64 protein-coding genes and 1 tRNA gene (1 of these 65 running past the window's edge) are annotated in these 54,401 nt (G+C 63.8%); 28 read left to right on the top strand and 37 right to left on the bottom strand.

Features of this window, described 5'->3' with window-relative positions:
* The 4 genes from MUG98_RS22305 to MUG98_RS22290 form a co-directional block, all read left to right on the top strand.
* A protein-coding gene (locus tag MUG98_RS22305) for a CpaE/TadZ family protein (RefSeq protein ID WP_265109613.1) crosses the window boundary here: on the top strand, positions 1-1,095 show its 3' portion. Its footprint begins 81 nt before the window's first position; the window shows 1,095 of its 1,176 coding nt (coding positions 82-1,176); its start codon lies beyond the left edge, outside the window; its stop codon occupies positions 1,093-1,095.
* 226 nt (positions 1,096-1,321) lie between these two features.
* Positions 1,322-1,654, top strand: coding sequence for a PD-(D/E)XK family putative nuclease (locus MUG98_RS22300; RefSeq protein WP_265112506.1), 333 nt, complete (start codon positions 1,322-1,324; stop codon positions 1,652-1,654).
* 346 nt (positions 1,655-2,000) lie between these two features.
* Positions 2,001-2,477: a hypothetical protein gene (locus MUG98_RS22295; RefSeq protein ID WP_265109612.1), complete on the top strand. Its 477-nt coding sequence runs from the start codon at positions 2,001-2,003 to the stop codon at positions 2,475-2,477.
* 433 nt (positions 2,478-2,910) lie between these two features.
* The gene (locus MUG98_RS22290) at positions 2,911-5,280 is read left to right on the top strand and encodes a BGTF surface domain-containing protein (RefSeq protein WP_265109611.1); all 2,370 of its coding nucleotides are present in this window, start codon (positions 2,911-2,913) and stop codon (positions 5,278-5,280) included.
* 291 nt (positions 5,281-5,571) lie between these two features.
* Here the strand turns inward: MUG98_RS22290 and MUG98_RS22285 are convergent, their stop codons facing one another.
* Together MUG98_RS22285 and MUG98_RS22280 are read right to left on the bottom strand one after the other, a co-directional pair.
* Positions 5,572-5,862: a DUF7692 domain-containing protein gene (locus MUG98_RS22285; RefSeq protein WP_265109610.1), complete on the bottom strand. Its 291-nt coding sequence runs from the start codon at positions 5,860-5,862 to the stop codon at positions 5,572-5,574.
* 202 nt (positions 5,863-6,064) lie between these two features.
* The gene (locus MUG98_RS22280) at positions 6,065-6,550 is read right to left on the bottom strand and encodes a DUF7964 domain-containing protein (RefSeq protein WP_265109609.1); all 486 of its coding nucleotides are present in this window, start codon (positions 6,548-6,550) and stop codon (positions 6,065-6,067) included.
* 136 nt (positions 6,551-6,686) lie between these two features.
* Here MUG98_RS22280 and MUG98_RS22275 point away from each other — a divergent pair, with 136 nt between their 5' ends.
* Genes MUG98_RS22275 through MUG98_RS22265 form a run of 3 tightly spaced genes read left to right on the top strand, consistent with a single transcriptional unit; the run spans position 6,687 to position 9,404 of the window.
* Entirely contained in the window at positions 6,687-7,208 is a 522-nt protein-coding gene (locus MUG98_RS22275) for a hypothetical protein (RefSeq protein ID WP_265109608.1), read from the top strand.
* Positions 7,198-8,940, top strand: coding sequence for an AAA family ATPase (locus MUG98_RS22270; protein ID WP_265109607.1), 1,743 nt, complete (start codon positions 7,198-7,200; stop codon positions 8,938-8,940). The genes MUG98_RS22275 and MUG98_RS22270 overlap by 11 nt, the downstream gene beginning before the upstream one ends.
* Entirely contained in the window at positions 8,937-9,404 is a 468-nt protein-coding gene (locus MUG98_RS22265) for a hypothetical protein (RefSeq protein ID WP_265109606.1), read from the top strand. Before MUG98_RS22270 ends, MUG98_RS22265 begins: the two co-directional genes overlap by 4 nt.
* A 528-nt stretch (positions 9,405-9,932) precedes the next feature.
* Here the strand turns inward: MUG98_RS22265 and MUG98_RS22260 are convergent.
* The 5 genes from MUG98_RS22260 to MUG98_RS22240 form a co-directional block, all read right to left on the bottom strand.
* Entirely contained in the window at positions 9,933-11,552 is a 1,620-nt protein-coding gene (locus MUG98_RS22260) for a DUF7845 domain-containing protein (protein ID WP_265109605.1), read from the bottom strand.
* 2 nt (positions 11,553-11,554) lie between these two features.
* Positions 11,555-11,869: a hypothetical protein gene (locus MUG98_RS22255; RefSeq protein WP_265109604.1), complete on the bottom strand. Its 315-nt coding sequence runs from the start codon at positions 11,867-11,869 to the stop codon at positions 11,555-11,557.
* Positions 11,866-12,387, bottom strand: a complete 522-nt coding sequence (locus tag MUG98_RS22250) for a PD-(D/E)XK family putative nuclease (RefSeq protein WP_265109603.1) — start codon at positions 12,385-12,387, stop codon at positions 11,866-11,868. The genes MUG98_RS22255 and MUG98_RS22250 overlap by 4 nt, the downstream gene beginning before the upstream one ends.
* A gap of 112 nt (positions 12,388-12,499) precedes the next feature.
* The gene (locus MUG98_RS22245; RefSeq protein WP_265109602.1) at positions 12,500-12,634 is read right to left on the bottom strand and encodes a hypothetical protein; all 135 of its coding nucleotides are present in this window, start codon (positions 12,632-12,634) and stop codon (positions 12,500-12,502) included.
* Positions 12,627-12,821 (bottom strand): DUF7563 family protein, encoded by a 195-nt coding sequence (locus tag MUG98_RS22240; RefSeq protein ID WP_265112505.1) that lies wholly within the window; start codon positions 12,819-12,821, stop codon positions 12,627-12,629. Before MUG98_RS22240 ends, MUG98_RS22245 begins: the two co-directional genes overlap by 8 nt.
* Here MUG98_RS22240 and MUG98_RS22235 point away from each other — a divergent pair.
* Positions 12,747-12,926: a hypothetical protein gene (locus MUG98_RS22235; RefSeq protein ID WP_265112566.1), complete on the top strand. Its 180-nt coding sequence runs from the start codon at positions 12,747-12,749 to the stop codon at positions 12,924-12,926. The genes MUG98_RS22240 and MUG98_RS22235 overlap by 75 nt on opposite strands.
* A gap of 111 nt (positions 12,927-13,037) precedes the next feature.
* On the opposite strand, the gene MUG98_RS22230 is transcribed toward MUG98_RS22235, so the two are convergent.
* From MUG98_RS22230 to MUG98_RS22220, 3 genes are all read right to left on the bottom strand, one after another.
* Positions 13,038-13,141, bottom strand: a tRNA-Arg gene (locus MUG98_RS22230).
* A gap of 54 nt (positions 13,142-13,195) precedes the next feature.
* Positions 13,196-13,573, bottom strand: a complete 378-nt coding sequence (locus tag MUG98_RS22225; RefSeq protein ID WP_265109601.1) for a YccF domain-containing protein — start codon at positions 13,571-13,573, stop codon at positions 13,196-13,198.
* Between the two features lie 137 nt (positions 13,574-13,710).
* Positions 13,711-14,025 carry a hypothetical protein gene (locus tag MUG98_RS22220; protein WP_265109600.1) on the bottom strand — a complete coding sequence of 105 codons (315 nt, stop codon included), beginning with the start codon at positions 14,023-14,025 and terminating at the stop codon, positions 13,711-13,713.
* A gap of 398 nt (positions 14,026-14,423) precedes the next feature.
* Between MUG98_RS22220 and MUG98_RS22215 the strand changes: the two genes are divergently transcribed.
* From MUG98_RS22215 to MUG98_RS22205, 3 genes are all read left to right on the top strand, one after another.
* Entirely contained in the window at positions 14,424-14,993 is a 570-nt protein-coding gene (locus MUG98_RS22215; protein ID WP_265109599.1) for an AAA family ATPase, read from the top strand.
* Entirely contained in the window at positions 14,990-15,403 is a 414-nt protein-coding gene (locus MUG98_RS22210; protein WP_265109598.1) for an RNA-binding domain-containing protein, read from the top strand. The genes MUG98_RS22215 and MUG98_RS22210 overlap by 4 nt, the downstream gene beginning before the upstream one ends.
* Positions 15,404-15,515: 112 nt before the next feature.
* On the top strand, positions 15,516-16,454 hold the full coding sequence (locus tag MUG98_RS22205; RefSeq protein ID WP_265109597.1) for a CBS domain-containing protein: 939 nt from the start codon (positions 15,516-15,518) through the stop codon (positions 16,452-16,454).
* A gap of 5 nt (positions 16,455-16,459) precedes the next feature.
* Here the strand turns inward: MUG98_RS22205 and MUG98_RS22200 are convergent, their stop codons facing one another.
* On the bottom strand, positions 16,460-17,428 hold the full coding sequence (locus MUG98_RS22200) for a hypothetical protein (RefSeq protein WP_265109596.1): 969 nt from the start codon (positions 17,426-17,428) through the stop codon (positions 16,460-16,462).
* A gap of 130 nt (positions 17,429-17,558) precedes the next feature.
* Positions 17,559-18,950 (bottom strand): signal recognition particle protein Srp54, encoded by a 1,392-nt coding sequence (locus tag MUG98_RS22195; protein ID WP_265109595.1) that lies wholly within the window; start codon positions 18,948-18,950, stop codon positions 17,559-17,561.
* A gap of 161 nt (positions 18,951-19,111) precedes the next feature.
* Here MUG98_RS22195 and MUG98_RS22190 point away from each other — a divergent pair, with 161 nt between their 5' ends.
* The 3 genes from MUG98_RS22190 (at position 19,112) to MUG98_RS22180 (ending at position 21,675) form a co-directional block, all read left to right on the top strand.
* Positions 19,112-19,339 carry a type II toxin-antitoxin system HicB family antitoxin gene (locus tag MUG98_RS22190; RefSeq protein ID WP_265109594.1) on the top strand — a complete coding sequence of 76 codons (228 nt, stop codon included), beginning with the start codon at positions 19,112-19,114 and terminating at the stop codon, positions 19,337-19,339.
* A gap of 56 nt (positions 19,340-19,395) precedes the next feature.
* Positions 19,396-20,835 (top strand): dihydrolipoyl dehydrogenase, encoded by a 1,440-nt coding sequence (locus tag MUG98_RS22185; protein WP_265109593.1) that lies wholly within the window; start codon positions 19,396-19,398, stop codon positions 20,833-20,835.
* Positions 20,836-21,105: 270 nt separating this feature from the next.
* Positions 21,106-21,675 (top strand): DoxX family protein, encoded by a 570-nt coding sequence (locus MUG98_RS22180; RefSeq protein ID WP_265109592.1) that lies wholly within the window; start codon positions 21,106-21,108, stop codon positions 21,673-21,675.
* A gap of 56 nt (positions 21,676-21,731) precedes the next feature.
* Here MUG98_RS22180 and MUG98_RS22175 read toward each other — a convergent pair whose 3' ends face one another.
* The 3 genes from MUG98_RS22175 to MUG98_RS22165 are packed head-to-tail and all read right to left on the bottom strand — an operon-like array spanning position 21,732 to position 23,239.
* Complete coding sequence (locus MUG98_RS22175) at positions 21,732-22,010, bottom strand: DUF7521 family protein (protein WP_265109591.1); 279 nt, start codon at positions 22,008-22,010, stop codon at positions 21,732-21,734.
* Entirely contained in the window at positions 22,007-22,396 is a 390-nt protein-coding gene (locus tag MUG98_RS22170; RefSeq protein WP_265109590.1) for a winged helix-turn-helix domain-containing protein, read from the bottom strand. Before MUG98_RS22170 ends, MUG98_RS22175 begins: the two co-directional genes overlap by 4 nt.
* Before the next feature lie 48 nt (positions 22,397-22,444).
* Positions 22,445-23,239, bottom strand: coding sequence for a sulfurtransferase (locus MUG98_RS22165; RefSeq protein ID WP_265109589.1), 795 nt, complete (start codon positions 23,237-23,239; stop codon positions 22,445-22,447).
* Between the two features lie 282 nt (positions 23,240-23,521).
* Here MUG98_RS22165 and MUG98_RS22160 point away from each other — a divergent pair, with 282 nt between their 5' ends.
* Together MUG98_RS22160 and MUG98_RS22155 are read left to right on the top strand one after the other, a co-directional pair.
* Complete coding sequence (locus tag MUG98_RS22160) at positions 23,522-24,391, top strand: sulfurtransferase (protein WP_265109588.1); 870 nt, start codon at positions 23,522-23,524, stop codon at positions 24,389-24,391.
* 148 nt (positions 24,392-24,539) lie between these two features.
* Positions 24,540-24,752, top strand: coding sequence for a hypothetical protein (locus MUG98_RS22155; RefSeq protein ID WP_265109587.1), 213 nt, complete (start codon positions 24,540-24,542; stop codon positions 24,750-24,752).
* Between the two features lie 118 nt (positions 24,753-24,870).
* Here the strand turns inward: MUG98_RS22155 and MUG98_RS22150 are convergent, their stop codons facing one another.
* Entirely contained in the window at positions 24,871-25,314 is a 444-nt protein-coding gene (locus MUG98_RS22150) for a DUF2391 domain-containing protein (protein WP_265109586.1), read from the bottom strand.
* Positions 25,315-25,465: 151 nt separating this feature from the next.
* Between MUG98_RS22150 and MUG98_RS22145 the strand changes: the two genes are divergently transcribed.
* Complete coding sequence (locus MUG98_RS22145; protein WP_265109585.1) at positions 25,466-26,101, top strand: rubrerythrin family protein; 636 nt, start codon at positions 25,466-25,468, stop codon at positions 26,099-26,101.
* Positions 26,102-26,146: 45 nt separating this feature from the next.
* Here MUG98_RS22145 and MUG98_RS22140 read toward each other — a convergent pair whose 3' ends face one another.
* From MUG98_RS22140 to thiE, 3 genes are all read right to left on the bottom strand, one after another.
* Positions 26,147-26,416, bottom strand: coding sequence for a DUF7553 family protein (locus tag MUG98_RS22140; RefSeq protein WP_265109584.1), 270 nt, complete (start codon positions 26,414-26,416; stop codon positions 26,147-26,149).
* Between the two features lie 84 nt (positions 26,417-26,500).
* Positions 26,501-27,340, bottom strand: a complete 840-nt coding sequence (gene thiM / locus MUG98_RS22135) for a hydroxyethylthiazole kinase (protein WP_265109583.1) — start codon at positions 27,338-27,340, stop codon at positions 26,501-26,503.
* A complete protein-coding gene (gene thiE / locus MUG98_RS22130; RefSeq protein ID WP_265109582.1) occupies positions 27,337-28,002 on the bottom strand; it encodes a thiamine phosphate synthase in 666 nt (221 codons plus the stop codon). The genes thiM and thiE overlap by 4 nt, the downstream gene beginning before the upstream one ends.
* A gap of 141 nt (positions 28,003-28,143) precedes the next feature.
* Between thiE and MUG98_RS22125 the strand changes: the two genes are divergently transcribed.
* The gene (locus tag MUG98_RS22125; RefSeq protein ID WP_265109581.1) at positions 28,144-28,833 is read left to right on the top strand and encodes a haloacid dehalogenase type II; all 690 of its coding nucleotides are present in this window, start codon (positions 28,144-28,146) and stop codon (positions 28,831-28,833) included.
* Here the strand turns inward: MUG98_RS22125 and MUG98_RS22120 are convergent.
* From MUG98_RS22120 to MUG98_RS22090, 7 genes are all read right to left on the bottom strand, one after another.
* A complete protein-coding gene (locus MUG98_RS22120) occupies positions 28,830-29,444 on the bottom strand; it encodes a GNAT family N-acetyltransferase (RefSeq protein ID WP_265109580.1) in 615 nt (204 codons plus the stop codon). The genes MUG98_RS22125 and MUG98_RS22120 overlap by 4 nt on opposite strands.
* A 107-nt stretch (positions 29,445-29,551) precedes the next feature.
* Positions 29,552-30,538 (bottom strand): phosphatase PAP2 family protein, encoded by a 987-nt coding sequence (locus MUG98_RS22115; protein WP_265109579.1) that lies wholly within the window; start codon positions 30,536-30,538, stop codon positions 29,552-29,554.
* A 108-nt stretch (positions 30,539-30,646) separates the two neighbouring features.
* Positions 30,647-32,335 (bottom strand): Coenzyme F420 hydrogenase/dehydrogenase, beta subunit C-terminal domain, encoded by a 1,689-nt coding sequence (locus MUG98_RS22110; protein WP_265109578.1) that lies wholly within the window; start codon positions 32,333-32,335, stop codon positions 30,647-30,649.
* Positions 32,325-34,010, bottom strand: coding sequence for a nitrite/sulfite reductase (locus MUG98_RS22105; protein ID WP_265109577.1), 1,686 nt, complete (start codon positions 34,008-34,010; stop codon positions 32,325-32,327). Before MUG98_RS22105 ends, MUG98_RS22110 begins: the two co-directional genes overlap by 11 nt.
* A 445-nt stretch (positions 34,011-34,455) precedes the next feature.
* Positions 34,456-34,920, bottom strand: coding sequence for a hypothetical protein (locus MUG98_RS22100; protein WP_265109576.1), 465 nt, complete (start codon positions 34,918-34,920; stop codon positions 34,456-34,458).
* 20 nt (positions 34,921-34,940) lie between these two features.
* Positions 34,941-35,186 carry a sulfurtransferase TusA family protein gene (locus MUG98_RS22095; RefSeq protein WP_265109575.1) on the bottom strand — a complete coding sequence of 82 codons (246 nt, stop codon included), beginning with the start codon at positions 35,184-35,186 and terminating at the stop codon, positions 34,941-34,943.
* A gap of 473 nt (positions 35,187-35,659) precedes the next feature.
* On the bottom strand, positions 35,660-36,169 hold the full coding sequence (locus MUG98_RS22090; RefSeq protein WP_265109574.1) for an Lrp/AsnC family transcriptional regulator: 510 nt from the start codon (positions 36,167-36,169) through the stop codon (positions 35,660-35,662).
* A 271-nt stretch (positions 36,170-36,440) separates the two neighbouring features.
* On the opposite strand from MUG98_RS22090, the gene MUG98_RS22085 reads away from it, so the two are divergent.
* On the top strand, positions 36,441-37,799 hold the full coding sequence (locus MUG98_RS22085; protein ID WP_265109573.1) for an aminotransferase family protein: 1,359 nt from the start codon (positions 36,441-36,443) through the stop codon (positions 37,797-37,799).
* 227 nt (positions 37,800-38,026) lie between these two features.
* Here the strand turns inward: MUG98_RS22085 and ftsY are convergent, their stop codons facing one another.
* The 3 genes from ftsY to rpl18a are packed head-to-tail and all read right to left on the bottom strand — an operon-like array spanning position 38,027 to position 40,067.
* The gene (ftsY, locus tag MUG98_RS22080) at positions 38,027-39,409 is read right to left on the bottom strand and encodes a signal recognition particle-docking protein FtsY (RefSeq protein ID WP_265109572.1); all 1,383 of its coding nucleotides are present in this window, start codon (positions 39,407-39,409) and stop codon (positions 38,027-38,029) included.
* A 26-nt stretch (positions 39,410-39,435) separates the two neighbouring features.
* A complete protein-coding gene (gene pfdA, locus MUG98_RS22075; protein WP_265109571.1) occupies positions 39,436-39,894 on the bottom strand; it encodes a prefoldin subunit alpha in 459 nt (152 codons plus the stop codon).
* Positions 39,891-40,067 carry a 50S ribosomal protein L18Ae gene (gene rpl18a, locus MUG98_RS22070; protein ID WP_265109570.1) on the bottom strand — a complete coding sequence of 59 codons (177 nt, stop codon included), beginning with the start codon at positions 40,065-40,067 and terminating at the stop codon, positions 39,891-39,893. Before rpl18a ends, pfdA begins: the two co-directional genes overlap by 4 nt.
* 140 nt (positions 40,068-40,207) lie before the next feature.
* On the opposite strand from rpl18a, the gene MUG98_RS22065 reads away from it, so the two are divergent.
* Positions 40,208-40,519, top strand: coding sequence for an ASCH domain-containing protein (locus MUG98_RS22065; RefSeq protein WP_265109569.1), 312 nt, complete (start codon positions 40,208-40,210; stop codon positions 40,517-40,519).
* A gap of 91 nt (positions 40,520-40,610) precedes the next feature.
* Here MUG98_RS22065 and MUG98_RS22060 read toward each other — a convergent pair whose 3' ends face one another.
* The 5 genes from MUG98_RS22060 to thpR form a co-directional block, all read right to left on the bottom strand.
* Positions 40,611-41,276, bottom strand: a complete 666-nt coding sequence (locus MUG98_RS22060; RefSeq protein WP_265109568.1) for a translation initiation factor IF-6 — start codon at positions 41,274-41,276, stop codon at positions 40,611-40,613.
* Positions 41,277-41,278: 2 nt separating this feature from the next.
* Positions 41,279-41,557: a 50S ribosomal protein L31e gene (locus MUG98_RS22055; RefSeq protein ID WP_265109567.1), complete on the bottom strand. Its 279-nt coding sequence runs from the start codon at positions 41,555-41,557 to the stop codon at positions 41,279-41,281.
* Positions 41,558-41,559: 2 nt separating this feature from the next.
* Positions 41,560-41,712, bottom strand: coding sequence for a 50S ribosomal protein L39e (locus tag MUG98_RS22050; RefSeq protein WP_007141389.1), 153 nt, complete (start codon positions 41,710-41,712; stop codon positions 41,560-41,562).
* Positions 41,713-41,765: 53 nt separating this feature from the next.
* On the bottom strand, positions 41,766-42,707 hold the full coding sequence (locus MUG98_RS22045; protein WP_265109566.1) for a hypothetical protein: 942 nt from the start codon (positions 42,705-42,707) through the stop codon (positions 41,766-41,768).
* Between the two features lie 334 nt (positions 42,708-43,041).
* Positions 43,042-43,605, bottom strand: a complete 564-nt coding sequence (gene thpR, locus MUG98_RS22040) for an RNA 2',3'-cyclic phosphodiesterase (protein WP_265109565.1) — start codon at positions 43,603-43,605, stop codon at positions 43,042-43,044.
* A gap of 343 nt (positions 43,606-43,948) precedes the next feature.
* On the opposite strand from thpR, the gene MUG98_RS22035 reads away from it, so the two are divergent.
* The 5 genes from MUG98_RS22035 (at position 43,949) to MUG98_RS22015 (ending at position 49,219) form a co-directional block, all read left to right on the top strand.
* Entirely contained in the window at positions 43,949-45,622 is a 1,674-nt protein-coding gene (locus tag MUG98_RS22035; RefSeq protein WP_265109564.1) for a hydroxysqualene dehydroxylase, read from the top strand.
* 80 nt (positions 45,623-45,702) lie between these two features.
* Entirely contained in the window at positions 45,703-46,551 is an 849-nt protein-coding gene (locus MUG98_RS22030; protein WP_265109563.1) for a tetratricopeptide repeat protein, read from the top strand.
* Between the two features lie 9 nt (positions 46,552-46,560).
* The gene (locus MUG98_RS22025; protein WP_265112504.1) at positions 46,561-46,854 is read left to right on the top strand and encodes a DUF424 domain-containing protein; all 294 of its coding nucleotides are present in this window, start codon (positions 46,561-46,563) and stop codon (positions 46,852-46,854) included.
* A 64-nt stretch (positions 46,855-46,918) separates the two neighbouring features.
* Positions 46,919-47,767 carry a DUF8054 domain-containing protein gene (locus tag MUG98_RS22020; protein WP_265109562.1) on the top strand — a complete coding sequence of 283 codons (849 nt, stop codon included), beginning with the start codon at positions 46,919-46,921 and terminating at the stop codon, positions 47,765-47,767.
* A gap of 207 nt (positions 47,768-47,974) precedes the next feature.
* Positions 47,975-49,219, top strand: a complete 1,245-nt coding sequence (locus tag MUG98_RS22015) for an aminotransferase class V-fold PLP-dependent enzyme (RefSeq protein WP_265109561.1) — start codon at positions 47,975-47,977, stop codon at positions 49,217-49,219.
* A gap of 39 nt (positions 49,220-49,258) precedes the next feature.
* Here MUG98_RS22015 and MUG98_RS22010 read toward each other — a convergent pair whose 3' ends face one another.
* The gene (locus MUG98_RS22010; protein ID WP_265109560.1) at positions 49,259-50,476 is read right to left on the bottom strand and encodes a metal-dependent hydrolase family protein; all 1,218 of its coding nucleotides are present in this window, start codon (positions 50,474-50,476) and stop codon (positions 49,259-49,261) included.
* 115 nt (positions 50,477-50,591) lie between these two features.
* Between MUG98_RS22010 and MUG98_RS22005 the strand changes: the two genes are divergently transcribed.
* The 3 genes from MUG98_RS22005 to ddfA all read left to right on the top strand — a co-directional run bounded on the left by MUG98_RS22005 (position 50,592) and on the right by ddfA (position 52,083).
* On the top strand, positions 50,592-51,224 hold the full coding sequence (locus tag MUG98_RS22005; RefSeq protein ID WP_265109559.1) for an HD domain-containing protein: 633 nt from the start codon (positions 50,592-50,594) through the stop codon (positions 51,222-51,224).
* 84 nt (positions 51,225-51,308) lie between these two features.
* A complete protein-coding gene (gene sufU, locus MUG98_RS22000) occupies positions 51,309-51,728 on the top strand; it encodes a Fe-S cluster assembly sulfur transfer protein SufU (protein ID WP_265109558.1) in 420 nt (139 codons plus the stop codon).
* 76 nt (positions 51,729-51,804) lie between these two features.
* Positions 51,805-52,083 carry a DdfA family disk-determining factor gene (gene ddfA, locus MUG98_RS21995; RefSeq protein WP_265109557.1) on the top strand — a complete coding sequence of 93 codons (279 nt, stop codon included), beginning with the start codon at positions 51,805-51,807 and terminating at the stop codon, positions 52,081-52,083.
* Between the two features lie 24 nt (positions 52,084-52,107).
* On the opposite strand, the gene radA is transcribed toward ddfA, so the two are convergent.
* Both radA and MUG98_RS21985 read right to left on the bottom strand, forming a co-directional pair.
* Positions 52,108-53,139: a DNA repair and recombination protein RadA gene (gene radA / locus MUG98_RS21990; protein WP_265109556.1), complete on the bottom strand. Its 1,032-nt coding sequence runs from the start codon at positions 53,137-53,139 to the stop codon at positions 52,108-52,110.
* A gap of 155 nt (positions 53,140-53,294) precedes the next feature.
* Positions 53,295-54,380 carry an outer membrane protein assembly factor BamB family protein gene (locus tag MUG98_RS21985; RefSeq protein ID WP_265109555.1) on the bottom strand — a complete coding sequence of 362 codons (1,086 nt, stop codon included), beginning with the start codon at positions 54,378-54,380 and terminating at the stop codon, positions 53,295-53,297.
* Positions 54,381-54,401 lie beyond the last annotated feature (21 nt).

Here is a 54,401-nt window from a genome sequence, read left to right as displayed (position 1 = left end):
GTACTGCCGCACTCGGGATTCGTCCGCGACGAGAAGATCGATCGCCAGCTAACCGTCCGGGCGCTCCATCACGACCCCGATCGGTGGAACAGGAAAGCGGCAGCGACATACCTGGACGTCGGGAAGAATCGCGGCATCCTCCGCGGCGAAGGCAGTCATACCGCTCGCGATGCCCTCGAGAACGGCGATACGCTCACGCTGAAACACTACATCGGCGACCCGGCACAGGAGGCAGACCTGGCTGGAATCAAGGCGATCACTCGCCTCCAAGAGATCGTCGCCGGGCCCGCACCGGTGATCGTGGTCCTGGGTGAGATGGGTGCCGGCAAAACGAATCTCGCATGCCTGCTTGCACAGCTGCGCGATCGGTGGACCGACGGCGACCTCCTCGTGGGATCGAACATCCGCACGCTCGACCGGAACGACGACTGGGTACGCGACGATGGGTCCGTCGAGGATGGCTGGATTCCACACTACCCGCTCCTCGAGGAGTGGGTCGAGCAGGACGGCGATCCCGTCGAGAATCCCCAGCAGCCGAAGCTCTTCATCGGCGACGAGTTCTCGACGAACGCGAGCGGGACCGGTGCGGACGGACAGAAGGTGCGGAAACTGATGGGGCCGCTGGTGTTCAAAATCCGGAAGTACAACGGCGCACTGATCTACATCGGCCACGACGAGAGTTCGATCCACCCGCTGCTCTGGCGTGTCGGCACGATCATCAAGAAGCCCGATCGGAACAGCAAGGGCAAGGCGATCGTCGCCGAGCGCATCTCCGGCGGGAAGCTTCAGGACGTCGACCCGCGGCCGCTGACCGGCATCCCGCCCGCCGACTTCGAACCGCATACGAACGACGAAGCCGACTGGAACTGGAACGCTCCTGGAGGCGACGATGACGACGACCCGATCGACGAGCAGGACGTGAAGCAGGTCGCGGCATGGACCATGGAGGAATGTCGTAAACAGGGCATGTCGGCTCGCGAAACCGCCGAGTTCGTCCCCTACAGCCACGCTACCGTCTCGAACTGGTGGAAAGAGATCGACGACGGCGGCGAGAAGCGAGACTGGGTTGACACCGTCGAGCAGGTGATCGCATGAGAGCGTCGGGGTGTCAAGCTGTAAAGCGTAAGCGAGCCCCCTACACTGTAGCCCACAGCCCACCGCGCTCGCTCTCGGCTAGTGCCGAGAGCGAGCCGATCGCGATGGGCGCGCGGTCTCGTGGCCAGCGGAGGAGTATATATATCGGCGCGCGGAGCGCGTGGTGGCCGTGAGTCGATCGCGATCGAAGCGGGCCAACCACTTCGGCACGATCGTCGAGAAGCGGATGGCGAAGAAGCGTCGGTTCGAACTCGCGCGGTGCAGCTGGCACGACGCCCGGTTCGGGAACGGCACGCCGGTCGAGATCAAGTCGACGATGCACGAACACGCCAACGGCCAGCCGGGGAACTTCAAGGTCTATCGGAAGTATCACGAGAAACTGCGGCGGCACGACGGCTGGTACTGCTTCGTGGTGTATCGCCCGCATGGGCGTAGTGGGCTGACGATTCTACGAGATAAGATGGTTCGATCGGCCGACCTCCCGTTACTTCGGTGGCACGGGGGTGGCGATCACCGGGGGACAGAACAGGCGAAGATTTCCATTACGGACGTGTTCTAACGGCTCTCTTGAAACATTCCACTATTGGCCTGACCGCTATTGTGGGTCAGTCGACGGACTACGAGGTCACTCACGTCGACTTTTAGATGGTATTTCCTCTGGAAAGCCACGAACGGCAGACCCTACGTCATCGCAGCAGGACCGAGGCCAATAAAGACAAATTCATAGAAGTCCACGTCAGTGCTCAGACTGTGTGACCAGTCTATACGAACGTCTCGCTGAGCGCCCTCAGACAGGGATCAACGTTGGCGATCTAAATTTCGACGAGCGACAGGACCTCCAAAGAATCAGTGTCCGCAGAACGACTGATCAGACACAGCCAGCTACGAATGGGTCCTTTACGACGGTGTACTATCTCACAGGGGACGAACGCGCAGCTGCCGAGGTCTTCGTCGAGGAGAACCGCAACGCACTGGAAGGGATTGACTTCTCCAGTCGGAATCTCATCCAGTCAGCAGCCCCAAGGGAGGTATACGACTGGATCCTCCATTACCTCGGTGAACGAGAACTGCACAAATGCGAAACCGTCGTCTACGAACAGCGAAAGTCCGGGATTCACTGGGTGATCGACCGCGATCACTTCGAGCAATTTCCGAACCGCCGCTACTCGATTGGCGAGCAAGGCGCGCGTCTTGATGATATCTCAATCAGGGAACTCTATGAGTCCCTCAGCGACGAGATCGTAGAATCGGAGCTCGAAGATCACGACGCAATCAACGGTGACGTTCGGTACATCCTCGAATACTACCGAATCGCCGATGAGTTTGCGTGCGATCCTGTCACTGTCGATGAGGAGATGGCGATCCGGAAGCGTCGCCGGTGAACTAATCCGAAGCCACTGGCTCTGGAAACATCGTAAAGACACCATCCGTACCGGCAAAAACTGGCCCTACCCGGTTTCCGCGATGCGAAGTGGAGTAATCCCTCGTATTGAGGGTAGGAAGTGGTACTACCCGTATGCGTGCCTACGCGCGAACACACTTCTTTGGTAGCTGGCCAGCATATGATCACCCTAGTGACCAGTCGTTGAATCAAAATGTGCTAATTGGTACGTACAAGTCTTGAGATTGCTTTTTGGTAGGGAATTTCCACGAGAACTCACATTCCGAAACACAAGACTTATGCCAGGAGCGTAAAGACTCCTCAGATACCCCTACCCGGTGTGGGCTTACCATCACGACGGTAATCTCGGTGGTTGGTCCACTCTCCAGGCGAATCGTGCGCGAACTACTCAACACGAAATAATCACACAACACATGACAAGCGAAACGACCTATCGCGAAAAGGGACGTGCCGCGTTCCTGGCCGCGCTTATGGTACTTTCCGTTGTCGCGATGACGGCTTCCTTCTCGGGTGCCGCCGTTGCGAGCAGCGATTTCGACACACAACTCGACGCAAATAGTATCGACGAAGATGACGTCTGGGCTGGTCAAACAGTCAAAGTCACCAACCTAGAATCGCCCGCTGACCTCGTCCAGGGCGACGAAGTCGTCAAAAACCTCCGTGTCGAGAGCGGTTCTGCCAAGTTCGACACGACCGATCTTGACCCTGGTCGATACTCGATCGAGCACGGTGAGAACGACACCTCTACCGGCACGTTCTGGGTGAACGAGCACCAGATCGACGCCGAATTCGAGAACGGCGTCGTCAACGGTGGCGAAGTTAACCTCAACTACGAGGACGTCAGTGACGTCCCACGAAATAGTGAGGATGTCACCCTCCACATCAGCGCTGAGTACGACAACGAGTCGGTCAGTGCGGACGACCTCGAAGACATCTTCGGCGACAATACGCAGGTCGAAGACATGGACAAGGTCGCAGTCACCGTCAACGATGCCGGTGAAGGCGACAGCGTCACCGCTGACTTCTCCAACAAGGAAGTTGGCGACTACGTGTTCACGGTCGAAGTTGCCGACACCACGGCAGAAGACACCGCTGAAATCACGAACTCTGACACTGACGCCACCGCGAGCTTCGACTCGAACACCTACGAAGAGCAAATCGGTGACGTCGGCGAGTTCACCGTCGAGCACGAAGCGACTGACAACCTCTGGGTCAACGTCACCGACTCAGAAGACTACTACAAAGCCAACATCCAGGTCTCGGGTGTTGATGACACGGAAAACGTGACGTTCGAGTTCAACTCGTACGCAGCAGGTCACGATGGCGAGACTCTCGTCACTGCCGAGGACGACGAGGGTAACGACATTACCTCTGACGTAACTGTCACGGAGTACCTCGATGGTGACAAAGTTGACAGTTCCAACACTTGGACCGACACGCGTCTCCTCAACGGTGACTACGAACTGGAAGTCGGCGTTACGAACGGTGGTCCCGAAACGGACGCCGCGATCATGCTCTTCACCGAGCGATCGACCGGCGACATGACCACGTGGGTCGCACCGTCCGACATCACTGACGCAGACGACCTCGACGCTGAGACGGTCGCCGACTCCGCCACGGAGCGCGACTACGTCGCAACGGGCGACTACCTGGTCACCGAAGTCGAAGCATCCGGTATCTACGGCTACGCGTTCGACAACAACGGTGACTGGACTGGTGAAGAGGGTCTCGAGTTCAACTTCAACGACACCGCCACGCCGCGCTACGGCTCCGCAGACAGCTTCTCCCTCAGCGACGAGACGAGTGGTAGCTACGACATCGTCGTTAACGAAGACGAGGACACGTTCTACGTCCTCGTTCCGGTCAACACGATCGAAGGACCCGCCGGCGAAACGCTTGACGCTGGCGAGACGTGGAACGCCTCGTTCCACGTGACCGACGCTAGCGCGTACGTTGCTGACGGCGAGAGCGAAATGGCCAACGCAGAGTTCGATGTCGAACAGCGGAACATCGAACTGGCCGGTAGCTACAACGACGACGAGCGCCTCGTCGTTGGAAACAGCGCGGAAGAGCAGCTCACCGCCGAAACGAACGTTGCACCCGGCACGGAAGGTACCTTCCGCCTGCGTGCAACCGCAGACATCTACACCGCCGAGTCTGAAGTCGACGCCGACGGTGTGATGACCACGACGTTCGACCTCAGCAGCCACGAGGCTGGCGAGAACATCCGCACCGTCAAGGCGACGGTCGACGGTGCAGAACACAGCACGGAAGGCGCCTTCATCGCTGGTGACAAGCCGAAACCGGCTGACCTCCAGTGGAGCGTCGACGCCCCCGAAACCGCGAAGCCCGGTGACGAGGTCACAGGGTCCATCTCGGTCGAGAACGGCGGCGAAGAGACCGGTAACGCGTCCTACGAGTTTACCTTCAACGGCGAGACCGTGGACAGCGGCGAGGTCGAACTCGAGGGTGGCGCGTCCAAGGACGTGGCCTCCTTCGCCTCCACGCTTGACGAAGCTGGTGAGTACAGCTGGGAACTGCTCGTCGACGGTGAAACCGAGAAGTCCGGTACCCTGACCGTCGAAGAAGAGAAGAAAGACGACACCGGCGACGACGGTGACGGCGACGACGGCACCGGCGACGACGGTGACTCTGAAGACGACACCGGCGACGACGACGGCGACGACACCGGCGACTCGGACGGAACGCCCGGCTTCGGCGCTGCTGTCGCTGCACTCGCACTGCTCGCAGCCGCCATGCTGGCACTCCGCCGCCAGAACTAAGCTGTAGAACTACCGGAATTCGTTCCGGCCCTTGCGATTTCATTTTTATCGGCGACTACACCGGCCAGCGACGCGTACAGTCATTTTCAATACCAGCAAGAACAAGAGAGAACATTACGCTCGAACACTGACGTCGTTAACTGATGAAAAGACACTTGGTCGAGATCGATGTTCTCGAAGGCTCGGCTCAAGCGAATTCGAGATTCAGGCAGAGAAGTGGTTTCGATGCTCGTCAATAACGCTTTCAACGCTTTTCCTCTGCTTTGCGAGTGCAGATGCGGGACCAGTGGATCACATTTCTCCTTTTGTCTCGATCGAAACCTCGGTCCCGACGTCAAAGCTGACGGCTCGCGTGCTCAGCGTCTCGGCAATCTCCCGGCGCTGCTCGAGCGTCAGGTCGTCCCGCTCGAGAACACGTCGGGCTGCACTCACGAGTCCGTCGACGTCATTGCACGCGAACGCGATCGCGTTCGATCGGTTACAGTCGTAGAACTTCGCGGCTTTCTGAATGGCGTCGAACCGCCACTCGTTCCCATCGTCAGTTCGGATTCGGACCGAACCTGGCGTTTCGGTGTAGGCCATGCCCGTGAACACGACCCGCTATTCCTAGTTTTTTCGGTTCATTCGAACAGGTCTATCTTATAAAGAGAGTGTCGGGGCCCGGCTCGATCGGCGCGGTGGCCGGGGCGATCGCGATGGGCGTGGGCCCGATATGAACACGGCCGGTACTCGACTCGTGTTCATATTCGGGAAACCGATCGTCATGACGTGCGACCCCTGGGGCTCAATCCTTTCCGTTCAAGATCGCGTGCGCTTCGGAACTTGAGTAGTCATGGTCCTCGCGAAGATGATTTAGGAAGGTCTGTGGCCTCGTGGTTGTCCCCGTCTCGTAAAAACTGCAGTCTGGGCAATCGTACTCAGGCTCGAGCCCCATCTGAACCTCAACAGGTGGATCATCGAGGCCAGCCATATAGAGATCTCCATCGTCGATCCGTTCGCCGTACTGAGACTTCGTCCAACGGTTAATAGCATCATCTAGAGCTTGAGCACTCTCCTCTGAATATGCCATGTCGGTAGTGTGGAACTGAACCCACTGTTCAGCATCCTCATCGAAACCCAATGCATGAACCTGATTTTCACCGAGAAACGAGATAACGAATGCTTCGTTAGACTCTGGACGAATACAATATTCGCGGGCTTTATCACTCATGCTGAGGACCTCGGACTTCTTGAGTGGCCGCGATGGAAGTGAGCTGAGCAGTTTTGACATATCACTCATTCTCAGAAAGGAGATGTATAAAACTGGTTGTAAATAGCTACCCACAGGATATCTAATTAAATCTGGATGGTTTGTTCAGCGGGGAAAGGTTTAACCCCTGCTGACATAATGCTTCCCAACACACATCATGTCTGATCCTTCCTCATTCGCTCACGACAGCGGGGCCGGATTAGGTGCCCTAACCCTATACTCTGGTTTGATATTTTATTTTTTGATTATTCCGTCATTTGATTTTGCATACAGTGAATTAGTACTCCTGTTTGCGATCGGCCCTGCGTGGATTGTTTACGAGACCAGCAAACTCTTCACAGGAACCATTATTGAAAAGTTGCTTGAACAGCACTTAGCTATCGCTCGGATTGAGGCGGAATTGAAAGGCGGGAGCCAATTTGATGACTGGTACACGGGTGAAAGTAAAGACGAAATAGATAAACTAGATGAAACAGCAAGGAAGAAAATCACTACAATACTCTGCTCTTTGACGATCGGTCTTACTGCCCCTTTCTTCGGATATTTTGTCTCCCATAGTATTGGTATTATTATAGGACTAATTATTTTTATACTTTCAGTATTAATAGATATCCACGTACTTCGGCAAGTGGTTAGAACAATTGAACGCTTCCCCAAGGTGATCGCAAATGAAAATTAGTGGGTTCACTATAAAAGAATTCGCTAAAGAAGAATATACAGCAAGTCAAAAACCCGGTATCCAAAACCTCAATGGTGAGTCTCTACTTGTTTATGGACCAAACCGTAGTGGCAAGAGCCTGACTTTCAATGCACTCCTTTACGGTCTATTAGGCCATAAGGAAACAATAGCTACCCGTTCTGGCAAAGGTAACAAGGTTTGGATAACATATAGCGATGGATCTCGGTTTTTCCGTGGTGCTCCGCGAAGGAAATATGAGAAAGATAGCAAGACTTACGAGAAGGACTCAGCAGATTCTGAGTTATGGAAGATTACTGGAGATACTAGAATTCTCAAACAACACTTCATACACTCTCATATAGATCAACTCCCCTTAGAATCTCTAAGATCTAGCGAGCTGGTGGACCTCATATTGTCTGTAACAGATATCGGTAGAAAAGAGGAGATAGATAGATTGAAGAAGTCTATAGAAGATTTGAACGAAGAACAGATTAGGACGGAAGATAGGATTTCTCCCTTACAAAGACAGAGAGACAAGCTTCAACGGCAAGTAAGCCAATTTGAAGGACAACTGTCTGATTGGGAAACGCTGTTGGATTTAGTTGCAAAAGGACGTCTAGAGAAAATTGAGACGACCTTAGAGAATCATCAAGAAATCCGACGTAGATTAGAAGAATTATCTCAAAAAGAACACGGGCTGAACAGAAAGATAAACGAAAAAGAGAAAGAACTAAATGAAATTGAGCGATACGACGGGGAAGTAGAATCCCTCATCATAGAGGCAATAAAAGAGTTTGTTTGTCCAGTTTGTGAGGAGAGGGTTGATTCGAAGTCCGCTGAAAATCGCCTACAAAGGCATAAATGTCCTTATTGCAACCAAGATCACTCTGTTCAAGAATTGAAGGATGAACTCAGAGACAAGAAGAGCGAATCCGAAACGCGAAAAGGCGAATTATCTATCGAGATTGCGAAAGATAAAGATAAACTGTCAGACATCAAAAATCAAATAAACGAACTAGAGGCTGAAATCCCTGAAATTTCTGAATTAAATAGTCTTGCAGTCCGTAAGTTAAGAGAGGACAATCAATCGGTTGATGAAATAAAAGAAGAAGCGAATGAAGAGGTATCACTCCTTAGAGAAAGTCTCGATAGCCATCGTGATCAACTGAATGAGGTGGAGGAAAAATTAGAGAATGCTAAGGCAATGGTCCAAGATACTGAAGAAAAATTACAAGAGAACAGAGACAAACTAAACGAATTACAACTGGACAGTAAAAGAAATGAAATTGCTGACTTTGAGCAAACATGGTCCTCGCATTTTAAGAATCTGAACGGAGATCTTGGTCAAGAGGTCGTGATTGATGACACAGATGGATCTATTGTTTTACCAGGTGGTGACGATGGAAAACGATATTATCGGAGACGAGGTGATTTGAGTGACTCTGAGATACAACTACTCAATATCTCTTTCATACTTTCCCTCAACGAATATGGAAATGACTCTGATGCGATAAATTGGTCAACAGTGGTTCTAGATGAGCCATTTTCACACTTAGATGAGAATATTAAGAAATCAGCTCTCAAATATCTACTTGGAGTCGAGCAACAGATCATCCTCACATCGTCTGATGAGTATGTTAGTGACCAATTTGACGAGGACCACACGATTGAGCTTCAACGGAAGCAATTTGAACAGACTTCGGTAGTAAATTCGGGTGAATGGGGAACATGACTGAGAAAGATGAAGTACTACCTGAGGAAGAAGCGAAGTACCATCCTCGATTATGGATGCTTGACGAATTCGATGGCGAAATAAATGGAGAAAAGAAATTCCATAAGTCGCTTGTTCAGTATCGTGATAGTGTGGGTCTGAAAGAAGAATGGTCATTTGTTCGTGCACCCCGAGGCCCAACGGATCCAGGTTTCACAGAGATCATTGAGAAATACGACGACCTGAATCTAATTGCTATGGAGAAGGAAGGTCAAATCCATATCTACAAAGAGACTGAGAAAGGGTCGCGTTTTATTCGAGGGCTGAAAGAAGGTCTCCGAATCCTCAAGAAAGATCAAGTTCAGAGTAGAGAAACCAATTTACAATTAGTGGCCAAGGTGAATAAAGAACGTCTTGGTAGTGATATCGAACTGGATGATGATATACAGGAAATGAAAGAACTTCCCTTGGGACACGACGTTTAGAGAAATCCAGAAATCGAAACCAACGTCTCGAAGCAACTGTTCTTTCTCTTCGGAGATCACTCAAGCTGGCGTATTAGCGGTATCGTAGCCATATGTACTGTAATATCCTTGCCAATTCCAATACTCGTTCGTCTGTGGAGGTCTTCCTGTGGCTACGACCCAAATGAGTCAACGCGTAAATGATGAAAATGTCTTTTTGAGCAGTGGTATACATCACGGAGCAGATGAGCTATAATTTATGAAATTCCGTCGGGCCGGCAACCTCCGTTTCATGTGTTTCAACTGGAGATCTGCTGTGCGAAGACAGGCGAGGACGTTGTAATTTTTTGGCGTTGTCGCCTTGGCGACACCCGCCAAGGGGGCTTTCGCGCGAAGCGCGAAACGACCCCGCCGGCTCGCGGCGCGATCGCGGCGCCGACCCCGCCCTCAAGGCGAGAACTACAACCAGAATTGCACAGTCACCGCTACAAGACAACCAAAATTGCCGAAAAGAGGGGTCAGAATAGTGTTGCCACTACCGAGGTCGGTTCAGCGATCGGCGATCGCACCGACGAACCCGACCTCGGTGCCGCCGCCGGGAGTCTTCCAGGACATCTGTGCTCGCCTGAGGATCGCCGGATCGTTGCCCGACTTTGACCACTTCTCGAGGGCTTCTGCCGCGATCGTCGCGACGTTCTCGAAGCTGCTCGCTTTCAGCTCCGACAGGATCGTGTCGACCCGCACCCGCTTCGGATCGCCCTGCTCGTCGAACTCGACTTCGGCGCCGTTCTCGGCGAGCCACTCCTGGAACAGAGAGAGTTCCGCAACGTGATCGGCAAGGCCCATCACGTGCTGGATCCGATCGGCGAAACTCTCGATCGCATACTCGGCCGACTCGACGAGCGCGCGCAACTCCTCGCGGTATTTCCGGGCGCGGAACGACACGTTCCCCTGATCGAGTTCGAGGATCTCGCCGAGATCTTCGATCGCCCGGTAGATCGTCGCGGGATGCTTCCCCAGCTGGTCGGCGAGATCGTCGACGGTCGCACCGCCGTCGGTCGCGACCGTCTCGGTCACGTCGCGAGCGGTCTCGCCCATGTCCCGAAGCGTCGTCATCAACAGGTGGTCGGTCTTGGCCTCGAGGCGCGGCGTCGGATCTTCGTACAGTTCGACCGTCTCCTCTCTCGCCACGGCGTCGAAGTGATCGTCCGCGACGTACACGCCGTTGCCGTCGGGGGCCAGCGGGATGTCTTCCCACTGGAGCGCGTTCAACAGCGTCTCATCGATCTCTTCGGTCACCTCGTGGCGATCGGCCCACGCCCACGCCTGACCGCCGTTCATCTTCTTGTTGACCAGCACCTCGACCTTCGGGTGGTAGGATGGGTGGTCCTTCGACACCGCATCCGGGTCCTTCAGCTGGTAGATCTCGAACTTTCGGCCGTAGGTGTGGCCCGGCAGGAGTTCGGTCACCGACGACGGCTCGAGGAAGAGCCGGTTCTGGTGGTTCATCACCTCCGTGTTGTCGATGTGCAACTCGGCCTTGACGCCCTCCAGGTCGGATAGATACAGCGCCACCTTCTGGAGCACGCCCGCCGACGAGAGCTTTCGAGCCCATTCGCGCCGGATTCGGACGTACCGCTCGTACGCCCACATCGTGCTGGCTGGGTGCGGATCGGTCCGAAAGTACTCCGGGTGAACACGTTCCTCCGCCTCGTCGAAGATCGCGGCGAAGAACTCCGGCAGCAACTCGAGGCCGCGGTCGGCTTCGATGTTACTCGTGTGGTACTCGACGTCGACACCTTCGGTCTCGCCGACCTGATTTTCCCACGGCAGCTGCACTGGTTCGCCGGTCTCCCAGTGGCGCATGTTCGGGAACCGCGGGGAGATGTTGTAGGACGCCTTCTTTTCGTTCCGCCCGCGGCCCACGATGTCCCACTCGTACAGCCGTTCGGCGTTGATCCCGTCCGACAGTCGCGGTGCGAAACCGGACTTGCTGTAGCTCACCTGGAGCCGCCACGGTTCGCCGTCGACCTCCGTACTCACCTCGAGGTAGCCCTCGAACGGCGGCCCGAGCATCACCGACGACAGTGCGTCGTACGGACCACGATCCCAGTCCGGCCACTTCCAGCGGCCCTCGATCTCGTGCGGTGCTGTCGCTACTTGCAGCACCGCTACTCACCTCGCTCACGCTCGAGCAAGCCGGTCAGCACCGCTATCGGGTTCCACCACGTCGCTCCCTGACACGGGTAGCAGACGTGTTTAAACGAGGTGAGGTCTCTCGTCTCGAGTTCGGTCGGATCGACCTGCGGATCCTGGCCCATTTCTTCGGGATCGGCCCGCTTAACCCGAATCCGCCCACAGCCCACGCAAATCGCATCGACGGGGATGCCGACGTGGCCCGCCCTCGAATTCACGAGTTCCGCCTCGAGGTCGCGATCGTCGAGGTCGGCGCGATCGGGGCGAGGGTGATCGACGTCGGAACTCACGGGCGATCACCCACGGTCACCGCGGGATCGACACCCGCCGGATCGATCACGTGCGACCACGCGAGTTTCGCGACCTCGGACTCCGATCGCTCGCCGCCGACGTCGTACCACCGACCGGCCAGGAGTTCGTCGACGATCGTCGCGGGGACGATCGCGCGGGCGATCTGTGGCAGTCCCGGTCGCGGCAGGTAGACCACGAACAGGTACATCCCCGCGGCCTCGAGCAGCTGCTCGTGCGCCGACCGCTTGACGTAGAACCGACCGCGGGTCGATCGGTCACCGTTACCCGTCTCGACCTGACAGCCCTTGATTTCGACTGGAACTGCCGGCTCGACGAGGACGATCCCGTAGAACGGCAGCGATCGTCGCGGCTCCAGGAGCGTGGTCGTCTTGGCGTCGTGCCAGGTGGCCGTCCGGTCGCCGACGTGCTCGAACTCGTCGACGTCCTGGACGACCGTCGCCTCGATCGCGTCACCGCTGGCCTTCGGACTCTCGAGTTCTGACGTCCGCGAACTCATAGCGGACCCTCCCGCGCGTCACGAACCTCACGCGTGCAGTCCGAACAGAGCCGACGAAACGCATCGACGCGATCGTCGCAGCGCTCGCACTCGTCGGATTCGACGAGGCGACTCACGCCGATTCACCTCGATTCTCGACGGCACGACGAACCTGCTCGTCGGTCGCGTGATGGGCCGGATGGGCTATGGGCGTCCGCGACTCGACGTCGTACAGCTGACTCGCCGGAACGAACAGGCCGTCACGCATTCGCCTCACCTCCGTGACGGCCGGGTGACGTCTCCGGGTCCGGAATCTCGACATCCACGCCAGCTGCGGACCCGCGGCTCAATCGACGGTAGCTATCGCACTCGCTACAGCGATGGGCTCGATCGCGATCGTCACCGAAGACCCGACGGAATTGATCGGTGACGTGGGCTCCGCAGTGCCGGCACATCGATCGGTCTTCCGGTGGCCACGGAGCAAGGCTCACGCCGACCACCTCGCGACGTCTCCGACAATGGAAATCGCCGGACTGCGAAAGGGGGCGTTCAACCGCTGAACGAAGTCCAGATTCTCAGGACGAGTCGCTGGTCGGGAATGAGTCGAATCTAACTGGTAGCGGTGCTCTCGCGGACTTCTAAGTAGAAGTCCTAAAACGACAGTTTTCGTACGGGCACGATGGGATTTGAACCCACGACCGTCGGATGTCTTCCCCCACCGCGATCGCGCTAGGGATAGAAGTCCGACGCTCTATCCGGACTGAGCTACGTGCCCCCGCGTACGAATCAACGATCGATCAGCATAAGCAGTGTGGATTTCCGCCCGCGACTAGCCGTGAAAGCGGTACAGCGATGTCACGAACGGGAGCCGGTTGATCAGCCAGATCGCGATCGGCAGCCCGATAATCGTAATCGCCAGGAGCGCCGCCACGTTGGCCCAGACGAAACTCAACCACCAGCCGACGAAGACGAAGTACGGCGCCCGGACCAGCAGCGAGTGCTGGCCGCGGGCCACGTCGGGGTTCGAAACCGATCGCGGCTCCTGGAGCGTGAGGACGGTCGGGACGAGATTGATCAGCGTGATTCCGACGGGGGCGAGGAGCACGGTTACGTTCAGCGCCCACGCGATGTTGACGACGATCGGGGTGAGCCACCAGCCGACGAGGACGAACCAGAGCGCACGGACGAAGAGCGATCGCTGGGTCACGTTGCAGGCATGGCAAGAGTCGAGAATAACGGTACCGGTCGATCGACTCGTACCGAAGAGCCGTCAGCCATCGGAACGGCACGGGTGGGGCGACCGTGGCCGCTCGGAAGAAGTGGGAGCGTCCGCAGCTGCGATCGTTATGCGTCGGAATCGTCGGGGTCGTCCTCCTCGTCGTCGGGAGCGGTGGCGTTCTCGTCGGCAGTGGTATTTTCGTCGTCGCCCATCCCGCCGTCGTCCGTCTCGTTGCCGTCGCCCATTCCGCTATCGTCCGTCTCGTTGCCGTCGCCCATCCCACCGTCGTCCGTCTCGTCACCGACGGTGTCGTCGTTCCCGGAATCGCCACCCGCCGAATCGTCCACGTTCTCGTCGTCCATACAGCCGGCAACCGCAGCGACCACACCAGCGCCGACGACCGTGGTGAATCGGCGCCTGTCGAGGAGTCTGTCTGTCATGGCGTGCGTCCGAAGCGACAGTGAAACAGCCAATAAGGGGGACAGTCAGTTACGAATCGTAGTCCCGAGTTCAGGCAAATTATCGATCGTCCGATCGGGACGGCTGAACGGTTGCGAACGCGGCCACCGTTTCCAGTCGGGCAACGAACGCTCCCGCGAGTGCGGTCCGCCTGCCACCCCCCAGATCCGAACCCGCTGCGACGAGCGTACCCAAATCGGGATCGTCGACGCCGCGACCCCGTCCGGATCGGGGCCGTCGATACCGCGACCCCGACGGTACGACAGCACTACCCCAGTTGCGCGGACCGAAACGGGGCTTAGCGAACGGGAAACGGGGGTCGCTCCCGCCCGCCCGACGAACACAGTCCTTATGCAGGCGTCGCCTGTATCCACTCCCGATGCACGTCATCGGAACGGTGGGGCTCCCCGGCAGCGGGAAAGGCGAAGCCGCGACCGTCGCACGCGAGGAGGGCATCCCGGTCGTGACGATGGGCGACGTCGTCCGCCAGGAGACGGCCGATCGGGGCCTCGATCCGGCGAAAGACCACGGGAAAGTCGCGCAGACCCTGCGCGACGAGAACGGACCGGCGGCGATCGCCGAGCGCTCGCTCCCGATGATCGAGGATCGACTCGAGGACCACGAGACGGTGCTGATCGACGGCATTCGCTCCGGAACCGAAGTCGACGTCTTCGAGGAGCGGTTCGGCGAGGACTTCACGCTCGTCAGCATCGAGGCCCCCTTCGAAGTCCGTGCCGAGCGGATCGACGCCCGGGGCCGGGACGCAGACGAGACCGACGGCGGCGAGGGACTCGCCGCCCGCGACGAGCGCGAACGCGGCTTCGGGATGGACGACGCGATGGCCCGCGCCGACGTCGTCGTCGAGAACACCGACACGCTCGAGACCTTTCACGATCGCATCCGGGCCATCGTTCGCGACGGCGTCGACCGGGAGGTGAGTCACCGATGAGCGAGATCTACCGGGTCGACGTCGAGATCGCGGCACCCGTCTACGACACCGAGGTGACGAGTCGCGTCGTGGACGCGGTCGCGAATATCTTCCCGAACGCAGATCTCGACGAGGAGTTCGGCGAGATCAGGGGCGAGACCCACTCGATGGACCACTTTTCGGACCTGCTCCACCGCCAGGAGATCCTCGATACCGCCCGCGGCGAGTTCTTCGCGAACCGCGAGGGGGACACGTTCTCCTTTGCCCTGAAGAAGCAGGCGGCCTTCGAGGACCGCGTCAACTTCTCGGTCGGCGAACCCGACGAACTCGGCGAGATCAGCGTCCGCGTCCGCGTCGAGGAGCCGACGGTCGAGGAGTACGTCGACCACATCGCCCCGCCGACGGAAGACGGCCGGCCGATCGACGGCTGACGGCTACCCGCGACGGTTCCTCGCGGCGGTTACCGACCGATCTCGTGACGCGTACTCGTTCCATCGACGCAGCCCGGGGAATAATGGCCTCCGGCAATGTACCCTGCCCGAGATGCACGACACGATTCCCGTCTCGGAGATCATGGTCACCGACGTCGTCACGGCGCCGCCGGACGCGAGCGCGACGCAGGCGGCAACGCTGATGCGCGACGAGGAAGTGAGTTCGGTGGTCGTCACGCGTGACGGCACACCGCTTGGGATCGTCACCGAAGGCGACTTCCTCGAGTCCCTCTGTGATCGCGACCACCTCGGGACCGTCGAACTGGACGACGTGATGTCGACTCCGCTCGAGACGATCGCACCCGACACGTCGATCGTCGACGCCGTCGCGCGCCTGCGGTCCAGCGATATCGAACATCTCCCCGTCGTCGACGAATCCGACGCGACCGAGGACGGTGACCTCGTCGGCATTCTCACGACGACCGAACTTACCTACTACGTTCCGCACCTGGCCCACCCGACCGGCGGTCTCGAGACCGAGAAGCCGCGACGACGGGTTCGGACCGACACCCAGTACGAGCGCGACGACTGGGACTTCGAGTATCGCGGCGAAGACGAGTCGACCGTCGCGGTCGGCGACGTTGCGCGGTTCTCGAAGCCGATCACGCCCGACGACGTCGAGGCCTTCGCCGAGGTCACCGGCGACACGAACCGACTCCACCTCGACGAGGCCTACGCCGCCGAAACCCGCTTCGGGAGACGGATCGTCCACGGCGTCCTCGCCAACGGGCTGATCAGCGCGGCACTCGCTCGGCTCCCCGGGCTAACGATCTACCTCTCGCAGGAGAGCAGCTTTCTGGCACCCCTCTCGATCGGCGATCGCGTGACGGCCGTCTGTGAGGTCGTCGATGCGCTCGGCGACGACAGGTACCGGATCGAGACGACCGTCCTCGACGGGGACGAGACAATCGTCCTCGAAGGCGACGCCGTCGTGCTCGTCGACGAACTCCCGCCGGAATCGGCCCTCGAACGCGACGCGACGTCGGCCTGAGCGGGTTACGACGAACAGTCTGCGGCGTCCTCGAGCGCAGCCTCGCCCTCGGCACGCCGCCGTTCGGCGGTCAGGAGGTCGCCGTTCGCCGCCGCAGTCGCCGACGAAGCGAAGTGTCCGGCGGCCGTTTCCAGCGCCTCGCTCTGACACCGTGCAGTCTCGAAGTACGAGACCAGTCCCGACGGCGCGTCCGCGACACCGTCGTCGAAGTCCGCCCGCGACGTCCCGAACGCCGATTCGGCGGCCTCGAACTCGTCGGCAGCTCCCTCGTAGTTCCCGTCCTCGGCCGCCGCCCCGCCCCCCTCGAGCGACTCGTAGCCGTCGAGCATCGTCTCGTATCCCGATCCGAGCGTCAGCATCGAGGACAACACGCCGTCCAGTGCGGCGACGCCGTTTTCGATCTCTTCGAGGTCGACGATCGATAGCTCGTCGAGCCGATCGGCGTCGAGCGTTTCAAGGTCAGACTCGGCCTCGTCGAGTCGGTCGCTGGCCCCGTGGAGATCCGCGTTCCGCTCGTCGACGATCCGGATCGCGTCCTCGATCCGGCCGTCCTCCGCGATCGCCGCGGTGACCGTCTCGACGTCGTCCGCGAGCGCGTCGTCGGCGATCGTGTCGGCCACGTCGACCAGCCCCTCGAGGACGTCGGCGTAGGACCGGAGTTCCGCGACGTCGGGCCGGCGGTCGTCGTCCAGCGCCGTCGCGGCGGTCCCCAGGTGCTCCCGTGCCGTCGCGATCAGGTCGCGTGGCTCGTCGGCGTCGAAACTCGCCTCGACGGGATCCTCGACCCCGTCGAGATCCTCGCCCAGGGCGAGTGCCGCCTGGTTCAACTTGCCGACCGCCCGTTCGAGCGCACGCTCGCCGGTTCGATCGGCCGCCGCGCGGTCCGTCCCGTCGGAGTCGCTGGCGAGACAGCCCGCGGCGACGGCGATTACGCCGAGACCCCCGGCGCGAGCGAGGTACCGCCGTCGATCCATACCGGACCGTACGGCTAGAGCGTCTTGAACGTAGTGGCGGAACGACTGTCAGCCGATCGAACCGATCGGAGTCGACGAGGCCGAGACGAAAACGAGGGGGATCACGCCGGTCGAAAGCAGACGCGGGCGCTCAGAACGGGCCCATGCCGCCCATGCCGCCGCCACCGCCGCCGCCCTGCTGTTGCATCTGCTTCATCATCCGCTGCATCTCCTTGTCCGACCCCATCCCCTGGAACTGCTTGATCGTGCGTTCCATCATCTTGTACTGCTGGAGGAGTTCCCGGACCTCCTCCTCGCTGGTGCCCGAGCCGCGGGCGATGCGTTCGATCTGGCTCGCGCCGATCGCCTTCGGGTACTCCTTCTCGGCGTCCGTCATCGAGTCCATGATGACGCTAAAGGTGCGCATCCGCTCCTGGGTGACGTCCATCGCGTCGTCGGGGAGCTGATCCTTGATCCCGCCGCCGAAGCCGGGGATCATGTCCATCACCTGGTCGAGGGGGCCCATGTTGTTCATCGCCTCCATCTGCTTTTGCATGTCGTTCAGGGTGAACTGGCCCTGCAGCATGTCCTCGGGATCCCAATCTTCCTCCTCGATCTCGGTCTCCTGCATGGCGCGCTCGACGCGCTCTGCGAGCTGGCCGAGATCGCCCATGCCGAGCAGCCGCGAGATGAAGCCGTCGGGTTCGAACCGCTCGACGTCCTGGACTTCCTCGCCGGTGCCGAGGAAGGCGATCGACGAGTCCGTTTGATCGACCGCAGTCAGCGCGCCACCACCCTTCGCCGTCCCGTCTAACTTCGTGATGACGACGCCGTCGATCCCGATCGACTCGTCGAACTGCTGGGCCTGCTCTTTCGCACCCTGACCGATCGCGGCGTCTAACACGAGCAGGGACGTGTCGGGCTCGACGACCCCCTCGATCTCCTCGATCTCCTCGATCAGGTCGTCCTCCAATGCGTGGCGACCGGCAGTGTCCACGATGTGGACGTCCGCCTCGCTGGTCTCCTCGAGGCCCGTGCGAGCGATCTCGACGGGGTCCTCGGCGTCGGGGTCGCCGTAGAAGTCGACCTCCGCGCGCTCGGTCATCTCCTTTGCCTGGTCGTAAGCACCGGGCCGGAAGGTGTCGGTCTGGATGACCGCGGGTCGCAGTCCCTTGGTCGAGAACCACCACGCCATCTTCGCCGCGGAGGTCGTCTTACCGGATCCCTGCAGTCCCGCGAGCAGGATCGTCTGCTCCTCGAGCGGAAGGTCGGTCGACTCTCCGATGAGATCGACCAGTTCCTCGTAGACGATCCGGAGGACGAAGTCCCGCGCCGGCGTGCCGGCCGGCGGTTCCTCCTCCAGGGCGCGCTCCTTGATGCTGTCCGACAGCTCCATCACGAGGGAGACGTCGACGTCGGCGGAGAGCAGCGATCGCTGGATCTCCTTGACGATCTCCTCGATGTCCTCTTCGCTGATTCGTGACTTCCCGCGGAGTTTGTCCAACGTACCCCGCAGAGAACTCCCGAGATCGTCGAGTACCATTTGCGGGCTCTACGAGTCGGCGGCGTTAAAGGCTTTTTCTCGGCCCGCAGTCGATCGGCTCCGGAACGGCGGCCGGGGGACCGCCGGCCGAACGCGAACGTCGTCGTACCGCCCGATCGGCGTCGGTGAGTATTTCACCCGCGCGCCGCGAAGACGCACGTATGACTTCCGAGGGAGACGCGAGCGTCGACCCGAGCGAGTACGAGGAACTCGCGGACGCGGACGTGACGATGCGGGAGAACGAGCACGGACTCCACATCGCCGACGACGAGGTGACCGGCGTCTCGAGCCAGGGACAGACGCGCGAGGAAGCCCTCGCGAACCTCGCAGCGGCGGTCGAGTCCTACCGGGAGGCGACGGACGACGATCCCGGCGACGACTGGCTCTAGTGCTGGCTCGACTCGCAGGCTGCAATTTTAGGCGGTCGTCCGTGGACGACGCCCGTATGGACGAGTACGACATCATCGTGATCGGCGGCGGATCCGGCAGTCAGGTCGCGACCGCCGCGGCCGACCGCGGCCTCGAGGCGGCCGTGGTCGAGCGCGGTCCGCTCGGCGGGGCCTGTATCACCCGGGGCTGTGTCCCCTCGAAGGCGTTGCTCCACCGCGCCGACGTCGTCGACGAGATCCGACGCGCCGATCGGTTCGGCGTCGAGGCGACCCTCGATGGCGTCGACTACGGCGCGATCACGTCGTCGATCCACGATACGGTCTACGCCAAGGCCGATCGCCAGGAGCGCAACCTCGACGAGGCGACACGCGTCGCCCTCTACCGCGGCGAGGCGCAGTTCGTCGACGATCGAACCCTCGAGATCGATCCGAACGAGGGCGAGGACGATCCCGGGGAGATCCGCGGCGAGCACGTCGTCGTCGCGGTCGGCAGTCGCCCGGTAACGCCCCCGATCGACGGACTCGAGGACGTCGACGTCCGCACCAGCGACGACGTGCTCTTCCTCGACGAGCGACCGCACGACCTCGTGATCGTCGGCGGCGGCTACATCGGGGCCGAACTGGGCTACTTCTTCGGTGCGCTGGGCACCGCGGTGTCGATCGTCGGTCGGAGCGATCGGCTCGTTCCGGGCGAGGACGACGACGTGAGCGAGGTCGTGACGGAGTCGCTCGCGACGTACTGTGACCTGTACACCGGGTACGAGGCGGCCGCGGTCGAGGAGGACGGCGATCGAGTCGACGTGATCGCGGAATCGACCGGCGACGAGGGGGACGATCGAGTCGAACTGTCGGCCGACGACCTGCTGCTCGCGACCGGCCGGCGACCGAACACCGACGCGCTCGATCTCGACGCTGCGGGCGTCGAAACCGACGACGAGGGCCACGTCGAGACCGACGACACCCTCGAGACGACCGCCGAGAACGTCTGGGCGCTGGGCGACGTCCTCGCCGCCCAGCCGTTCAAACACGCCGCGGATTACGAGGCCGAGATCGTCTCGGCGAACATCCTCGACGGCGCCGATCGGGCGGTCGACTACGAGGCCATGCCGCACGCCATCTTCACCTCGCCGCAGGTCGCGAGCGTCGGGCGGACGGAAGCCGATCTCGCGGCCGACGATCGCGAGTACGAGTCGACGCTCGTCACGTACGACGCAGCGCCGAAGGGGGTCATCCTGGACGCCGGGGACGGGTTCGTCAAGGTCCTCTCGGGACCGGACGGCGACCTCCTCGGCTGTCACATCGTCGGCCCGGATGCGGCGACGCTGCTGCACGAAGTGGTCGTCGCGATGGAACACGGGTCGGGGACGGTCGACGACGTCGCCGAAACGGTCCACGTCCACCCGTCGCTGAACGAAGTGGTGCTGAAAGCGTTCGACGAGGCCGCCGATCGGCCGTACTCGACCGTCCCAGACTGGCGCGACGTGAGCGCCGAGTAGGCGGCTGTACTGACGGAACCGGTCCAGTCGGTGAACGAATCGGGCGATCGTCACATCGGATCGAGGGATTGATCGCCGCAGCGACGTATTACCCAGGTGAAACCGATCGTTGCACCCTGCTAGTTTATATGTCGATCGCCGTCAAATTCGTATTAGAATTCGCGCCCCTCATCCCACTTTTGAGGGCCTCAATACACGTTCTCTGAAATGGAGAATCGTCGTCTGTTTATATACTCTCGGCACCCCTCTATAGAAGTAGGTGAAGATCATATGGCAACTGAAAAGATGACCGGTGGTCCGAACGTGTTCGAGAGCAAGATCGGCGGCGTTGCGGTTCGAGGACAGGCCCACAGCCTGAGCGCGTGGTTCGTCCTCGCGCTGCGGATGATGATGGGGATCGCGTTCCTCAACGCCGGGTTGGACAAACTCCTGGCCGCGGAGCCGTTCTCCGCCCAGGGATACCTGCTCTACGGCGTCAACGAGGCGTCGCCCCTGATCGGGATGTTCACCTGGATGGGAACCACCCCCTGGTTCGTCGAGTTCGTGAACATCGCCGTCCCGTTCGGACAGGTCGCGATCGGGTTGGGCCTGATCGTCGGCGCAGTGGTTCGCCTCGCGGCGTTCTTCGGCGCGATGATGATGGGCCTATTCTACTTCGCGAACTGGTCCGTCGAACACGGCATGATCAACGGTGACTTCGCGTACCTGCTCGTCTTCCTCGCCGTCGCCGCCTTCGGCGCCGGCCGGATCCTCGGGCTGGACGCGCTCATCGAGAGGTACGAGATCGACGGCGTTCCGCTGATCGAGAAGTACCCCCGGCTCGACTACGTCCTCGGCTGAGCCCGGCTGACCCGGGCCCGCTGTTTTCTCCCGCTTTTCGTCTCCGATCGATCGCGTCACCAGTCGGCGTACAGCGAGTAGACGATGATCCCGAACCCGACGACCGTGAGCGAACTCTCGATGAGGACGACGAGGTCCCCCTCGATCCCGTACGCCTGGTTGGCGAGGCCAGCCAGCAGCGCGCCCAGCGTCACGAAACCGAAGCCGAGCGCGAGCGCGCCGATCGGACGGGCGTCTGTCTGCCGGTACGCGTTGTACGCGAAGTAGGTGATGACGCCGCCGAGAGCGAGCGTGATCGTCTTCAGCGCGACGACGGCAGTCGTAACCCCGCTCATGTCCCGTGTCGAACCGCCGACCACATGTCCACGAGCTGGTGCTCCGGGTCGGAGAGCGGCCGTTCGATGTCGACCTGGAACTCCCGGTCCGCGTCGAGTTCGACGGCGACCCGGTCGAACCGGGTCACGTACCGGGACCGGTGGTGGCCGCCCGGCCTGAGCTGGGTACGCTCGCCCACCAGCGACGCGGCGGTCAACCGATCGAGTTTCTTGTACGCCGTCGAGAGGGGGACCTCGGCTTCGTCCGAGATCTCGCTGACGGTCATCGGCTCGTCGAGTGCAGCGACGATCTCACGGCACGCGTCGTCGTCAAGCGCACTAATAACGCGTTCGGGGTCGGGGTCGGGACCGGATGATCGTCCCGCCGACCGACGATCGAGTGACATCCGTGCCCACCGGTTCGCAACGAACCCTTTTGATTTGTCGGGTGCGCATCACTCGGCGCCGGTCTCGATCGCGCCGTCGGTCGCCAGCCACTCCGTGAGACTCCCCTCGTAGAAGGCTACGTCCTCGTAGCCCAGTGCCCGCAGAACGACGTAGGTGTGGCTGATGCGGCGGGCGGTGTTACAGTAGAGCACCACCTCCCGATCGGGCGTGATCCCGTGGTCGGCCAGCAGGGCCACGAGGTCGGCGTCGGGTTTCAGTCGACGGGTGTCGTCGTCGACGACCTCGCGCCAGTCGAACCGGATCGCGCCGGGGAGGTGCGCCTCGGCGAACTCGTCGCGCTCGCGCGTGTCGACCAGTACCGCGTCGCGTTCGATCGCCGCCTCGACGGCCTCCCGATCGACGAGCGGACTCTCGGCGAAGGAGAACGGCTCCGCCCGGTACTCCGTCGGTTCGATCGCAGGGGTCTCGCTCGTCGTCTCGTGCTCCCGGCTCCACGCGCTGAAATCGCCGTCGAGCAGTCGCACGTCGTCGTGGCCGTACGCCTCCGCGGTGACGACGAACCGGGCCGCGAAGACGCCGTGAGTGTCGTCGTAGACGACGATCGTGTCGTCCGGTTCGATCCCCGCCTCGGAGAGCAGATCGCCGAACGCCGTCGCGCCCGGCAAGGTACCCGGATCGTCGCTGGTCTCGTCGCGATAGCTGTCGAAGGGGACGTTCACGGCCCCGGGAACGTGCCCGATGCCGTCGAATTCCCAGGCGTCTCGTACGTCCACGACGCGCACCTGCGGATCGTCCAGTCGATCGGCGAGCCAGTCGGGGGCGACGACGACGGATTCGTCCATCGGGTCGACGGTATCGCCGCAGCGCCGATAACGCACCGGTCCCGGCACGTCTCCCCGACGTACCGAGGTCGTGGCAACGTTTTCCGCATCTCGACGATTCGGTCGACGTGTGATCACAATCATCTGATAGGACTGGCTATAATCGACTCACAGCAGGCTGCTGTAGCGAGGATGCCGCGATCGGCCGGTCGAAGTTCCGGCAAGAGTAACCGGAACGATCGACCGATGACCGAATTGTCCGGATGGTGAGCCACTATAGGCCTGGCTCTCGACGATGCCAGTATGGCAACGAACGACTACGCCAACGACGTACTCGTCACGGCCGACTGGGTCGAGGAGCGCCTCGACGAGTTCGAAAGCGACGACCCCGCCCACCGACTGGTCGAGGTCGACGTGGACACGGAAGCCTACGAAGCGGAACACGCACCCGGCGCGATCGGGTTCAACTGGGAGACACAGCTCCAGGACCAGACGCGACGCGACATCCTCGACAAGGACGAGTTCGAGGAGTTGCTCGGCAGCCACGGCATCAGCGAGGACTCCACCGTCGTCCTCTACGGTGACAACTCCAACTGGTTCGCCGCCTACACCTACTGGCAGTTCAAGTACTACGGCCACGACGAGGTCTACCTCCTCGACGGCGGCCGCGAGTACTGGCTGGAGAACGACTACCCGACGACCGACGAGGAGCCCGACTTCTCCGCCGTCGAATACGACGCCGCCGGCCCGCGCGAGAGCATCCGCGCCTACCGCGAGGACGTCGAGAACGCGATCGATCGTGGCGTCCCGCTGGTCGACGTCCGATCGCCCGAGGAGTTCACCGGCGAGATCCTCGCCCCGCCGGGACTGCAGGAGACCGCCCAGCGCGGCGGCCACATCCCCGGCGCGAAGAACATCTCGTGGGCCGCCGTGACGAACGACGACGGCACCTTCAAGTCCCGCGAAGAACTCGAAGAACTCTACGCCGACGAGGGCATCGACGGGGACGAGACGACCGTCGCCTACTGCCGCATCGGCGAACGATCGTCCGTCGCGTGGTTCGCACTCCACGAACTGCTCGGCTACGAGGACACCGTCAATTACGACGGCTCCTGGACCGAGTGGGGGAACCTCGTCAACGCGCCGATCGAGAAAGGCGAAGCCGACGACTGAGCGTAGCGAAGGAGTCAGCCTCGAGGCGAACGGCGACCGGCAGGGAGCCGCGGGGCAGGGCGAGGCCGAGTGAGCACTGCGAACGGGTTTCGTGAACTACCGTGAGTACTCGGAACCGTTATCGCGATCGAGTCGCGTCGCGAACACGATGAGCAACGACGCCGACGAATCGTGGATCGCCAGTCGAAAACTGACGAATCAACTGCTCGGGTTCGGAATCGTCGTGCTCGCGGCGGGGTTCGTCAGCGTCGGAGAGATCGGTCCCGCGTCGATACGGCTCGTCTCGGAGACGCTGCTCGTAGCAATCCTCGTCGCCGCGATCCTCCTGTTTCTCGGGATGCTCGCGTGGAGCGAGCGGTGACAGACTCGGAGCGCGTTTCGAAACGGGACGGACCGGCGACGGACAATCCGAATCGCGTGTCCTCTAGCGCCGAGACCTCCGTTGAGGGTCGATCCTCGACACCTACCCGATCGACCGATCACTTCGAAAAGACGCTGTCGGCCGTCGCCGCGCCGACGATGCTGAACACCGAACCGACGCTGATCGCGTTGAACGTGATCCGCACTATTTCGGTCGTCGTGGTCTCGTCGATGAACGTGTCGGGGGCGTCGAACAGGAGCGCGAGGGTGAGCACCGAGCCGAACGAGACGCACAGCAGCGAGATGAACCGGATCGGCACGCCGGCGACCTCCTGTTCGGCGTCCGGATCGCGAGTCGTGTCGGCCGCGTACAGAGCGCCGTAGCCGATCGCGGAGACGACGCCGATCGTCGCCATCGCCTGGAAGATGTTCATACTATCTGCCAGCGTCCAGACCTCCTCGGTCACGACGAAGGGGCCGGCGAGCAGGAATCCGCCGACGATCTGCTGTGCGGAGTCGGCCGGTCGAAACTGGCGCGGCCGGCGCGGACGGCGTAGTCTCATGGACGGGTGCTTTCGAGGCGATCGTAAAGTAGCGACCGGTCGGAAGCGATATCGGCGTCGACGCCGGCCGATCGCGCCCCGGCCAGGCAGGCCCGCGCCGGCGAACGGATATCACGACAGACCTAACTCGGATCCGGTCGAAGGGGCCGTCATGACCGATTCAGCGGCGTTCGTCGAGACCGTTCGCGAGGAAAACCAGACCGCGCTCTCGCGGCTCGGCTCTTCGAAGTCCCTCTACGCCGATACCGGCGGGGACATCGACACGGAGCCCGTACTGCAAGCGACCGCCGACGCCGAACACGCCGCCTGGCAGACCTTCAGCGGGTGGGCCGACGGCGAGAGCCACGACGCGGCCCGCGAGGCGTTCGAGCGGACCGCCGAGGAGGAACGCGGCCACTACGAGACCGTCCTCGACGAACTCGGCGACGAGTCCTACGAACCCGAGACCGTCCCCGAACTCCACGCGTACCTGCGGGGCCTCGAGTCGACGATCGATCGGGTCGGCGCGTTCGTCGGCCGGATCCTCGCGAGCAAGCGATCGAAAGAACAGGTCGTCGGCTACTTCGTCGGCGACGCCGACCCCCAGACGGCGGGCGTCTTCCGCGAGTTCGGCGACGACCTGGACGAGCAACTCGATCGGGCCGAGGAGATCCTCGAGACGGTCTGTGAGACCGACGAAGACGAAGAACGGGCGCTCGAAGCCGCAAGCGGCGCGATCGAGGCCGCCTACGACGAGTACGTCGAGAATCTCGAGGCGATGGGTGCGAACCCGAAGCCCGTCTGTTGACCTCGCGCCACTCGAACTCCCTGCCAACGCCGGCGAGGCGAGTGTTCAGACTCCCTCGACGGTCTCCCGGTAGGCGCGGATCGAGTCGAGCGCGGCGTCGACGTGGTCGGCGACGTCGCCGTCCTCCTCGTCGGCGATTTCGGTGAGAATGTGTTCGTGGCGCGCGAGCTTGCCGTGGTCCGGGCCCCGATCGGCGTCCGCGAGCGTCTCGAACTGGCTCGCCTGGTCCTCGAGCCGATCGCGCACGTCGGCCGTGGCTGCGTCGGCTGCGGTTCGGAGCGAATCGGCCGCCTTCGCCAGGTTTTCCCGTGTCATGCGGTGAGCTACGGCGTCGATCGACAAAACAGTTGCAGAAGTGCCGGGCACGTCGGCGCGTGGGCCGGCGACGACGGGACCGGCTCAGGAGAGCCGTTCCACCCTGGCTTCGACGTCGAACTCGGCCACCGTCTCCGGCGACAGCCCGGCGACCGTATCGTGGAAGTTCGTCCGGTAGCTCGCCGGGCCGTCGTGTGCGCGCTCGGCGGCACGCTCCCCGGCGATGCCGAACGCGAGCGTCCCGTGGACCGCGGCCGCGTACGAGTCCTCGATCGCGCCGGCGAAGGCGGCGATCGTCGCGCCGAGCATGCAGCCGGTGCCGACGACCTCGCTCAGCCGCTCGTGGCCCGCCGAGAGCCGAACCGCTCGATCGGCGTCCGCGACGACGTCCTCGACGCCGGAGGCGACGACGACCGCGCCGGTCGACTCGGCGAGCGATCGGGCCGTGTCCGCGATCTCCTCGTAGTCGCCGATCGACTCGACGCCCTTGACGTCGGCTTCGACGCCCGCGAGCGCGCTGATTTCGCCGTAGTTGCCTTTGACGACGTCGAACTCGACGTCCGAGAGGAGCGCCTCGGCGACGGCCTCGCGGGTCGGCGTCGCGCCGACGCCGACGGGATCGAGGACGACCGGAATCCCCCGGTCGTTCGCCGTCCCGGCGGCCTCGTGCATGGCCTCGACCTTCCAGTCGGGAACTTGCCCGACGTTGCACAGGACCGCGCTCGCCAGTTCGGCCATCTCCCCGGCGTCGCCGGTCGAGTCGGCCATCACCGGGAGCGCGTCCCAGTGGAGCGTGAGGTTCGCGACGTCGTTCATCGTCACCTCGTTGGTCAGGTGCTGGACCAGCGGCTCCGACTCGGCGAGTCGTTCGATCGAGTTCGCAAGGGCCGTGCCGGTGACGTCCGCGTCGATCGGGTCGGTCATACGTCCGCACCTCCGCCCGCGGAGCGCTTCCCCCTTTCGACGGCCCTGGCGAGGGCCGCCGTCGCGGCCTGCGGATCGTCGGCCCCCGTGATCTCGGAGATGACCGACACGCCGGTGGCACCCGCCTCGACGACCGGATCGGCGTTCTCGGCCGTGATCCCGCCGATCCCGACGACGGGGATCGAGACCGCGTCGGTGATCTCGGCGACCCGTTCGGGGCCAATCCCGTCTTTCTCCTCGGCGACGTCCTTCGAGGTCGTTCCGTAGACGGTCCCGACGCCGAGATAGTCCGCGCCGTCGGCCTCGGCCCGCCGTGCCTGTCCTACCGTCGAGGCCGAACAGCCGACGATCGCGTCCGGACCCAGCAGGTCCCGCGCGACGGCGACCGGGAGGTCCGACTGACCGACGTGGACGCCGTCGGCGTCGATCGCCCGTGCGATATCGACCCGATCGTTGACGATCAGATCGACGCCCGCCTCGGCCGTCAACTCGCGCAGTTGCAGTCCGAGTTCGTACCGCCATTTCGTCGCCGTCTCCTTCTCGCGAAGCTGAACGACGTCGACGCCGCCGTCGATCGCCGCCCGGACGATCTCGAGGGTCGATCGGCCATTCGAGAGCGACTCCTGGGTGACGAGGTAGGTCCGCCAGTTCGATGGATTCATGGGAGATACCAGCCGGTGGTCACACAAAGCGGCTTCGGTCGGGCGGCCCTGCGGGAGGCAGTTCTCGATGCGTGAATCGTGAGTGATACGGATTGATGCGACGGACCGACGTTCTTCACCCCCACCGTCGTACACCATCCCATGACGTTCGATCCCGACCTCGTCACGACGATCACGTTCGACTCCTACAGCACCCTCGTCGACGTCGACGCGGTGGAATCCGCACTCGGGGACCATCCCGACGTCGACGATCCGGAACCGCTCTCGAAAACGTGGCGCGAGCGATCGATGCAGTACACCCTCGTCGGGAACCACCTCGAAACGTACAAACCCTTCTACGAGGTCAACCGCGACGCGCTCGAGTTCGCGCTCGCGGCTCACGGAATCGAGACCACCGAAGACGAACGCGAGGAGATCCTCGCGACCTACCACGAACTCGAGGTCTTCGACGACGTCCGCGACGGCATCGAACGGCTACGGGACGGTGGCTACGACTGTTACGTCCTCTCGAACGGGAACCCCGAGATGCTCGCGTCGATGATCGAGGGTGCGGACATCGGCGATCTCGTCGAAGACACGATCAGCGCCCACGAACTCGCGACGTTCAAACCCGACCCCGATCTCTACCGCCACGCCGCGGGCCGAACTGGAACGCCGATCCAGCAGGTCGCTCACGTCGCCGCCCTCTGGTTCGACGTCCAGGGAGCGATCCACGCCGGGATGCAGGGCGTCCGACTCGATCGGAAGGGCGACCCCTGGGAGCCGTTCGGCGACGAACCCGACCTGACGATCGAGACGATCGACGATCTGGCCGCCGAACTCGGCGTCTAAGCCTCGCGATCGAACTCGAGTGCGGATTCGCCGGCCGCCACCAGCGGCGCGAGCGACGCGTCGGGGTCGTCGCGGAGCGCCGAAAACGGCGTCGGCCGATCGGGATCGGCCGGCTTCTCGGCGATCGATCGCCGCCACCACGCCACGTCGTGCCACTCGTCCTGCGTGTACCCCATCGCGGGAAAGTCGACGACGCGTTCGAATCCGAGTCGTTCGTGGAACCGCACCGTCGCCGGATTCGGAAGCGTCGTCACGGTGTAGACGTCGAGAACCCCCTGTCGCTCGAGGATCGCGAACAGCGACTCGTACAACGCCCGGCCGACGCCCGATCGGCGAGCGTCGTCGGCGACGTACACGGAGAGTTCGACGATCCACCCGTAGGCGCGGCGCTTGCGCAGCGGCCCCGCGTAGGCGTAGCCGACGACTGCACCGTCGCGTTCGCAGACCAGCCACGGATAGCCCTCGAGCGTGGATTCGATCCGATCGGCCGTCTCGCTCACGGTGGGCGGATCTTCCTCGAAGGTGACCGCCGTCGACTCGCAGAACGGGGCGTAGATCTCTCGGACGGCGGCCGCGTCTTCCGGGGTCGCGACTCGGATGCGTGCGGCCATACTCGGTCGTTCGGCCGATCGGAAATAAGCGCGCTGAAAGGGGACGAGTCGCGAAACCGGAACCGGGCCGCGATCGGCGACAGCCGAACGACGGTCAGCACGCGGCGCTACCGACGAAGTCGCCCCGCGTACCGCCGGCAGGTGACGGCAACCCGCCGCCAGCACAGGACCGGAAGCGCCCGCAATCCCTCCGTCACGGGATCGGAGTGTCTCACGACGGGAATCGTGAGGCCCGCGGCGAGCGCGAGGCCGATCGCACCGCTCGCCGCGGGAGTCGACGGCAGGAGAACGTACGCGGGCGCGACGAGAAGGGGCGTGAACGCGGCAGCCGCGAGCACACCCCTGGCAACCAGCGGCCGCCGGTCGTCGGACGGTCGATCGGCCGCGGCCAGCGCCGATCCGAGTCGAATCAGTTGCCACGCGCCGAACGCGCCGAGCGAGGCGCCGAGGAGCAACACGGCGTCCGGAGCGCCGCCACTTGCGACGAGGGCGAACGCGTTCGCGCCGATCGCGAGTGCGAACACGACGGTCCCCGCTTCGGTTCGGAACCGGGCCAGTATCCGCATCGTCACGAGGAGCGTCGCGAGGCCGACCAGAACGCCAGCCAACACGTCGACGAGGTAGTGGACGCCGAGGGCGACCCGCGAGAGACAAACCGCCGCGATCACGATCGCCGCGCCGGCGACTCGCTGGCGGGCGGTCCCGATCGACAGCCGCATCGCCAGGTAGCCGTAGACGATCGACGTCATCACCGCGTGCCCGCTCGGGAACCCGTAGCCGCTGGCGTAGGCGGTGACCTCGTAGAGCGGCTGGACCAGCGCCGGAATCGTTTCGACCTGCGCGAGCGGCCGATCCGGTCGCGGGAGCGCGAAGACGTGTTTCAGTCCGGTGACGACGCCGAGTCCGATCAAGGGGAGCCCGACGAACGCGGCGGCCCCCTCGCGATCCGTCCGCACGCGAACCCAGTAGAGAGAGCCGAGGATCAGGGCGAGAAACCACACGTCGCCCAGTTGCGTGACGAGCGCGACGGCGATCGCCGCCCACTCCGGGACGAACTCCTGAATCGGACCGAACTCGCCGATGCCGCGGGACATAGCTCTCGGTAGGCAGTACTCCCTCAATAAATCGGCGAATCGGCGGCTTCGGTACCCGATCGTCGGCGCGGGTCGGTTCGATCGAGAGACCGGGAGCGGCGAACGGCTCTAGTGTCCCCGATCGTGCGGATTCAGCGCCGTGCCGTAGTTCTCGGCGTGGTCCGTGTAGTCGATGAAGCGCGGGGCATCGGGATCGAACGGCCGTTCGAGGCTCTCGAAGGCCTTCTTCTTGTCCCAGCCCTGGAGTTTGCCGACCGCGCTCTTGTCTTCGAGGTCGTGGTAGTCGAGTTTCGGCTCGGTCAGGTCCCACGCCGTCATCCCCCGTTCGGTGCGGACGATGACGCTGGAGTACTCGTCGCTCGAGCCGACGGAGCCGACGGTGACGTCGGCACAGAAGCCGGTGAAGTCCGCACACTCGTCACAGCCCTTCAGGGCGGCGTCGTGGAAGTTCTCGATGTCCTCCTCCAGGATCATCTCGCCGTCGTGGTCGTAGACCATCATCTTGCCGTGGAGCACGTCCATCTTGCCGACCTCGTCGGGCGAGATGCCGCGCTGGGCTTCTAACTGCTCGCCCATGAGGCTGTAGTAGTTGAAGTTCTTCGTACACATCAACGCGATCGTGTAGTCTACGGCCCGAATGCCCTCGTTCTGTTCCTGGTAGTCCCACTCGAAGTCCTGCAGGGCGCGGATGCCCTCGATTTCGCAGGGGGTGCCGACCAGCGCGAGGCTGAGGTCGTCCCAGTCCTTGTCGTCGGGGAGTTTGTGCTCCCACCGCTTCAGGTCGAGGTTGCCGAGCGCGAGCGTCTGGTTGTAGACGGTGCCCGCGTTCTCGATCAGTTCTTCTTTCGTCGTCGCGAGGAAGCTCTCGGCCTTCCAGGCTTCCTCCTCGCTCTCGGTCGCGACGAGCGCACCGTCGATCTCGTCCTCCTCGAGCAGCGTCGCGAGGATGCCGGTGACGACGCCGCCGTCCTGGGCGTCGTCGGTCCAGTCGTCCTCGACGCGCGCGGAGAACTCCGTGATCGGGTCGCCGGCACCCTTCACGTTGTCTTCGCCGCCCGTGATCTTCCACTGGCGCTCGTATCGAAGCCCGCCGCGGGGACAGAAGTCCCAGCAGAGCGAACAGCCGGTACACATCTTCACGAGTTCCGGCAGGTCGTCGTCGCCGACGCCGATCGAGTCCGAGGGACAGGCGGCGACGCAGGTCCCACACTGGATACAGCGGCCCTCGTCGATGACGGCCTCGTCAAGTTCCATGAACCAGGTCTTCTCGTCCGGCGTCTCGATGTCGTTCATCTCCGATCGGATGGAGTACGCCGGCGTTTCGAGGTCGACGCCCTCTGGAACGCCGACCCGCGCGTCCGGCGCGTCGTCGTAGACGTCCTGGCTGACGCCCTCGGCGGGTTCGGTGAACTCGATGTCGCCGAGCGTCCCCTGTTCGTCGACGTTGGCGACGCCCGCGCCATCCGTCGCGATCGCTATTTCGTCGGTTTTCTCGCCGCAGGTGCAGGTATCCGGCGAACAGCTGTCGCCACCGGTGTCGGTCCGAACGGCGTCGTCGCGGGCCTGCGTCGCGTCCTCTCGGGACCGCGGCGCAGTGCCGCCCGTTTCGGGGAACCTGACGGCTTCGTCGTCGTCCGTGCTGGATTCGGGGACGCCCGGGAACACCGGCTCGTCGACGCCGTCGTCGCTCGCGTGTCGCTTCTCCGAGGACTCACTTCGTTCGTCCTCGCGGTTCGCGGCTTCGCCGCTCACTCGATCCGAGGCCTCGCTTCGCTCGGCCTCGCCGTCAGTCCCCATGGGCGACACCTCGTGCGACCGGCGCGTCCGCTCCCTGCATGATCTGCCGGAGCCGTTCGTTGTCGACGCGACGGGTCCACTCGTAGAACTTCTCGCGGTCGTCGCGATCGGCGGCGTAGGCCCCGAACAGCTGTTCGAGCGCCGGGATCACGGCGTCGGCGGGGACCGCGTTCTCGACCCAGTCGAGGAACTCGTTGTCCGCGCCGAGCGAGCCGCCGAGCCCGAAGTCCATGCCTTCGACGATATCGGACTCGCCGTCTTCAGCTAGTTTGACCGTCTCGCCGCGGAAGCCGATGTCCGCGATCTGGGGTTGCGCACAGGAGGCCGAGCAGCCGGACATGTGCATCCGGATGGCCTCGATGTCGTCGGGGACGTCGATGCGCTCGTCGAGTTCGCGGGCCCAGCGTTTGGTGCGCTTTTTCGTCTCGATGATCGCGTAGTTACAGAACTCGCTGCCGGTACAGCCCACGGCACCGCGAGAGAACGGGCCGGGATCGGGCCGGTACTCCCGGGCGAACGGCTCCGCCAGCAGGTCGTCGACGTTCTCCTCGGGGACGTGGGTGATCAGGAAGTTCTGGTCCGTCGCGAGGCGGACGGAGGCGTCCTCGGTACCGTACTGCTTCGCCGCGCGGGCGGCTTCGGCGAACTCGTCGCCGCCCATCCGTCCGGCGATCACGTTGAACCCGACGTACTTGAGACCGTCCTGTTTCTGGTCGTGGACGCCGACGTGGTCGCCCCGGTAGCCGACGGTCAGGTTCTCGCCGGCCTCGGGCAGGTCGATCGTACACCGATCGCGGACGGCCTTCTCAAACGCTTCGGGCCCCATCTGCTCGACGAGGTAGCGCATGCGACAGACGCCGCGGTTGTTCCGATCGCCGAGTTCCTTGAACGTCTGGGCGGTGGCGCGGCAGAACTCGACGGCGTGCTCGGGTCGGACGAAGACGTCGAGTTCCGAGCCCATCCGCGGGCCGTCGGAGAGGCCGCCGCCGACGCGGGCGTGGAAGCCGTAGTAGTACTCCCCGTCGATCTCCTTCTTCGCGGGGACGAGGCCGACGTCGTTGATCTGGGACTGCGCGCAGTCGTGGGCACAGCCCGTGATCGTGAGCTTGAACTTCCGCGGGAGGTTGGCGTACTCGCGATTCTCGGTGAAGAACTCCGAGACGGCGTCGACAACCGGCTGGGCGTCGAAACACTCGTGATCGTCGAGGCCGGCGGCGGGGCAACCGAGCACGTTCCGGGCCGAGTCACCACAGCCCTGGACCGTCGTCAGGCCGACCTCGTCGTAGCGGTCCCACATCTCCGGGACGTCCTCGACGCGGATCCAGTGTTTCTGGATGTCCTGGCGGGTCGTGATGTCGAGGTAGGCGTCACCCCAGAGTTCGTTCTGCTCCGCGCCGCCGTACTCCTCGGGGGCGACCGCGAGGTCGTCCGTGACCTCGCCGATCACTTCGGCCTGCTCGGGCGTGAGGTAGCCGCCGGGGACCTTGGTCCGGATCATGAAGTACCCCTCCTGCTTCTGGGCGTACATGCCGGCCCACTTCAGGCGCTCCCACTCGCCGCCGCCGGCGCGCTCCTCGATCTCCTCGAAGGAGAGTCCCTCCTCGGCGTACTCGTAGACGTCGTCGATCACGTCGAGGGGATGTTTCTCCTGTTTGTGCTTCTCGACTGTATTCACGCGAGACCACCTCCGTGGTCGAGTGTGAGATCGAGCGCACTCGTTCGCTCGTCGTTCATGTGTACCACCGCCAGTGAGCGATACCCTCGGCCAATGCGTTCACGCGATCTGGAAGGACCATTGTTTGACGGGTAATATCGGTCCGTCAGTATACCCCCCCGCAATCAGGTGAATGCTGACGAGGGTCGCTTTCAGCGGTGAATGTTGCCTCCCGATCTCCCTGCCACTGGCGGACGATCGACGAAACCGGCGCGGACAGGGGCGGAGACGCCGTCCCGACGATCGCCTCGCTTCGGTGGCGTCACGGGTATCGGCAAGCGTGGCCGTTTAGATGTTTCCGGCGGAATCCGTGCTCGTTCGAGGATGGCCGGCTACCGCCCCCGAACGGTTTCCAGTCGACGGAGTCCTCGAGTCGCGCAACCGGGGGTACTGGGAACCGAGAACGTCAGAATTGCAGGAACAGGTCGGCGTTCTCGGCCTTTTCGGTGAGGAACCAGGTCGCACCCTCGATGCCGTCGGCCTCGGGGATCAGCTTCTCCTCGGGGACGTCGAACACGCGAGCGGCGCGGCTGCAGCCGTAGAGGTTGACCTCCTCGGCCACACCGAGTTCGGCGACGATCTCCTCGAGTTCGGGCGGAAAGCCCCCTTCCTCGACGCTCGCTTTCAGGTCCTCGAGCGTCAATCCTCGATCCGCGGAGGCAGGCGACAGACGGTCTTCGAGACCGTCCTCGGAGAGCAATCGCACCGCCCAGTTGACGAACAGGACGTTCACCTCGTCGTAGACGGCCGAGCCGAGGTAGGCGTAGGCGAGCGGCGTGATGACCTGGTCGTACGCGTCGACGCGGACGATGATCGTCATCGTGCTGTCGTCGGTCGATACTGGCTGTCGTGTGTCGTCGGTTTCGGACATTGGTCGAATGCGATCGTCGCTTACTCGAGGTTCTTTACGTAGTGTCTGTAGACGCCGTCGTCGTCCACCTGGTCGAGGAGTTCGACGCCGTCGGTGCCGTCGGCCCAGCCGGAAATGTCGTTCATGCTCCCGGAGTCGGTTGCGACGACCTCGAGGACGTCTCCCGCCGCCAGGTCGTCGATCGCCTGCTTCGTCCGGACGATCGGCATCGGACAACTTGCACCCTTCACGTCGAGCGACTCTGTGATGTCGAATTCCGTACTCATCGTTCACACCCTTGGTTTGTATTGGGTAGGTTGTACAATATAATCGCGAGGTGAAAAGCGTAGCGATCCCGTTCCCGATCGGACAACTCAAAGCAACGTACGGACAATTCGGTGGATTTTGACGAACTGCAGTCCGTTATTCGCCGCGAACCGATCGGCCTCGTCCGCAGAAGAGTATTGCCACGATCAGAAAATACTCTCCTGGCAACGAAGGACCGATCGATCGAACGAACGAGCGTGGGGGCGATCGCTCGCGGTGGTCGTTCGAACCGGCGTCACGAACGGACGTCCGGCTACGGCGAGCGTGGCGGGGACCACGGGACCCGATCGACAATGACGGCGGCGAGAGCCGATCCCCGGGAGGTACTTGCCGTTCGTTCCGATACGGGTTCGGACGCCGGTGTCGGAACGAGCGGATTCGACGACAGGTCGTGGACGAACGGATCGACGGGGTCTCGTTCGACGCAGGGAAGTCACTCGTCGACCGTCCCGTCGATCAGTTTCGCCAGATCGTCGTCGTCGTAGTTGACGAGCAGTCGGGACTCGTCCTTGAACTCCTTCAGGACGATGTGCGTCGAGGAGTGTTCGACCCCTTCGGTGTGGATGATGTTGTCGATGAGCGTCTGCAGGTGTTCGTGGTCGCGAAGGCGCGAGATCAGGATGAACGACATCTCGCCGAGCATAAAGTACACCGACTGGACGCCCGACAGTTCCGTGAGCCGATCCGCGATCCCCTCGTAGCCCGGGCCGTACTCGCTCTTGATCTCGGTGATCGCGGTGAGTTCGAAGCCGAGCTTCTGGTGATCGATGTCGGCGACGTTACCCTTGAGAATGCCCTTCTCGCGGTAGTTGTCCAGTCGGTAGTAGATCGTCGAGGTGCTGATCCCGAGTTCGTCGCTCAACTGGTCGACGTCGATTTCGCCCTCGCGATCGAGCCAGCGCAGGATCTCGAGGTCCTTCTCGTCCAGGTCGAGTTCTACCATACGCGAAGTGAGGGAAAGGGACCGGTAAATAACTTGTTACAGGTCCTGAAATCGAGGTTCAGAGTTGGAGTCCGTCCAACCAAAGGGCGATCGGCGGCCAGTGACCGTCGCCGCTACTCTGCCAGCCCGGACGGGGACGCGAGAGCGATCGCTCACCTGTGGACCCAATGTATTGGATTTATCGTCATAGTATTCCACCCTATTCAGAGTAGAGCCAATTAACTGCCCATTCAGTAAGACTTAATTCAGACAAATCCGTTTGGCGCTATACATGGGTGATCCAGAGCACCTGTTCTACAAGTGGGGTGGCGGAATGGACACCGACTTTCCGCGGATCCGCCGCGCCTACGACGAATTTCTCGTGACTGAAGACGGTCGTGAACTCGTCGACGCCGCAGCGGGTGCGGCGGTCGTCAATCTCGGCCACTCCGTACCGGGCGTCGCGGACGTCGCCAGCGGGCAACTCGACGAGGTCTCGTATCTCAGTCTCTCGCACTTCTCTCACGACGCGCCCGAGGAGTTGGCCGAGTCACTGGCGACAGCGGCACCCGGCGACCTGAACGCCGCCTTCTTTGTCAACTCCGGGAGCGAAGCGAACGAGACGGCGTTCAAACTGGCCAGGACGTACCACCGGAAGACGGGAAACCCCCACAAGAACACGATCATCGGCCGCTGGCAATCCTACCACGGGGCGACTCTTGGGGCGCTCTCGGCGACCGGGAACACGACCAGACGGAGCGAGTACGAACCGATGCTCCACGGCTGGCCCCACATCTCCCCCGCCTACCCCTACCGCTGGTCGTACGATGGAACGCGCGAGGAGCAGGCGATCGCCGCCGCGCGCGAACTTGAGACGACGATCAAACAGGAAGGACCGGAGACGGTCGCCGCGTTCGTCGCGGAACCCGTCTCGGGCGCGAGCATCCCCGCCGCCCACCCACACCCCGCCTACTACGAGGAGATCCGGCGCATCTGCGACGAGTACGACGTGCTCTTTATCGCGGACGAGGTCATGACCGGGTTCGGCCGGACCGGACCGATGTTCGCAATGGAACGCTTCGACGTCGTCCCGGACATGATGACCCTCGGCAAGGGCCTCTCCGGCGGCTACGCGCCGATCAGCGCGACGCTGGTCCGGGACGACGTCGCCGCCGAGTTCGAGAACGGGTCCGGCCAGTCGTTCGCACACGGCCACACCTTCGGCGGAAACCCGCTCTCGGCGGCGATCGCGGCCCACATCGTCGACCAGTACACGGACGCGGTGCTGGAGACGGGGCGAAAGCGCGGCGAGCAACTGGCGTCCGAACTCGCCCCGCTCCAGGAGCACCCGATCGTCGGCGACGTCCGTCACGCCGGGGCCATGATCGGCATCGAGTTCGTCGCCGATCGCGACACGAAAGCGCCGTTTGATCCGGACCTGAACGTCAACAAACGCGTCTACGATCGCGCGCTCGAGCAGGGGGTCTACACCTACCCCGGATCCGGGTCGGTCGACGGGATCGCCGGCGACCACCTCATGCTGACGCCGCCGCTGACGATCGGCGAGGAGTCGATCGAGCGCGTCGCGGACGCGGTGATCGACGCGGTCGAGGGCGTCGCGGACGCGGTCGGGCCGAACGCCCCGCAGTAATCGCTCGAACTCGAGACGGGGCCGATTCTCGATCGGAGCGGCGGAGGTATCGGAGGTCGATCCGGACGACGTGCTTCGGGACGACCAACGACAAAAAAAGCGATCGGGCTACTCGAGATAGAAGCCGTCCGGATCGAGTTCCTCGCGGATGAGTCGGAGTTCCTCGGCAGTCGGCGTCGGCGACGTCAGTTTCGGTGTGTTGAACGTCGAAGAAGGCACGAACCGCGTTACTCCTCGAGCAGCCGATCGGCCATCTCCTCGGGGTCGAACCGCTCCAGGTCGTCGTAGCCCTGCCCGACGCCGAGGAAGAGGATCGGTTTCCCGGTGACGTGGGCGATCGAGATCGCCGCGCCGCCGTTGGAGTCCGCGTCGGCCTTGGTGAGGATCGCGCCGTCCATCTCGACGGCCTCGTCGAACTCGCGGGCCCGATTCACGGCGTCCTGGCCCGCGACGGCTTCGTCGACGAACAGCGTCATGTCGGGGTCGACGACGCGGCCGATCTTCTCGAGTTGGTCCATCAGGCCCTCGTTGGTGTGGAGTCGGCCGGCCGTATCGCCGAGGACGATGTCGACGTCGTTGGCCTCGGCGTACTCGACGGCGTCGTACAGCACCGCGGCGGGATCGCCGCCCTGCTCGTGGCTGATGAGTTTCGTATCGAGAGCGTCGGCGTGTTCCTGGATCTGCTCGTTGGCTCCGGCGCGGTAGGTGTCGCCGTTCGCCATCACCGTCGAGTAGCCCCGCTCCTCGAAGTAGCGGCTCAATTTGGCGATCGAGGTGGTCTTCCCGACGCCGTTGACGCCGGTGAAGACGATCGTGACGGGTTTGTCCTCTATCGCGATGCGCTCGTCGAAGTCGAACTGGCCGACGCTGATCACGTCGTAGATGGCATCTCGAAGCGCCTCCTCGACCACGTCGCCCGTCGAAGTGGTGAACGTGCGGGTCTCTCCGACCAGTTCGTCGCGGATATTGTCGAGGATCTCCTCGGCGACGCTCATCTCCACGTCGCTCGAGAGCAACGCCAGTTCGAGTTCGTGCAGCGGGCCCTCGAGGTCCTCCTCCTCGATGACGAACTTCCCCCGGACGAGCGACCTGGCCTTCCGGCCGAAACCGGTCGAGTTGTTCTCGTCGGCCTCGTCTTCGGGAGTCTCGGCGTCAGCGTCGGCAGCCTCGGTGTCGTCGGAGGCCGACTCGGCGGAGTCGGCCTCCGGTCCCGGTTCGTCGAAGTCGGCCTCCGGACCGGAGGCGGGCGCGGCCTCGAACTCCTGTTCGTCTTCGGGTGTCGGTGACGGGTCGGCCGTCGCCGCCGCTGGCGACTCCTGTGCGTCGCTCACCTGCGAATCCGTCTCGGCGTCCGGCTCGGCCCGTGTGCTCGCCGTATCGGTAGCGGCTGCAGCGTCGGGATCCGCCCGTGGCTCGGCCGCCTCCGCCGACTCCTCGGGGATGGTATCGGGGGCTCCCGGCGTCGACGCGTCCGCGCCGGCGGCACGCTCGCCCTCCGCGAGTTCGTCCTCGGCGAGTTCGCTCTCGTCGACATCCTCGACGTTCTCTTCGGCGGCCTCTTCGGCGTCTTTGCGGAAGCTCCCGAACTTGTCCTTCAGGTTGTCGAACATGGGTATCGGTGGTGGTCCCTACGCGACTATTCATCGGGGCCCTGGCCCTGCTGACCGCCCATCTGCTGCATCTGCTGTTGCATCGCCTGCTGCTGGAGCTGCTGGGCCTGCTGTTCGAGCTGGTCGCTCTCGGCTTCGAGTTCGGAAATCTCCGACGTGACCTCGTCGATCCGATCGTCGAGGTGATCTTTCTTGTTCTCGAGCGCGTCGACGGCGTCGTCCTGCTCGAACTCCGCGGCGTAGTCGGCACCGAGTTCGACGATCGCCTCGTCGATGTCCTGGATCTCCGCGCGGAGGTACGCGCCGCCGCCGAGTGGCACCTGCACGGTCGAGCCCGACTCGAGCGTCTCGAGGGCCTCGATGGCCTCGTCGACCTCGGTCTTCTCCTGCTGGATCCCCTCGACGGACCCCTGCAGGGCCTCGATCTGTTCCTGAATTTCCTGGAGTTCCTGGGAGAGCTGCTGGAGTTGCTGTTGACTGCTCATCGTTCGGCGACCTCCTCGAGGTCGATCTCGGTTCGCTTGAGTCCGTGCTGACTTCCGAGCTGTGAGAGGGCGTGCTCGCGAGCAACGTTCTCGTTCTCGGCGTCGATCGTCGTCTCGAACTCCGCGAATCCGTCGCGGCTCTTGAACCGACCACTGACCGTAAACTCACTCATGTCTTCCCCTCCGGCAGGCAGCCGGAAGAATCTTCCCTTCCCATTCGACGGCCGGGGCGCGATCGAACGCGTCGCGTTGCCGCGGATTACCCGACGAGAAGAGGCCAACGGTTTTCCGACGCGCGGGAGAACGACGAGCCATGAGCGAGATCGATCCCGCAGACCTGTTGCCGAGCGATCGGATGCGCCAGCGGGCCCTCGACGGCGAGGTCACGCAGATTCATCGCGGCCATCAGTACGCCGCGGCGGGCGACACGTTCACGATCGACGACACGACCTTCGAGGTGTGCGAGGTGACCGATCGTACGCTGGGCGATCTGACCGACGAGGATGCACGGGCCGAAGGAATGGACGATCTCGAGGCCTATCGCCGACTGCTCGAGCGAGCCCACGAGAACTTCGAGTGGGACGACGACAGCGAGGTCGTCTTGCACCGATTCGAGCCCGAATAGCGGCAGTTGACTGGCAGTAGCTAGAGAGGACGGAGAACGCGCGGCAACGACTGGAGAAGTCCGAAGAAGCGAAATCGACCCGGAACGATCGTCAGTCCAGGTAGCCCAGGGCGTCCTCGATCCGGCCGAGTTCCGGCCCGGTGGTGTCCTCGCCGACGACGTAGCCGTTCTCGTTCGCGATCAGTCCGGAGCCGACCAGCGGTGCGCCGTAGTTGACCGTTCCGACGTCGGCCCGGACGTCCAGGACGTCCTCGAGGACGTCCAGTTCCTCGTCGGTGGCTTTCGGGTGACAGAGCACGCCTGCGTTCGTCGCGACCGCGGCCGTGCCGACGGTCCGGACCCCCGCGAGGTCGCCGCGCTCGACGGGCACCTCGAGCGTGTCGTTGACGATCTGGACCGCCTCCCGCGGGAGGTCGGGGTGGACGTACGCGCCGGAGTCGTTGGTGAGCACGACGTTCCCGGCGGCGTTGATGTTCCCCGGCAGTTCCGCGACGGGAACGTCGACCGCGTCCTCGAGTCGATCGCGCTCGGTCTCGAGGACGCGAGAACTGACGAGTAGCCCGTTCTCGTTGCCCGTCGCTAGGGCGCCGACCGTCGACGAACCGCCGACGGTCGTCTGGATCGCCGGCACGCCGAGTTCGTCGGTCAGGTCGGCAACGACGTCGTCGTCCACGTCGTGGCGAACGAGCACGCACGAGTCGGTCGCACGGGCGAACACCCCGACGTACGCCGACCCGGCGAAGGCGAGACGTTGCAAGTTTACTCGGCGACCTCGGCCTCGACGACGGCTTCGCCCTCTTCGTCGAAGCGCGCCGCGCGAACGCGGAGCTTCCGCGGCGGGTTCGCTCGGCCCTGCGACCAGACTTCCTCGTTGATCGAGGGGTCCAGTCGAATGGCGTCTTCGTCGACGGCGAAGTGTTTCGCGAGGTGCTCGCGGACGAGTCGCATCGCGAGGTCGGCGGCCTCGTGGTTGGCCCCCTTCTTGACGTCACGGAGCGGCACGGTTACCACGCGCTCCTCGAAGTCACTCGCACTCATGATTACTCGTCAGTGTCGCTGCGCCGCCAGTTGCGTCGCTTCGGATTCCGCTGGACCTCCATGTCGGTCTTCATCATGACCCAGGCCGGAACGCGGCTGTTCTGGTTCTCGAGTTTGGCAAGACGCTTCTTCTTGCCCTTCGATTTTTTACCCATAGTAGCCGGACGTAGCCCACGCTGGCTTAAAATCTTGTCCATCTCGACGGCGATCACGGCAGCGGCCGCTGACGCTCGAGATACCGCGTGACGGCCTCGCAGGTCGCCTCGCTCAACCGGGTCGTGTACGCGTACCGATCGACCCCTTCGTGGCCGTCGTGGCGGTGGAACTCGTCGTGATCCGCACACCCTCTGCCCTCCCAGCGAGTGCCGGCGTCGAACCGATTGGGACCGGCGTAGGCAGTCGCCATCGGTGAGATCCGAAGCGCGTCGTCGGTCCGAACGGCAGTGCCGAGATTGTGGTCACACGGCGTCCCGCCCACGGCTTCGGCGACGTCGGGCGAGATGAAGGTGTGGAGCGTCTCGTGAATAGCCATGTTCCGGGTCACCGCCCGCGAGTCCCAGAACGCCGTCGCCCCGACGTTCACCGCGGTGTAGGCACCCTCACCGTCGACGCGGCCGACCCGATCGATCGACGGATGCGTGCCGCCGTAGCCCAGTCGGAAGTTGAACGGGGCCCAGCACAGCAGCAGGTGACAGGTCGTCTCCGACCCCACGTCGCGCTGACGTACCTGGTCGCGAAAGACGTCGAGCACCGTCCTCCGAGAGGGGACGACGGATTCGAGCGACGGTTCAGCCGCCGAGAGCGGAAAGCGGACTCGCCGTCCACGCTCGACCCGGAGGTCGACGTCCGTGAGCCGGGATCGCTCCCGCGCGTGGGACAGCACCTGCTCGAAGGCCTCCTCGACGACCGTCATCGCGTCCCCGAACGGTGGCGGCCAGTTCCGGGACATCCCCTCGAACCGGTATCGCGCCCAGGCGCGAAGCGGAACGGGACCGGGATAGATCCGCACGTGAAGGGGTGCCTCCCGTGCGGTTACCCCGTCGACGCCGACCGTCGACGCGGCCGCCGCGCCGCCGAGCGCGACGATCACGTCTCTGCGCGTCACGAGGCGATCGCTCGCGGTCACCTTGCCGTCCGGATCGGCCGTCATGGGAGCCCCCTGTGGAGATCGATCGATCCGTCCGCGGATTCGGGTGCGGACGCCATCGTACTAGATGGGCTACACTAGGAACCGACATCATACCCAGTTCTGTATTTCCTGAATTAGTGGGTTTACAGACGGTTTAATCCGGTTACGATGACCGTAGGGACCGGCTACAGACGGCCGAAAGTATCGACATATCATATATCTGTTTCCAGTCACTTTCGATGGTGTCGACGTCGATCACAACTTGACCGGGGCGGGTACACCCGCCTGCGCGAAAAACGGCGGGCCACGCACAGTCGGATCGCGCAGCGACGGCCATGCCACGCGGCGGCCCGAATCACTCGAGCGGGAACCGTTCGACCGTCGAGTAGACCGGCCCGTCAGACGTCAGCGTGCTTTCGGTGAGTCGGACCTCTTCGACGCGGCACTCGCCGATCGTCGGATCTCGGTCGCGAACGATATCTTGAACGTGCTCCTTCCCGCCGGCGTGTTCCATCCGCGCGAGCGTGACGTGAGGCGTGAACTCGTGGGATTCGGCGTCGAACCCCATCGCCGTCGTCCGGTCCTCGATCGCCTCGTGGAGCCGGGTAAGCTCCTCGCCGCCCGTCTCGACCCCGAACCAGACGACGTTGATGTAGTCGAGGTCGGGGAAGACGCCGAGCCCGCCGTAGCGGACGGTGAAGGGGTCGACGTTCGGATCGTCGACTGCGGCGGCGAGTTCGTCCCCGAGGGTGGGGAGCCGATCGTCGTCCACGTCGCCGAGGAACTTCAGCGTGACGTGGACCTGCTCCGGATCGGTGAATTTGAGCCCGCTCGCGTCCGAAAACTCGTCCTGGAGGTCGGCGACCGGTTCCGCGAGGTCGTCGGGCAGGTCGACGCTGACGAACAGTCGCTTGCTCATACGAAACCGTATGCCGGCGCGCCTTATCACTCGTTGCCCGCCGCTCGTCACGCCGGAGATGGCTCGCACGTCTGCACCGAACCGGAACACGCCGCGGATCGCTGTCTCGCCGGACGGGATCCGGTCACGCCAGCGTGAGGCACTCCCGATCGTCAGCCGCGAGTCGACGCCAGATTGACCTGCGAGAAGTCGTTCGAGTAGTCCGATTATTCCCGGGAGGGCGTCGAACGGTTGCCGGCCGTTTTGGTTGCTGTTCGGCGTCGTCGCACGACTTCGACGGCGACCGCCGTCCGTTCATTGTTAGGGTTGCCGGTTATTTCGATCGACGTCCCAGTTCCCGCCAATGACCGACGTTGCCGTACTCGGCGGCGGGATCGGCGGACTCACCGCGGCGCACGAACTCGCCGAGCGCGGCTTCGACGTGACCGTCTTCGAGGCGAACGACCGCTTCGGCGGGAAGGCCCGATCGATGCCGATCGCGGACGACCCGGAATCGCTTCACGGCGAACACGGATTCCGGTTCTTTCCGGCGTTCTACCGCCACGTCGTCGACACGATGGGCCGGATTCCCGACGGTCACGGCACCGTCGCGGACAACCTCGTGGAGACCGAGGCGACGCTCATCGCGAGTATCGACAGTCCGGGGCAGGTCGCCGAGACCCAGACGCCCGACTCGCTGCGCGGCTGGCTCGAAGCGCTCCGCCCGGCGTTCGCCGAGGATCTACCTCCCGAGGACGTTCGGTTCCTGCTCGAACGGCTGCTGTACCTGCTGACCGCGTGTGAGGAGCGCCGCGAGGGGGAACTCGACGACGTCTCCTGGTGGACGTTCATCGACGCCGAGAACCGCTCCCGGGAGTTTCGCGAGCGACTCGCCGCCACGACGCAGTCGCTCGTCGCGCTCCGCCCACAGGTCGGGAGCGCCCGGACCATCGGGACGATCTACCTGCAGTTGCTGTTCGGCCAGCTGGATCCGGCCCGGCCGACAGAGCGGGTGCTGAACGCGCCGACGAGCGAGGCCTGGATCGATCCGTGGGTCCGGTACCTCGAGACGATCGGCGTCGAGTTCCATCCGGACACCCCGGTGCAGCGACTCGAGTCCGGCGGTCGACGCGTTACCGGCGTCGTGCTGGCAGACGGAAGGACGGTCACGGCCGACGAGTACGTCCTCGCCGTCCCGGTCGAGGTCGCCCCCGAGGTCGTCACGCCGGAGTTGCGTCGGGCCGCACCGGAACTCGATCGGATCGATCGGCTCGAGACCGCCTGGATGAACGGCATCCAGTTCTACCTCTCCGAGGACGTCGCGTTGACCCGCGGGCACCAGGTCTACGCCGACGCGCCCTGGGCGCTGACGTCGATCTCCCAGCGACAGTTCTGGACCGGCCACGACCTCGACGAACGCGGCCCCGAGGGGGTCGAGGGCGTGCTCTCGGTGATCGCGTCCGACTGGGACACGCCGGGGATCCTCTACGGGAAGCCGGCGCGGGCGTGTACGCGAGAAGAGATCGCGACGGAGATCTGGGAACAGCTGAAAGCACACCTGAACGGGCCCGAGAGGCGACTGACGGACGAGTTGCTCGTCGACTGGTTCCTCGATCCGGCGATCGTCGAGACCGGCGTTGCGTCGGAGACGCGACGAGCGGACGGCGAAGCCGTCGACGACGGCGGCGTCGAGAATCGGTCACCGCTGTTGATCAACACCGTGGGCTCGTTGCGGAACCGGCCGCCGGCCGACGTCGGCGCGAGGAACCTCACGCTGGCGAGCGATTACGTGCGGACGAACACCGATCTGGCCTCGATGGAGTCGGCCAACGAGGCCGGCCGGCGCGCAGCGAACGCGATCTGCGATCGACGCGGGAGCCGGGACACCCGCGCACGGATCTGGGACCTCGAGGAGCCCGCCGTGTTCGACCCGTTCAAACGCCAGGACCGGGTCCGGTACCGCCTCGGACTGCCGCACCCGGGAGCGGTGACACAGTCGCTCCGGACGGCCACCAGACGCCTCGGCGGGAACGCCTGAGAACCGCGTTCGACGCGGCGTACGGCGCCGCCGAAACCCGGGTCGCAGCCCTTAACAGTCGTCGCCGCCACATTCCGCTCATGACTGACCGAGAGGGCGATCGCGATCACCCCTTCTCCGAAGGGGAGGGCTTCGACGATCCCTACGAGGAGTTCGACCTCGATCCGCCGGAACTGGGCGTCGACCCCTCGAAGGTCGATCCCGTCGACTCGCGCGTGGTCACCGACACGCTCGACGAGCACAACATCGACCAGGCGGAGGTCGACGCGGACGAGTTGCTCGACGTCGGCCTGAACTACATGCAGATCAACCGCTACGAGCAGGCCACCGACGCCTTCGAGCGGGCCGCCCGGTTCGCCGAGGACGATCGCGTCGAACAGGAGGCGTGGGTCAACAAGGGCGTCGCCCACGCCGAACTCGAGGAGTACGACGAGGCGATCGGAGCCCACCGCGAAGCGCTGCGGATCGACGATTCGAGCGAGCACGCCGCGACGGCGGAGACGAACCTCGCGTACGCGCTCTGGGAGTTCGGCGAGACCGCGCAGGCCCTCGAACACGCCGAACGCGCCGTCGAAATCGACGAGCGGTTCGCCGAGGGCTGGTTCAACCGCGCCTTTTTCCTCTCCGAGCGGGGCCTGGCAGAGGAAGCGCTGCACTGTATCGACAACGCGGTTCGCCTCGGCATGCGCAACGCCCAGGTCCTGGAGGAGAAGGCCCGCATCCTCGAGGAACTGGGCGAGTACGACGAGGCCGAAGAGATCGCCGACGAGGCCAACGAGATGCGCGAGCGGGCCGAACAGCGCCTCGTCGAGGAACGCCAGGAGATGCAGGGCCAGGGCGGTCAGCCCGGCGCGATGGGCGAGAGCGATATCGAACGGGTCGATCGCGTCCGGGAGGGCGAGGGCGACGACGAGTGGAGACTGGAATAAGTGGCAGGCATGATCGTCAACGAACGCGAGACACAGGAGGGGCTGCTGGTCGCGGTCTGTGACGAGGACGTCCTCGGCGAGACGTTCGAGGAGGGCGACCTCTCGCTGACCGTCACCGAGGAGTTCTACGGCGGTAACGCGGTCGACGAAAGCGCCGTGATCGACAGCCTCGCACGGGCCACCGTCGCCAACATCGTCGGCACCCGCGCCGTAGAACTCGCCGTCGAGGAAGGGTTCGTCGATGAGGCGAACGTCCTCGAGGTAGGCGCGACGCGACACGCCCAGTTGCTTCGGATGTACTAGCCTCCTGACATCGCGTGGACGATCGATACCAACCTTTTTGCAAACCGCCGCGCACTGAATCGGTATGGCAGACAGTTCGCTCGCTCTCGATCGCCTCCGACAACCGGAGTACACGGGTGAGAACCGCTGCACTCCGTGTACGATCGTCAACGTCGTGATCGCGGCCGTGCTCGCGGCGGCCGTCGCCGCGATCTCGCCGCCGATCGCCCCCGTCGTGCTCCTCGTCTCGCTGGCAGCGATCTACTTCCGGGGGTACCTGGTACCGGGAACGCCGACGGTGACCAAGCAGTACTTCCCCGACTGGCTGCTCGCGAAATTCGACAAGGCCCCCGAACCGGGCGCTCCGGCCGTCGAGACCGGCGAGACGGGGCACGAAACCGACGGGGCGTCCGACCAGTTCGAACCGGTCGAACCCGAGTCGTTCTTCCTCGAACACGGCGTGGTCACCCCCTGTACGACCGCGAACGGCGAGGAGGACCTCTGTCTCGACGACGACCTCCAGACCGCGTGGCGGGCGGAGATCGACGAGATGCGCGACGCCGATCGCGAATCACAGGTCGCCGACTTCCTCGAAACCGACCCGGAGACGGTGACGGTCAGCGAGTCGAGCGGCAACGCGGTCGCCCGCGTCGACGGTCGGCTGGCCGCCCAGTGGGAGTCCGACGCCGCGCTGGTGGCCGACCTGGCGAGTTCGCGGGTGCTCGACGAGCACCTGCCCGACTGGGAGTCGCGCCCGCTCGAACAGCGCAGCCAGCTAGCCAGCGGGCTTCGCGCGTTCGTCGAACAGTGTCCGGCCTGTGGAGGCCCGATCTCGATCGACGCGGAAACCGTCGAATCCTGCTGTCGCTCCCACGAAGTGTACGCGATCACCTGCGACGACTGCGGGGCGCGAGTCCTCGAAGTGCAACAGTAACCGATCGCCGCGGGCTCTCGCGGACCCCCGATCGACGACACACGTATATACACGGGTGTGATACACGGACGCACGGCAGCGTGTGACGGCACCTGCCGGATACCCCTACCCGGTTTCTGCGTTCGTGATTCGTCAGTCGACCGCGAGACCGGCAGAACGGGCCGCGGACCGAAGGAGTGTTTTGTCTGGCGCCCCTCCTAGTTAGTAATGAGTCACCAGGAACTCGAACCGCTCGACGTCGGAGCCATCCGCGAGGAGTTCCCCATTCTGGAGCGGGAGTTCGACGGCCAGCAGGTCGTCTACCTCGACAACGCGGCGACGACCCAGACGCCCGATCCGGTCGTCGACGCGATGAGCGACTACTACCGGCAGTCCAACGCGAACGTCCACCGCGGGATCCACCACCTCAGCCAGGAGGCGTCGATTCGCTACGAGGAGGCCCACGATCGCGTCGCGGAGTTCATCAACGCCGACGGCCGCGAGGAAATCATCTTCACCAAGAACACGACCGAGGGCGAGAACCTGATCGCCTACTCGTGGGGGCTGGACGAACTCGGTCCCGGCGACGAAATCGTCCTGACGGAGATGGAACACCACGCCTCGCTGGTCACGTGGCAACAGATCGGCAAGCGGACCGGGGCCGACGTGAAGTACATCCGGATCGACGAGACCGGCCGACTGGACATGGACCACGCCCGCGAGTTGCTCACCGACGACACCGCGATCGTCTCGGCGGTCCACGTCTCGAACACGCTCGGTACCGTCAACCCCGTCTCGGAGTTGACCGACCTCGCGCACGAACACGGCGCGTTCTCGTTCATCGACGGCGCGCAGGCCGTCCCGAATCGTCCGGTCGACGTCGAGGAAATCGACGCCGACTTCTACGCCTTCTCGGGGCACAAGATGGCCGGTCCCACCGGGATCGGCGTCCTCTACGGCAAGGAGCACCTGCTCGAGGAGATGAATCCCTACCTCTACGGCGGCGGCATGATCCGCAAGGTCACCTTCGAGGACTCCACCTGGGGCGACCTCCCCTGGAAGTTCGAACCCGGCACGCCGCCGATCGCCGAAGCCGTCGGCCTCCACGCCGCGATCGACTGGCTCGAAGACGTCGGGATGGACCGCATCCGCGCCCACGAGGAGAAACTGGCGGCCTACGCCTGCGATCAGCTCGCGGCCGAAGACGACGTCGAGATCTACGGCCCCGAGGGCGGCCCCGATCGGGGCGGGCTGGTCAGCTTCAACGTCGACGGCGTCCACGCCCACGACCTGACCTCGATCCTGAACGACCACACGATCGCGATCCGGGCCGGCGATCACTGTACCCAGCCGCTGCACGACAAGCTTGGCATCGCGGCCTCCGCTCGCGCATCCTTCTACGTCTACAACACGCGCGAGGAGGTCGACAAGCTGATCGCGGCGCTGGACGATGCGCGACAGTTGTTCGCGTAACGATCGCTGACTACCACGAACGATTTTCCGACGGCAAAGTCACACGGAAACGAGTTCTCCCCCCTTGTAGACCGCCTCCACGTCACGAACCGCAGTGATATCCGCGATCGGATCGCGCCCGAGCGCGAGGAGGTCGGCCCGGTTCCCCGCTTCGAGCGTACCGACGTCATCGGCGGGAATCGTCCGGGAAGCGACGCGGGTCGCCGACTGGAGCACCTCGTGTTCGTCCATGCCGACCGCCTCGACGAGCAGTTCCAGTTCGAGCGCGTTCTCGCCGTGCGGAATGAGTTCGGGGCCGAGGAAGTCCGTCCCGGTCGCGATCGGGATCCCGGCCTCGTAGGCGCGTTCGACGGACTCGAAGTGCGCCTCGCGGGCCTTTCGAGCCTTCTCGAGGCCGTACTCGGGAACGCCGTGGTCCGCACCGTTTTCGACGAGTCGGTGCATGATCGCGAGCGTCGGGACGAAGACGGCGTCCGTCTCGTGGAACAGGTCGAGACACTCCTCGTCGAGGTAGAAGCCGTGCTCGATCGTGTCGACGCCGTTTCGGAGGGCGGTCTTGATTCCGGGGGCACCCTGCGCGTGGGATGCCACCGGAATTCCGACCCGGTGGGCCTCCTCGACGAGCGCCCGCACCTCGGCGTCGGTGAACTGGCTCTGGTCCGGGGCGTCCTTCTCGCTGAGCACGCCCCCGGTGGTCATGATCTTGAGCACGTCGACGCCGTTTCGGATCCGTTTGCGGGCTTCCTTGCGACACTCGTCGGGGCCGTCCGCCAGGGTCGATATCGCACCACCACCCTCCGATACCCACTCGTAGGGGAGGAAGTGATCGTCGCCGTGGCCCGCGGTCTGGCTGATCGTCCGGCCGCTCGTGAAGATCCGCGGCCCCGGAATCGTCCCCTCTGCGACGGCTCCGCGGAGCCCGAGGCCCGTCGTCGACCCGACGTCCCGGACCGTCGTGAACCCCGCCTCGAGGAGCGACCGGAGGTCCGCCGTCGCCCGCGCGGTCCCCAGTTCCGACGATTCCGTGATCCACGTCATCGGATCCATCTCGCGAACTCCCTGGAGGTGCAGGTGCGCGTCGACGAGTCCCGGAACGGTCGCGGCGTACGCCTCGATCTCGGCGTCGTCCGGGGCGTCGACGTCCTCCCGGGTGCCGACGGCCGCGATCGTTCCGTCGTCGTCGAGCACGACGCGTCCGTCCTCGATCGGTCGCTCGTCCCGACCGGTAACGAGCCGGTCCGAGTCGATAACTCGCATGCGAGCACGGTTGTCGAGGGACCGTATAGCTATTGGTGAACCGGACGAACGCGATCGACCTCGGTTTCCGCCGGCGAACGAGGCTTTTTTACCGTGTCCGTGCGACGAACGCCGCATGCTCGACGCCGTTCGCGATCGCGCCCGCCGCTACTTCGACGCTGCCCCGCCGGCCCACGACTGGCACCACGTCCAGCGCGTCGACGCGCTCGCCGAGACCCTCGTCGATCGGCACCCGACCCCGGTCGACGAGACCGTCCTGTACCTCGCCGTCGCCCTCCACGACGTCGGTCGATCGCGTGAGGATCGCGGCGAGATCGACGACCACGCGGTCTGGGGTGCCCGGAAAGGGGGCGAAATTCTGCGAGACGAGGGTGCCGACGAGGCGACGATCGACGCGGTTCAACACTGCATCCGGGCCCACCGGTACTCGAACGCCGTCGAACCCGAGACGATCGAGGCGAAACTCCTCACCGACGCGGACAACCTCGACGCCCTCGGCGCGGTCGGGATCGCCCGCGTGTTCGCCTACGGCGGTGAATTGGGCTTGCCGATTCACGATCCGTCGATCCCGCCCGCCGACGACGGGTCCCCCGACGGACGGAGCCAGTACAACCACCTGCACAAGAAGATCCTCGACCTGCCGGCGCGGATGTACACCGACGTCGGACGCGAGATCGCGGCCGATCGTGCGGCGTTCGTTCGCGAGTTCGTCGACCAGTTCGACGCGGAGACGGCGGGCGAGCGGTAGTCGGCGATCGGACCGACTTCGATACCGTCGCCGTACGGGGCCCCGGAACCCTTTTACAACTCACTGGCCTACCCGTATCCAACGATGGGACTGGGATCCGATATGTACAGACAGCAGATCCTCGACCACTACAAGAATCCCCGGAACTACGGGGAACTCGAGGATCCAACCTTCACTCACATCGGCGAGAATCCGATGTGTGGCGACGAGATTCGCATGGACGTCCGCCTCGACGAGGACGGGGAGACGATCGAGCGGGTGGCCTTCTCCGGCGACGGCTGTGCGATCAGCCAGGCCTCCGCGAGCATGCTCTCGGGTAACCTCGCCGGGAAGACGATCGACGAACTGCTCGCGATGGACCGGGACGACGTCATCGAGATGCTCGGTGTCGACATCTCGCCGATGCGCGTCAAGTGCGCGGTCCTCGCGGAGAAGGTCGCACAGGACGGCGCGGAGATCTACCGCGGCGAACTCGACGTCGAGAAGACGACGACCGAAGACTGATGGGACGTCCCCGGTTCCCGACGACACACCGCCGTTCGGAGATAAGTTTTTGCCACTCTGTCGCATACGGAGTTCGATGATTATCACCGGCACGTCGAAAGGGAGCAGACAGCGGGAGCCGATCACCGACGCGATCGTCGCCGCGGTCGCGGACGCGAAGGGCGTCGACGTCCTCGCGTTGCCGCCGCTGTGGGACGTGATCGATCCCGAGGCACTCGAAGAGGTGTTCGCACCGACCGACCACGATCGACGGCAGCGCCGCGGCGGACGCGTCGAGTTCGGCTACTGCGGCTACGACGTTACCGTCACGTGCGCCGACTCGATCGACGTTTCGATCGAGCCGCGGAGCGACTGACCGCGAAACTGAATTCTGCGGACGCTACTCGGGCTTCAGGCCTTCGTCCTGGACGCGCATGACGGCCTCGCCGTCGGCGAGGTTCGGGGCGTCGACGAGGCGGACGATCCGCTTGTCGCCCTTGGACTTGCGGAGGTAGATCCGGAACGTCGACTTGTGGCCCAGGATGTTGCCACCGATCGGCTGGGTCGGGTCGCCGAAGAACGAGTCGGGGTTCGAGGCGACCTGGTTCGTGACGATGACGGCGGTGTTGTAGAGGTTGCCGACCTTGTCGAGGTCGTGGAGGTGCTTGTTGAGTTTCTGCTGGCGATCGGCGAGTTCGCCACGGCCGACGTACTCCGCGCGGAAGTGGGCGGTCAGCGAGTCGACACAGAGCAGCCGAATCGGGTACTCGCCGTCCTCGTGTTCGCCCGCGAGTTCCTTGGCCTTCTCCGCGAGCAGCATCTGGTGGTTGGAGTTGAACGCCTTCGCCACGTGAATCTTCTCGAGCATGTCCTCGACGAGCGCCTCCAGTGCGTCCTCGTCGCCGGGCGAGCCCTCGATCTCGCGGTCCTCGAGGGCGGCCTCGATGGCCTCGTCCGGCAGCCCGCGGACCATGTCGTCGATCCGTTCGGGGCGGAACGTGTCCTCGCTGTCGATGAACATCGCGCTGCCGTGGAGGCCGCCGACCTCCTTGGGAAGCTGGACGTTGACGGCCATCTGGTGGGTGACCTGGGACTTGCCGGAGCCGAACTCGCCGTAGACTTCGGTGATCGACTGGGTCTCGATCCCGCCGCCGAGGAGGTCGTCGACCTCGTCGATGTGCCAGCTCAGTTTCCCGATCTCGTTTCGTCGCTCCAGTACCGTAGAGCCGGTCTCGAAGCCGCCGACGTCGGCGGCGTCGCGGGCGGCGTTGACGATGTCCGCCGCGGTGGACTCGCCGACGTCGGCCGTGTTCGACAGTTCGGAGGGCGAGGCGACGGCGAGGCTCTGGAAGGAGTCGAAGCCTGCGTCGTGGAGTTTGTCTGCGGTTGCCGGTCCGACGCCGGGGAGCGTCTCGAGGTCTGCGTCTGCCATACCAACGCGTTGTGCCGGACCCCCCATAAACCCTCGTTAACAGGGGAGTGAAAGTGAAAGTGGGGGCAGGCAGCGGGACGCATCGACCGGAGACGATCGGAGACGCGGCTCGGTGATCGAACGGTGGGCGAGCGGACCCGATCGCCGATCGCGTCTCAGGGCATCGGCTCGTCGGAGTCCCACTCGAGACAGTAGAGCCGTTCGTCGTCGCTGCCGACGTAGAGGCGCTCCGCGGCGATCGCGGGCGTGCTCGTGATCGCGCCGTCGGCCCCGAAGTGCCAGAGCACGTCGAATTCCGTGACGTCGATGCCGTAGAGCGACCCCGACGAATCGCCGACGAGACAGACGTCGCCGGCGACGACCGGACTCGAGCGAACGTCGCCGTCGAGGGCGACTCCCTGCTTCGAGAACAGCCAGCCCCGGACCTTGCGCCGGCCGAAGGTGGTGTCGGTGACGTGGAGGTAGCCGTCGGCCGCGCCGACGAAGGTGGTCTCGACCTCGGGCAGTACCGTCGCCGACGAGGTGAACGCGTCCCGGATCTCGTAGGTGAACCACGACTGGCCGGTCTCGACGTCCAGCGCGAGTAGCGTGCCGTCGTCGTCGCCGACGTACGCTCTCCCGTCGGCGAGGGTCGGGCCGTCGGTGATCGCACCGTCGGCCGGCACGTCCCACTCGACCTCGCCGGTGTCGACCGCGAGGCCGTACACCGTCGCCTCGCTCGTCCCGACGTAGACCCGATCGTCGTCGATCGCCGGACAGCCGACCACCGACCCCTCCGTCTCGTGGCTCCAGAGCACGTCACCCGTGTCGGCGTCGATCGCCGATAGCCCCGGCGCGTCGGCGTGACCAGCGAAGAGTCGGCCGTCGGACAGCGACGGCGAGGTCGTGAGGTCGCCGGCGAGCGCGGTCTCCCAGACCTCGTCGCCGGTGCCGGGATCGAGCGCGTGAATCGTGCCGTCGGCCGTCCCACAGTAGACAACGTCGTCGGTAACGATCGGCGTCGCGTCGATCGCAGACGCGGTCTCGAACACCCAGCGCCGGCGGCCCGTCTCCCGGTCGAACGCGAACAGGTTGCCGTAACTCGTGCCGACGTAGACCGTATCGCGATCGAGAACCGGCGACGATCGGACCGGGCCGGAGAGGTCGGCGGTCCAGGCCTCCTCGACCCGGTACGGTCCCTCGAGGTCGCGTCGGACGCCCGCGTTCGCGCGATCACCCTTAAACTGGTTCCACTCTGTCACTGGTGAGGCGTACCGAACGCG

The organism is Halosolutus halophilus (assembly GCF_022869805.1).
GTDB lineage: Archaea > Halobacteriota > Halobacteria > Halobacteriales > Natrialbaceae > Halosolutus > Halosolutus halophilus.
The sequence above is the reverse complement of the archived record's forward strand: the minus strand, read 5'-3'. Positions and strand labels throughout refer to the sequence as shown.

Coding starts and splice junctions, on each gene's coding strand:
- MUG98_RS22300 (WP_265112506.1), top strand. CDS start 1,322: ATGGCGAAGAAGCGTCGGTTCGAACTCGCGCGGTGCAGCTGGCACGAC.
- MUG98_RS22290 (WP_265109611.1), top strand. CDS start 2,911: ATGACAAGCGAAACGACCTATCGCGAAAAGGGACGTGCCGCGTTCCTG.
- MUG98_RS22285 (WP_265109610.1), bottom strand. CDS start 5,862: ATGGCCTACACCGAAACGCCAGGTTCGGTCCGAATCCGAACTGACGAT.
- MUG98_RS22280 (WP_265109609.1), bottom strand. CDS start 6,550: ATGTCAAAACTGCTCAGCTCACTTCCATCGCGGCCACTCAAGAAGTCC.
- MUG98_RS22275 (WP_265109608.1), top strand. CDS start 6,687: ATGTCTGATCCTTCCTCATTCGCTCACGACAGCGGGGCCGGATTAGGT.
- MUG98_RS22270 (WP_265109607.1), top strand. CDS start 7,198: ATGAAAATTAGTGGGTTCACTATAAAAGAATTCGCTAAAGAAGAATAT.
- MUG98_RS22265 (WP_265109606.1), top strand. CDS start 8,937: ATGACTGAGAAAGATGAAGTACTACCTGAGGAAGAAGCGAAGTACCAT.
- MUG98_RS22250 (WP_265109603.1), bottom strand. CDS start 12,387: ATGAGTTCGCGGACGTCAGAACTCGAGAGTCCGAAGGCCAGCGGTGAC.
- MUG98_RS22245 (WP_265109602.1), bottom strand. CDS start 12,634: ATGCGTGACGGCCTGTTCGTTCCGGCGAGTCAGCTGTACGACGTCGAG.
- MUG98_RS22235 (WP_265112566.1), top strand. CDS start 12,747: ATGGGCTCGATCGCGATCGTCACCGAAGACCCGACGGAATTGATCGGT.
- MUG98_RS22240 (WP_265112505.1), bottom strand. CDS start 12,821: ATGTGCCGGCACTGCGGAGCCCACGTCACCGATCAATTCCGTCGGGTC.
- MUG98_RS22220 (WP_265109600.1), bottom strand. CDS start 14,025: ATGACAGACAGACTCCTCGACAGGCGCCGATTCACCACGGTCGTCGGC.
- MUG98_RS22215 (WP_265109599.1), top strand. CDS start 14,424: ATGCACGTCATCGGAACGGTGGGGCTCCCCGGCAGCGGGAAAGGCGAA.
- MUG98_RS22210 (WP_265109598.1), top strand. CDS start 14,990: ATGAGCGAGATCTACCGGGTCGACGTCGAGATCGCGGCACCCGTCTAC.
- MUG98_RS22205 (WP_265109597.1), top strand. CDS start 15,516: ATGCACGACACGATTCCCGTCTCGGAGATCATGGTCACCGACGTCGTC.
- MUG98_RS22200 (WP_265109596.1), bottom strand. CDS start 17,428: ATGGATCGACGGCGGTACCTCGCTCGCGCCGGGGGTCTCGGCGTAATC.
- MUG98_RS22195 (WP_265109595.1), bottom strand. CDS start 18,950: ATGGTACTCGACGATCTCGGGAGTTCTCTGCGGGGTACGTTGGACAAA.
- MUG98_RS22190 (WP_265109594.1), top strand. CDS start 19,112: ATGACTTCCGAGGGAGACGCGAGCGTCGACCCGAGCGAGTACGAGGAA.
- MUG98_RS22185 (WP_265109593.1), top strand. CDS start 19,396: ATGGACGAGTACGACATCATCGTGATCGGCGGCGGATCCGGCAGTCAG.
- MUG98_RS22180 (WP_265109592.1), top strand. CDS start 21,106: ATGGCAACTGAAAAGATGACCGGTGGTCCGAACGTGTTCGAGAGCAAG.
- MUG98_RS22175 (WP_265109591.1), bottom strand. CDS start 22,010: ATGAGCGGGGTTACGACTGCCGTCGTCGCGCTGAAGACGATCACGCTC.
- MUG98_RS22170 (WP_265109590.1), bottom strand. CDS start 22,396: ATGTCACTCGATCGTCGGTCGGCGGGACGATCATCCGGTCCCGACCCC.
- MUG98_RS22165 (WP_265109589.1), bottom strand. CDS start 23,239: ATGGACGAATCCGTCGTCGTCGCCCCCGACTGGCTCGCCGATCGACTG.
- MUG98_RS22160 (WP_265109588.1), top strand. CDS start 23,522: ATGGCAACGAACGACTACGCCAACGACGTACTCGTCACGGCCGACTGG.
- MUG98_RS22155 (WP_265109587.1), top strand. CDS start 24,540: ATGAGCAACGACGCCGACGAATCGTGGATCGCCAGTCGAAAACTGACG.
- MUG98_RS22150 (WP_265109586.1), bottom strand. CDS start 25,314: ATGAGACTACGCCGTCCGCGCCGGCCGCGCCAGTTTCGACCGGCCGAC.
- MUG98_RS22145 (WP_265109585.1), top strand. CDS start 25,466: ATGACCGATTCAGCGGCGTTCGTCGAGACCGTTCGCGAGGAAAACCAG.
- MUG98_RS22140 (WP_265109584.1), bottom strand. CDS start 26,416: ATGACACGGGAAAACCTGGCGAAGGCGGCCGATTCGCTCCGAACCGCA.
- thiM (WP_265109583.1), bottom strand. CDS start 27,340: ATGACCGACCCGATCGACGCGGACGTCACCGGCACGGCCCTTGCGAAC.
- thiE (WP_265109582.1), bottom strand. CDS start 28,002: ATGAATCCATCGAACTGGCGGACCTACCTCGTCACCCAGGAGTCGCTC.
- MUG98_RS22125 (WP_265109581.1), top strand. CDS start 28,144: ATGACGTTCGATCCCGACCTCGTCACGACGATCACGTTCGACTCCTAC.
- MUG98_RS22120 (WP_265109580.1), bottom strand. CDS start 29,444: ATGGCCGCACGCATCCGAGTCGCGACCCCGGAAGACGCGGCCGCCGTC.
- MUG98_RS22115 (WP_265109579.1), bottom strand. CDS start 30,538: ATGTCCCGCGGCATCGGCGAGTTCGGTCCGATTCAGGAGTTCGTCCCG.
- MUG98_RS22110 (WP_265109578.1), bottom strand. CDS start 32,335: ATGGGGACTGACGGCGAGGCCGAGCGAAGCGAGGCCTCGGATCGAGTG.
- MUG98_RS22100 (WP_265109576.1), bottom strand. CDS start 34,920: ATGTCCGAAACCGACGACACACGACAGCCAGTATCGACCGACGACAGC.
- MUG98_RS22095 (WP_265109575.1), bottom strand. CDS start 35,186: ATGAGTACGGAATTCGACATCACAGAGTCGCTCGACGTGAAGGGTGCA.
- MUG98_RS22090 (WP_265109574.1), bottom strand. CDS start 36,169: ATGGTAGAACTCGACCTGGACGAGAAGGACCTCGAGATCCTGCGCTGG.
- MUG98_RS22085 (WP_265109573.1), top strand. CDS start 36,441: ATGGGTGATCCAGAGCACCTGTTCTACAAGTGGGGTGGCGGAATGGAC.
- ftsY (WP_265109572.1), bottom strand. CDS start 39,409: ATGTTCGACAACCTGAAGGACAAGTTCGGGAGCTTCCGCAAAGACGCC.
- pfdA (WP_265109571.1), bottom strand. CDS start 39,894: ATGAGCAGTCAACAGCAACTCCAGCAGCTCTCCCAGGAACTCCAGGAA.
- rpl18a (WP_265109570.1), bottom strand. CDS start 40,067: ATGAGTGAGTTTACGGTCAGTGGTCGGTTCAAGAGCCGCGACGGATTC.
- MUG98_RS22065 (WP_265109569.1), top strand. CDS start 40,208: ATGAGCGAGATCGATCCCGCAGACCTGTTGCCGAGCGATCGGATGCGC.
- MUG98_RS22055 (WP_265109567.1), bottom strand. CDS start 41,557: ATGAGTGCGAGTGACTTCGAGGAGCGCGTGGTAACCGTGCCGCTCCGT.
- MUG98_RS22050 (WP_007141389.1), bottom strand. CDS start 41,712: ATGGGTAAAAAATCGAAGGGCAAGAAGAAGCGTCTTGCCAAACTCGAG.
- MUG98_RS22045 (WP_265109566.1), bottom strand. CDS start 42,707: ATGACGGCCGATCCGGACGGCAAGGTGACCGCGAGCGATCGCCTCGTG.
- thpR (WP_265109565.1), bottom strand. CDS start 43,605: ATGAGCAAGCGACTGTTCGTCAGCGTCGACCTGCCCGACGACCTCGCG.
- MUG98_RS22035 (WP_265109564.1), top strand. CDS start 43,949: ATGACCGACGTTGCCGTACTCGGCGGCGGGATCGGCGGACTCACCGCG.
- MUG98_RS22030 (WP_265109563.1), top strand. CDS start 45,703: ATGACTGACCGAGAGGGCGATCGCGATCACCCCTTCTCCGAAGGGGAG.
- MUG98_RS22025 (WP_265112504.1), top strand. CDS start 46,561: ATGATCGTCAACGAACGCGAGACACAGGAGGGGCTGCTGGTCGCGGTC.
- MUG98_RS22020 (WP_265109562.1), top strand. CDS start 46,919: ATGGCAGACAGTTCGCTCGCTCTCGATCGCCTCCGACAACCGGAGTAC.
- MUG98_RS22015 (WP_265109561.1), top strand. CDS start 47,975: ATGAGTCACCAGGAACTCGAACCGCTCGACGTCGGAGCCATCCGCGAG.
- MUG98_RS22010 (WP_265109560.1), bottom strand. CDS start 50,476: ATGCGAGTTATCGACTCGGACCGGCTCGTTACCGGTCGGGACGAGCGA.
- MUG98_RS22005 (WP_265109559.1), top strand. CDS start 50,592: ATGCTCGACGCCGTTCGCGATCGCGCCCGCCGCTACTTCGACGCTGCC.
- sufU (WP_265109558.1), top strand. CDS start 51,309: ATGGGACTGGGATCCGATATGTACAGACAGCAGATCCTCGACCACTAC.
- ddfA (WP_265109557.1), top strand. CDS start 51,805: ATGATTATCACCGGCACGTCGAAAGGGAGCAGACAGCGGGAGCCGATC.
- radA (WP_265109556.1), bottom strand. CDS start 53,139: ATGGCAGACGCAGACCTCGAGACGCTCCCCGGCGTCGGACCGGCAACC.